We start from the raw sequence: 43658 nt of genomic DNA on the forward strand, positions 1-43658 counted from the left end.
CCGTGCGTATCTCCATCCCCTGTTTTTCCACCTGGCGGGGGCGCCGTTTGGGGGGTGGCGCGGCACCGCACCCGCGGGGGGTTGTGGCGGCGCCGCTCTCCCGTTGGCCGGTGCCGCCCCAGCACGCACCGGCCTGTGACTGCTCAGCCGGCGGCCGTCACGCCCCGGCCGGCAGTACGCCCCGGCAGCGCCGTCGGCCAGTGGGCCAGCGCAGCCGTCGCTCCGTACCAGGCGGCGAGACCGGCCACCGCTGCGAGCCAGCCGCCGACCTTGCCGAGCCCGTCACTGCCGGCGAACTGCCCTATGCCCAGCAGCAGAAGCCCCAGGAAGAGCAGCCCGTACGTGCCCTGCGCGAGCAGACCGCCGCCGGCCGCCCCGAGGGTGAGGGTGAGTGCGAACAGCGCCCAGAGCAGCAGGAACAACCCCGCCGCATGACTGGAGACATGGGCATCGGCGCCGGTGCCCCAGGTGAACCAGAAGGCTCCGAGCCCCGCGAAGGCCGTGCCGGTGAAGGCACTGCCGCCACGGAATTCCAGCACTCCGGCGACGAACAGGGCGATACCGCCGACGTACAGCGCGAGCGAGACGGCGTCGGCCGCCGTCACCCCGTCGATGACCCGGGTATGACCGATGCCGAACGCCAACAGGGTGAGTCCCAGGGCGAGATGGCCGAGGATGGAGGTGGTGCTGCTTCCCGCAGAGACGTCATTGTCCACGGCGGGCTCCCTTCAAGGCAGTGGTGCTGATTCCCAGTGACCCTTATGTACCCTTCACAAGCGCACAATCCACCTCTGCGGATGAATAAATTCCCCGTTTCCAACAGCGAGTTGACGCCACGTGGGCAAACCGGACCCGGACGGCGGGCCGAGCGCGAATGCGACGGCACGGGACGGGACGCGGGACGCCCTCGGCGGCCCACGACCGGTACGGCCGCGGGGTGCACGGAAGGGACCGGCGGAGGAACTCGCACCGGAGGTGGGTCGTGACATGCCGGGCGGCCGGACGCGGCGGGCGCAGCCGGCCGGGCAGGCCCGGCGGACGCGCGGGAGGGACGCGTCGGGGCCGGGCGGAACGGTCAGGGGATGACCACGACCGGGCGCTGCGCACGGCGCGCCAGCCTTCCCGCCACCGAACCGAAGATCCGGCCGACGATGCCGTGCGTGGAGCCCACCACGATCGCGTCGGCCGAGTACTCCCGGCCGACCTCCTCCAGCTCGTGGCAGATGTCGCCGCCGCGCTCGACGAGCACCCACGGCACCTCGGAGAGGTAGTCCGCGCAAGCGAGCTCGAGACCGAGCACCTCGGTGCGGTGGTCGGGCACGTCGACGAAGACGGGCGGCTCGCAGCCCGCCCATACCGTGGTCGGCAGCCGGTTGGCGACATGGACGATGATCAGGCCGGAACCTGATCTTCGGGCCATGCCGATGGCGTAGGCGAGGGCTCGCTCACTGGACGTGGAGCCGTCGAAGCCGACCACGACCCCATGCCGGAAGGCGGGATCGCAGGAGTGGCGTGGTTCTTCGACCGCCAGGGGGTCCGACAGTGGGTCGGCTACCTGCTTGCGGTCCGCGGGTTCGGGGATTTCGTGACCGGCCATCGGTGTCTCGGCGAAGAGAGTCCTCGTAAGGAGAGAGCGGCTGGGGGAAGGTGCGTCAGCGGGCGGTGATGCGGTGTCCGGGAATCATCTTCCCAACCCCTTACCCCCAAGGGTACGGCGCCACTCCTCCACTGCCCAGACCCCCGCAAAGCGCGTGCGACGTTCCAGGGAGCATGCCCGAGGCAGCCGCGGATGGCAATGCCGGTTGCGTAGTACACCCAGGCCGTCGGACGGCACACGGCGTACCGTGGCCCGCCGGGACGGACTCCCCTCGGCGACGCATCCGCACCACAGAGTCACCGCCAGGATCCTGGACACCGCGGCGGGCGTGCGCCGCGGCGCACGCCCGGCGAACCGCCGGGCCGTCCCGGTCGACGACCCCGCCAACACCCCCGTTCCGCCGGGCCGGCCGCCGTCGGACGTCCCCGCGGCCGAAGCGATCCGCCGGGCGGTGTTCGGCCGCCCGTTCGCACCGGCGGCTCCCGTGGTGTACGGCACATCGACGGACGGGGCCGTCGCCACCGCCTCGGGTCCTGCCGCCGCCCCCATTGCCTGCCGGAACACGTCCTCCCGGCCCGAACGCACCGCCGCCCACCCGGCCGAGGGGCGCACAGGGGTGGCCGCCCGATGAAGGTTGTGCGCCGGTCGAACGGCTGATTCCGGCACGCACAACCGTAGGTTTTCAGCCAACTTCATACCCCTGTCCATTCCTTGGGGAATTGGCCGATCAACCCCCTTGCCACCAGGCAAGAAGAGACCAGGCGGTACGCTTCTACCCAACGGGGACGGGCCACGTACGGAAGGCGCACTTCCCTGCGGGGCCTGGGGGTGGAACGCTTCGTGATCGAATGCTTCCCGCCAAGTTGCCATGTCGACATAGCGCCGCTTGGTCAACTTGTCACGCCGGCGCCACGAGACGCAGTAGATTCGATCTTGGGTGTCGAAGACTGGGACTCGCGCAAGACCGAGGGGAAATGTGCAGGTGCGACAGGCCCGTAAGGACCAGGAAGACGCGAACACCGAGGGGGGCTTAGCGTCATGAGCCAGGACTCCGCCGCCGCAACGGAGGCTGTACGGAAGCTCAGCGGACGACGACGTCGGGAAGTCGTCGCTGTCCTGCTGTTCAGCGGCGGCCCCATCTTCGAGAGCTCGATCCCGCTCTCCGTGTTCGGAATCGACCGGCAGGACGCGGGAGTTCCGCGCTACCGACTCCTCGTCTGTGGCGGGGAAGAGGGGCCGCTGCGCACCACCGGGGGACTCGAACTCACCGCGCCCTACGGGCTGGAGGCGATCAGCAGGGCAGGCACCGTCGTGGTGCCCGCCTGGCGTTCGATCACCTCGCCGCCGCCCGCCGAGGCGCTGGACGCGCTGCGCCGCGCCCATGAAGAAGGGGCTCGCATCGTCGGGCTGTGCACCGGCGCGTTCGTGCTCGCCGCCGCCGGCCTGCTGGACGGCCGGCCGGCGACCACGCACTGGATGTACGCACCGACGCTGGCCAAGCGCTACCCGTCGGTCCATGTCGACCCGCGTGAGCTCTTCGTCGACGACGGCGACGTGCTCACCTCCGCCGGGACCGCAGCAGGGATCGATCTCTGCCTGCACATAGTCCGCACGGACCACGGCACCGAGGCGGCCGGGGCACTGGCCCGCCGGCTCGTCGTGCCGCCGCGGCGCAGCGGCGGTCAGGAGCGCTACCTCGACAGGTCTTTACCCGAAGAAATCGGCTCCGACCCGCTCGCCGAGGTCGTCGCCTGGGCACTGGAGCACCTCCACGAGCAGTTCGACGTGGAGACGCTCGCGGCGCGCGCCTACATGAGCAGGCGGACCTTCGACCGGAGGTTCCGTTCGCTCACCGGGAGCGCACCGCTCCAGTGGCTGATCACTCAGCGGGTGCTGCAGGCGCAGCGGCTGCTGGAGACGTCCGACTACTCGGTCGACGAGGTCGCGGGCCGCTGCGGCTTCCGCTCGCCGGTCGCGCTGCGCGGACACTTCCGGCGTCAGCTGGGCTCGTCCCCCGCCGCGTACCGGGGCGCCTACCGGGCGCGCCGTCCACAGGGCGGGGCGATGGAACCGGTGGCGACGGAGGCGATGGAGACAGCCGTGCCCGCACAGGGCATGCCCGTGGGCCGGAGGGCCGGCATGGCGGCGACCCCGTCGGGGCCTCCGCCGTCCTCCGCGTTCACGGCGGGGCAGCCGGAGCAGGGGAAACCGGGTTCCGACGCATACCCCGTGGGACGCCCGACCCTGCCGGGGCAGCGCAGCGCCCCGTAGGGTGGGGCGCATGAACGATCGCATGGTGTGGATCGACTGCGAGATGACCGGGCTCTCGTTGACGGAAGACGCACTCATCGAGGTGGCCGCACTGGTCACCGACTCGGAGTTGAACGTGCTCGGCGAAGGGGTGGACATCGTGATCCGCCCGCCGGACCGCGCCCTGGAGACGATGCCCGAGGTGGTGCGCCAGATGCACACCTCCTCGGGCCTCCTCGACGAGCTGGCCGGCGGCACCACGCTGGCCGACGCCGAGGCCCAGGTGCTGGCCTACGTGCGCGAGCACGTGAAGGAGCCCGGCAAGGCTCCGCTCTGCGGGAACTCGGTCGGCACCGACCGTGGCTTCCTGGCGCGCGACATGGCGGCGCTGGAGGGGTACCTGCACTACCGGATCGTCGATGTGTCCTCGGTCAAGGAGCTGGCCCGCCGCTGGTACCCGAGGGCGTACTTCAACAGTCCGGAGAAGAACGGCAACCACCGGGCGCTCGCGGACATCCGTGACTCCATCACGGAGCTGCGTTACTACCGGGAGGCTGTCTTCGTACCTCAGCCCGGGCCGGACTCGGAGCATGCGAAGGCCATCGCGACACGCCTGGCGTCGCCGCCGGCCTAGGGCCTCGGGAAGCCGCTGGTCACGGCCCTTCACGGGGTCGGGATCGGCGGCTGAACAACTGGGGCGCGAGCACCCTCTCGGACCCTGTACACTTTTTCTCGGCCGGTCAGAAAAAGATCGGACGCGGTGGGTATAGCTCAGATGGTAGAGCACCTGGTTGTGGTCCAGGATGTCGCGGGTTCGAGTCCCGTTACTCACCCTGTAGAGAAGGGCCCCGGTCTTCGGACCGGGGCCCTTCTTCGTATCCGCACCTCTCCCCCAGGACGGCGTGACGGCCGTCACGCCGTCCTGGGGTGGCTCGCTCCCGGGCGCGTACGGCCTTGCGGCGACCGGGCCCGCGTCGGCGGGCCGGGCGGGGTGTCAGCGGGCGCCGCGGGCCCTCGGCGTGGTCGTTGCCGCGGAGCCCGGGGCCGTCCCCGGCCGGCCGCCTGAGCCGGCGGGCGCCACGGAGCGTCCGCCACGCCTGCGGTGACCGGGGCAGCCTCGCACGGTTGCCGCAGCCGTGCGGAAGGTCAGACGGCCGTCGGCGCGTCAGCCCGGGTGCGGCGTGGAGCCGGCGCCTCCAGCCGGGCGACGACGTTGGCGTGGAAGCGGTCCACCGCGGCATCGACACTCCGGATGAATCCGGACTCGGCATTGCCCCGGCCACTGCCCATGCCCTTGAAGAGGGAGAGCCGGAAACCGACGATCTGCGCGCCGTCCTTCGGCAGGATGTCGGCAGGTTCGGGACGCAGCCGTTCCAGGGTGCCGCGCGGCCCCGTCCCGTCGCCGTCGACGAGCGTCTCGATGTGCAGATCTGCCGGTGCGGCCTCCAGCTGCCGGATCAGCCGCTTGGCCCGGCTGAGCGGGTAGCCCTGTTCGGGCGCCGGCACCTCGATCGAGGTGCGCAGTTTTCCGGTGCGCAGATCGGCGGAGACGGCGAGGATTCCCGGCGTGCCCTCGATACGGATGTCGGCGTTCAGACGTCCCTCCGCACAGAGGTGGTCAGCCAGCTCGGCGCGGCGCACGCGCGGGTCGACTCCGCGTCTGGTCCGCTGGACGGGCAGCACCTTCTGGCCGAGCTCACCGCCGAGCCTCAGGCAGACCTGCCTGACCAGTCGTTCCCAGCTCTCGATGACCTCCAGGGCCCGGGGGTCACCCTGGCACAGGGTCTCGTCGTCGATCCCTCTGCGGACCGGAACCCATGCCGAACCCATGTTCTGGAAGCCGTGGCAGCCCGAGTTCTCGTGCTGAAGGTAGTGAAGGAGCTCCTGCAGCAGCCAGGCGTGCGCGGCGTTGCCCACACCCTCATGGCGGATCAGCATCTGCGCCTGGTGCACGACCTCGGCCCAGGAGAGATGCCAGAGCGCGACCTTGTGCTTCCGCCGGCCGTCGACCCTGACGTCGACGAGCGCGCTGCCCTCGAGAGCCACATCGTTGGAGAGGGTGATGACGGCCTCGTAGCCGCGGCGCGCCGCGATGTCCATGTACGCCTGCACCTGGTCCGGCTTGAGGGCGCTGCCGTTCGTCTTGGTCTCGACCAGAGCGGTCCACAGCTTGCCCGCCCGCTCGACCCGGATGACACCGTCAGGGCGCCGGGGGGAGTCCCCGTGCGGAAGCGACACCTCCGTGAACGTCTCCATGCGTCCGGCGGGCGCTCCGAACGCGGCGGTGAGCCGGCGGCCGAACTCCGGCACCTGAGCCATCACGGACAGCACGACCGAAGTGGCACGGGTCTCGCGTTCCCGGTCGCTCTTGAGAGCCGAGGCGGGAAAGAGGCGTGCCGTTCGCCACGAGTCGTTCTCCGCGAGGGACTTCTTCGTGATCCCGGGAAGAGTCACCTTCTTCTTGGCCGTCCGCGGTCGGGAGGACCGCTGCGCAGCCGCCGGAGGCTCCTGGGCGGCGGGCTCCGCCACCACCGACGGCTGGGCGGGGACACGGGGCGGTGTCCGGGATCCGGTTCCCGCCGAAGGCGCGTCGGGCTGCTCCCGGTCCTCCCCGGCCGCCTGCTGCCGCGCGGCCTCCTCCTCGGCATCGTCGTCGATGTCGACGCCGAAGTCCGTCGCCAGCCCGGCCAGGCCGGACGCGTACCCCTCTCCGACGGCCCGGAACTTCCACTCCCCCGAACGCCGGTACAACTCGCCGAAGATGAGCGCGCTGACCGCTCCGGCGTCCTCGACGGCGAACCGGACCAGACCCTCGCCGGCGCTGTCGGCGAGCGTGAGGCGGAGGTCGTTCAGGTCGCCGAACCGGGATCCGTCGTAACGGCTCGCGGAGATGACGATCCGTTCGATCCCGGGCGGTACCGCGTCGAGATCGAAGCTGATCCGGTCCTCGCTGCCGTCGGCCGTGGGGGTCTTCCCGAGAAGCTGCACGCTCCCGTTGCCGACGACCGGGTTGTTGTAGAAGCAGAAGTCGACGTCGCTCCTCACTTTGCCGTTCGCGTCGAGCAGGAGCACGGAGACGTCGGCGTCACCTTCGCCGGTATCGCTGCTCCAGCCCAGACCCACCATCACGGAGCCGATGTCCTCGCTCAACGCGGCCAGGCCGACATTCGCGCCTTTGCTCATCTCGTGCATGAGGCCCCCCAGATGCACAGCCGCATCGGACGCACCCGGCAGCCCATAGCGTGTCGTTGTGTGGTGCGTCACGCATTCGCCCTACAAGGGGACTCTAGGCCACGGATCACAGACTCGTGGAGAACTTGTGAAATGCAGGAATCAGGCTGCTGTCCAGCCGGTTCGGCTCCGCCGGCGACCGCCGCCCCGGCAGTCGGAGGCGCCCCGAACCGCAGCGTCCGGCAGCGGAGTCCGGGCCGTGGACCGCCGCTCCCCCGTCCCGCCGTGGCGGGGATGACGGACTCTCAGGCGGGGCGCGGGCCTGCGGGCCGCGCCGGCCCTCACGACGAGTCGCGGACGATGAGCTCGGTGGGGAGGACGGTCTGCGGACGCTCGCCGTTCTCGCCCGCGATCTCCTGGAGCAGCACCCGGGTCATCACCCGGCCCATCTCCTCGATCGGCTGGCGCACGCTGGTGAGCGCGGGGTCCATGTGGCGGGCCACGGCCGAGTCGTCGAAGCCGACGAGCGCGACGTCGTCCGGAACGCTCCGGCCCGCCTCCCGGAGCACCTGACGGGCGCCCGCGGCCATCACGTCGGAGGCGGCGAAGACCGCGTCCACGTCGGGCCGGCGCGCCAGCAGGTCACGCATGGCGCGCGCCCCGCCCTCCTCGGTGAAGTCGGCGGGGGCGATCAGCCGTTCGTCCGGGCCGAGGCCGGCCACCGAGACCGCCTTGCGGTAACCGTCGAGGCGGCGCTGCGCACCGTAGACATCGAGGCGGCCGGTGATCGTGGCGATGGACCGGCGGCCCCGGGAGATCAGGTGGTCGACGGCGCTCCGGGCACCCTCGAAGTTGTCCGAGTCGACCGCGGCGAGCGGTTCGGAGGCGGATCGGCGGCCGCTCATCACGGCCGGCATGCCGAGCTGTTCCAGCAGGTCGGGCAGCGGGTCGTCGGCGTGCACGGAGACCAGCAGGACGCCGTCGACCCGGTGCGCGGTCAGGTACTGGGCCAGCCGCCTTCGCTCGCGGTCGCTGCCCGCCAGGGTGAGCAGCAGCTGCATGTCGGTGTCGGCGAGTGCCGCTCCGACGCCGCGCACGATGTCGGAGAAGTACGGCTCGGCGAAGAAACGGCTCTCCGACTCGGGCACGACGAGGGCGATGGCGTCCGTGCGGTTGCCGGCCAGCGCGCGGGCCGCGCGGTTGGGTACGTAACCCAGTTCGGCGACCGCGGCCTCCACGGCCTCGCGGGTGTGCGCGCTGACCCGGGGTGAACCGTTGATGACCCGTGAGGCGGTGCCCCGCCCCACCCCCGCCCGTGCCGCGACTTCTTCGAGTGTGGGCCGCCCACCGCTCCGTGCTCGCGCTGCCGTCATGGCTGCCTCCCGTTCGCGGTCAATTTCTCACAGCCGGATAACCAAACCAAGCCCCGATGTGGGATCCCTTGACACTCCACCGGGCCGACCGCCCGTCCCGCACATTCCTTTTGGGAGCGCTCCCACTCTACGCGCGTGGTCAAGCGGCGAACAGCGCCCGGGTGGCCGTCGGCGCCCGCTGCCGGTGCGGAAACGGCTGGGACCCGGCACAGGGCCGGGTCCCAGGGAGTCTGCGCGGATCAGGAGTGGTCTGCCGGGGGAAGCGCGTGGTGGCGGATCACATCGGAGTACCAGTGGGCGCTCGCCTTGGGGATGCGGCGCTGGGAGGCGTAGTCCACGTACACCGCGCCGAAGCGCTTGGAGTACCCGTATCCCCACTCGAAGTTGTCCATCAGCGACCACAGGAAGTAACCGCGGACGTCCGCGCCGTCGGCGACGGCCCGCTGCACGGCGGCGAGATGACCGTGCAGGTACGCGATCCGCTCGGGGTCCTCGACCCGGCCCTCGGGCGACACGTAGTCGTCGAAGGCCGCGCCGTTCTCCGTGACCATCAGCGGCAGCCCGGGGTGGTCCCGGGTGACGTCCATCAGGAGGTTGTACAGGCCGTTGGGGTCGATCGCCCAGTTCATCGCGGTGCGCTGCTTCCCCTCGGCGAGGTGGAAGGCGACGTGCTCGGAGCCGGGCCACGGGGAGTAGTCGCTGGCACCGTGGCCGTCGTCGCGCGAGTCGCCGGCGCCCTCGGCGGGCGTGGAGACCAGGGTCGGCGTGTAGTAGTTGATGCCCAGGACGTCGACCGGGCGGGAGATGGCGGCCAGGTCGCCGTCGTGGACCAGCTTCGACCAGTCGACGAGGTGCGAGGTGTCGGCGATCAGGTCCTCGGGGTACTCGCCGCGCAGCATCGGGCCGGTGAACACCCGGTTGCCCACCGCGTCGATCCGGCGGGCGGCGTCCGCGTCGGCCGCACTGTCGGTCAGCGGGCGGACCTGGTGGAGGTTGAGGGTGACCGAGGTCTGGGTGCCGGCGGGGAGCTGACCGCGCAGCACCTCCATCGCCCGGCCGTGGGCGAGGTTGAGGTGGTGGGCCGCCCGCAGGGCGGACGGGGCCTCGGTGCGGCCGGGAGCGTGCACACCGGAGCCGTATCCGAGGAAGGCCGAGCACCACGGCTCGTTGAACGTGGTCCACATGCCGACGCGGTCACCGAGGGCGCCGGCCATGATGGCCGCGTAGTCGGCGAACCGGTCGGCGGTCACGCGCTGCGGCCAGCCGCCCGCGTCCTCCAGCTCCTGGGGCAGGTCCCAGTGGTAGAGCGTGGCAACGGGGGTGATGCCGGCTTCGAGCAGTTCGTCGACGAGCTTGCGGTAGAAGTCCAGGCCGCGTTCGACGGCGGGGCCGCGGCCGGTGGGCTGCACCCGGGACCAGGAGACGGAGAAGCGGTAGGCCTTCAGCCCCAGCTGCTTCATCAACTGCACGTCGTCGCGGTAGCGGTGGTAGTGATCGGCGGCGATGTCGCCGGTGTCACCGTTGCGGACCTTGCCGGCTGTGTGGCTGAAGGTGTCCCAGATGGAAGGGGTGCGGCCGCCCTCGGCTGCGGCCCCCTCGATCTGGTAGGCGGCAGTGGCCGCTCCCCAGACGAAACCGGTCGGGAAGTCCGTTGCCTCGGGTGCCCACTGCGGGGCGATGTCAGGTCGTACGGCAGTCATGCGGGAGCGCTCCCAGGAGTGGACGGACAAGGTCAGGAAAAGGGTGGGGCTCCGGACCCCGTACGGCCTGCGGGCGGGCGCAGGCCGTACGGGAGGCCCGGGGAAGGGCCGGTGACGTCACATCAGCCCTTGACGGCGCCGGACATGATCCCTCCGACGATCCTCTTGCCGAAGATCACGAACACCACGAGCAGCGGCAGCGTGCTGATCAGCGCGCCGGCCATCACGATGCTCTGGTCGGGGGTGTACGAGGCGCTCAGCTGGCCGAGGGCCACCTGGAGCGTGGGGTTCTGCTGGTTCAGTGCGAGATAGGGCCAGAAGAAGTCGTTCCACGCCTGCACGAACGTGAGCATCCCGAGCACCATCATCGCGGGACGGGCCACGGGCAGCACGATGCTCAGCACGATGCGGAAGTTGTTCGCGCCATCGATCTTGGCGGCCTCGATGAGCTCGTAGGGCAGCGCCTCGGAGAGGTACTGGCGCATGAAGAACACGCCGAAGGCGCTCACCAGGGTCGGGAAGATCACCGACTCCAGCTTTCCGCCCCATCCGAGGTCGGACATCATCATGAACAGCGGGACGACACTGAGCTGCGGCGGGATCGTCAGCGTGGCGATGACCCCGGTCATCAGTCCGTTGCGTCCGGTGAACCGCATCTTGGCGAAGGCGTATCCGGCCAGCGTGCAGAAGAAGAGCGTCGCCGCCGTGATGCAGCTGGAGACGATGACGCTGTTGACGATCGCCTTACCCAGATGTGCCTGGTTCCAGGCCGCGTCGAGGTTGTGGAACAGCCGCCCGCCCGGCAGGAAGGGCGGTGTGGAGGCCAGTACCTCGTCCTGTGTGTGTGAGGAGGCCACCAGGGTCCAGTACAGCGGCAGGAGCGAGCCGATACCGACGACGGCCAGGGCGATGTAGGCGAACGGGCCGCCCTGCAACTGCTTGCCTGCGCCCGGCTTGAACCGGCTCGGGCGCCGCGTCGCCCCGGGGGCCGACTGCGGGACGCCGATCTCCGGAACTGTGGTGGGGCTGGTCATGGTCATTGGATTTCGCTCCCGGTCAGACCGCGGATTTGCGTACGAAGCGGCCGATGAGCCAGTTGACCGCGGCGATGATCAGCAGGAGGGCGAGCATCGCCCAGGCCACTGCTGCGGCCGGCCCGAGATGCCCCAGGTTCCAGCCGTAGTTGTACAGGTAGACGCTGAGCGTCTCGTACTGATTCTCGTTCCCGCCGGTGGCGCCGAGCGTGCCGCCCTCCAGCAGCAGCGGCTCGCCGAACAGCTGCATGGAGCCGATGGTCGAGATGACGATCGTGAACAGGATCGTGGGCCGCAGCGAGGGGATGGTCACCTTGCGGAACTGCTGCCAGCGGGAGGCGCCGTCGAGCGACGCGGCCTCGTACAGATCGGTCGGTACGGCCTGCATGGCGGCGAGGTAGATCAGTGTGTTGTAGCCGGTCCAGCGCCAGATCACGATGACGGAGATCGCGATCTTGGACGTCCAGTGCCCGTTGGCCCAGTTGGTGTGGCCGAGGCCGACGAACTCCAGCACCCAGTTCAGCAGGCCCCCGTCGGTCCGGAAGACCAGGGCGAAGACCAGGGCCGCCGAGGCCACCGAGGTGGCGTACGGGGTGAGGATGACCGTCCGCCAGAAGGTGCTCGCGCGCAGCTTGTAGTTCAGCAGGTGGGCCAGGCCCAACGCGACCAGCAACTGCGGGACCGTCGACATGACACCGATGAGGAAGGTGTTGGCGACGGCGGTCCAGAACTCGCCGTCGTGCAGGATCGTGTCGAAGTTGTCCCAGCCGACCCATTCCATCTGGTCGAGCCCGGTCATCTCCACCCGGTGCAGGGCGATCCAGCCCGTGTAGAGCAGCGGGTAGAGCCCGAAGGCGCCGAAGACGAGGAAGAACGGGGCTATGTAGGCGTACGGCGATGCCTTGTCGTCGAACCTCCACAGCCGGCTCCGCCAGTTCTGCCGGCGGGAGTCGGCCTGCTTCGGCTGGGGGGCGCTGGGTGGCGGGGCGTATGCATCCCGGGTGGGAGTCGAGGTGGCCACGGGCGGGAGTCCTTCCCTGGTTACTTGGGGTACCCGGGTATTGGGGGTTTTCCACGGGGCGGCCCTGGGCGGGCCTGGGGCGTGGCGGGCTGCTCACGGTGGTACCACGGTGCTCCCGGGACGGGTCGGGCGCTGGGGGTCCGGAGACGGCGTACGCGGTGCGCCGCCTCCCACCGCACGGGCACCCCGGCACCCCGTCCCCCGGCGGACCGGCCGGGGTGAGGGGTGGGGGCGCGCAGGTGCGGGCGGCCGGTGACCGCCCGCTGCCGCAACGGTCAGCCGATCGCCTTGTCGACCACGGTGGTCGCGGCCTTCCAGGCGTCGTCCGGCTTGGTGCCGCGCTGCTCCATGTTGTTGATCTGGGTGGAGATGGAGTCCTTGATCACGCCGTCCTTCGGGCCGAGAACGGTCTCGGGGATCGACTTGGCCTCGCCGGCGTAGATCTCACCGATCGGGGCGTCGTTGAAGTACGCCAGCTTCGCGGTCTTCACGTCCGGCAGGTCGTACGCGAGCTTGTTGGACGGGAAGCTGCCGATCGCCTTGAAGACGGCGGCCTGCTGCTCGGGGGCGGTCAGCCACTTGACGAGCTTGGTGGCCTCGTCGACGTGCTTGCCCGACTTCGGCACGGCGAGGAACGAGCCACCCCAGTTGGCGGCGGTCGTACCGGGGGCGGTGGTGATGTTCCACTTGCCCTTGTTGCCGTCACCGGCGTTGACCGAGATCTGACCGGCCATCCACGCGGGGCAGACCACGGTGGCCATGGTGCTCTTGCGCAGTGCGGCATTCCACGGGGGGCTGAACTGGGCGAGGCCCTGGCTCAGCTTCTTGCCCGCGGCCTCGGCCGCCAGGTCCCAGCCCTGCTTGACGCTGGGGCTGTCCTTGTAGATCGGCTTGCCGCTCTCGTCGTAGTACTGCTTCGGGCTGGAGCTCACCACGGCGTTGTACATCGCGCTCGCGGAGTCCATGAAGAAGGTGCCCTCGGGGGCGGCCTTCTTGTACTCCTCGCCGAGCTTGAGGTAGTCCTCCCAGCCGCCGGCAACCTTGGCAGCGACCTCCTTGGGGTCGGTCGGCAGACCGGCCTTCTTGAAGAGCTCGGTGTTGTAGCAGAGGGACATCGGACCGATGTCGGTGCCCGCGCCTATCACCGCGCCGTCGGCCGTGGTGGCCTGCTTCTCCTTCCAGGACACCCAGTCGTCGACGTTGATCACCTTGCTGAGGTCGGCGAAGGAGGACGCCTTGGTGTCGACGATCTCCTTGATCCGGCCGACCTCAAGTCCCTGGACGTCCGAGAGGCCGCTGCCCGAGTTCAGCTGCTGGAGCAGCTTGGGGTAGTAGACCTTCTCGTCGGCGGTGGCGTCTTCCTTGACCGTGATGTTCGGGTTCAGCTCGTGGTACTTGGCGAAGAGGCCGGCTTCCTTGTAGCCGAACTGCCCGAAGTCGGCGACGGTCAGCGTGATCTTCCCGTTCGCGTCGGAGCCCGTGTTGTCCGATGAATCCGAGTCGCTGCTGCAGCCGGTCAGCAGCAGGGCCGTGGCTGTCAGGCCCGTGGTGGCCAGAACCGCGGCTCTGCGGCTTCGGCCGGCGACGGTGCGGGTGATACGCATTCCACTACTCCTTGTTCCAGGATGTGACTGGCGTTCTGACTGCGTGGCATACGCGCTGGTGAGTGCGGGTGCCGGGTGGTGCTTCGGGGAGGACACGGGCAGTGCCGTTCGCGTGAGAATGCCTCATGCGATGTGGGAGCGCTCCCATGCGTCGATGTCGGAAGGTTCCTGCCTCGGAGGGGTGGGTGTCAAGAGTTGAAGACGCTTCCGTTGCCCGAGCGTGTCCTGCAAGTCACGAGAACGTGTCCCGCCCAAGGGTTGCCAAAGCGCGCGGCCACAATGCCCGGGCTTGTCGGATCTCGAATTCCGGCAGGTCAGAGGCTTGTTAACAAACGATCACGGAATCGGCCGAGGAAAGTCCGCGCCCTCGCGCCGCGAAGGCCCCGGCTCCGGCGGACCGCATCCACCCCGCGCGGTCCGCGCACCCGGGCCCGCCGGAAGGTGAACGGGGCGTGGCGCACGAGGGGGAGTTCGGGGCGCCTGCGCGTTCTTTCTCCGAAGCCGGTACCCGGGATCTCGCCGGAGGCAGTTGCCATCGGAATACGCCGGCGGAACTTGCCGCCGGTTCAGAGCCCGCGCAGACCGGCCATCGTGGCCTCCAGTTCGGTCCGGGCGGCCCGCCCGGCGGCCTCCGCGTCGCCCGCCACGACGGCGCGGACCAGGGCGTCGTGGGCCCTGTCACCATGGTCCGGCTCGCCGGTGCGCAGGCCGAGCAGGTCCACCAGATCGATCAGCCATGTTCGACCTGCTGGTCGCCATGGGGTTCAAGGAGATCGAGATCGGCTACCCGTCCGCGAGCCGCACGGACTTCGACTTCGTGCGGCACCTGGTGGAGACCGGCGCCGTGCCCGACGACGTCACCGTGGTCGTCTTCACCCCCGCCAAGCCGGACCTCATCGACCGCACCTTCGAGTCGATCGCGGGCATGGCCAGGGCCGTCGTCCATCTGTACATCCCCACCGCTCCGGTCTGGCGCGAGGTCGTCCTCGGCCGCAGCCGGGCCGAGGTGCATGCGGTGGTACGGGACGCGGCGACCCGGATGGAGCGGCTGGCCCAGGCCCGTCCCGGCGCGGACATCCGGTTCGAGTTCTCCCCGGAGGTCTTCATCCTCACCGAGCCGGACTACGTCCTGGAGGTCTGCGACAGCCTCACCGAACTGTGGGACGCGTCCCCGGACCGGCCGGTCATCCACAACCTGCCGGCCACGGTGGAGATCGCGACACCCAATGTCTACGCGGACCAGATCGAGTACATGCACCGGCACCTGGCCCGCCGGGACTCGGTGATCCTCTCCGTCCATCCGCACAACGACCGCGGTACGGGGGTGGCGTGCGCAGAACTCGCCGTGCTGGCGGGGGCGCAGCGGGTGGAGGGGTGCCTGTTCGGCAACGGGGAGCGGACGGGCAACGTCGACCTGGTCAACCTCGCGCTCAATCTGCATGCGCAGGGAGTCGACCCGATGATCGACTTCTCGGACATCGACGAGATCCGGCGTACGGTCGAACACTGCAACCGGCTGCCCGTGGCGCCGCGCCACCCGTACGGCGGCGACCTGGTGTACACCGCGTTCTCCGGTACCCACCAGGACGCGATCAGCAAGGGTTTCACGCACCACGCCCGGACCGGACCCGACCGCTGGGAGGTGCCGTACCTGCCGATCGACCCGGCCGACGTGGGCCGTACGTACGAGGCGGTCATCCGGGTCAACAGCCAGTCGGGCAAGGGCGGCATCGCCCATCTGCTGCGAAGCAACTACGGGGTGGACCTGCCGGACCGGCTGCGCGCGGACTTCTCCCGTACGGTGCAGGCCGCGACCGACGACAGCGGTCTGGAGGCATCGCCGAAGGATCTCTGGGAGCTGTTCGAGGCGACGTACCTGTCGCCGGGACTGGACGGGGAGGTCGCGCTGACCTCCTGGTCGGCGCAGCGGACCCCGGGCGGTGAGCACCGGTTCGTCTGCACGCTGCGGGTCGGTGAGCGGGAGGGTGACTACGAGGGCACCGGCAACGGCCCGGTGTCGGCGTTCACCCATGCGCTGGCCGCGGCCGGGATCGAGGTCGACATCGTCGACTTCGCGGAGCACGCGACGGGTGCGGGGCAGGGCAGCCCGGCGATGGCATACGTGGAATGCCGGGTGGGCGGCGTGCAGCGGTGGGGCGCGGGACAGGACACCTCGGTGCTGACGGCGTCGATCCTGGCGGTGCTCTCCGCGGTGAACCGCGGGGTGTAGCGGGGTCCGGGAGGGTGCCGGGCTCGGGATCGCAGGGCTCGGCACCCGCCACGGTCCGGTGGCCGTGACCGTGGCGGCCGACGGCGAAGAAGGAGCGCACCCCGGCCGGCGTGGGGGGAAATCCGGCCGGGATGCGCGTCAGGGGGAGGTGTGGTCCCAGGGGTGGCGCGGAACGCTACTTGTACGCGCCGAGCGCCTTCGTGAAGGCGAACGGCTCCTGCACGATCGAGCTGCACGTGGCGTCCGCGTACGACTGCGCCCCGCCCGCGCACTGCTTGTCGCGCGAGGCCGACCACATCGCCAGCCGGCCGAGACCCTTCTGCTGGGCGAAGTTCACCAGCTGCGTGGCGTCCTCGACCTTGAAGGTCTCGGAGCTGACGTCGTTCACGCCGATCATCGGCGTCACGGCCACGGCCTGCCACGCAGCCGCGTCCGACAGCCCGAGCACGCCCTTGATCTGGGCCTGCGTCGCGGTGGCCGCCTGGGTCGCATAGGTACCCATGTCGCCGCTGTACGAGCCGCCGTAGTCCATCGCCATGACGTTCACCGCACCGACCTCGACGCCGTTCTTCTTCGCGTCGGCGATCAGGTCCACACCGGGCTGGGTCAGCCCCTCGGGCATCACCGGCAGGGTGAAGGACGCGTCGAGACCCGGGTGGGACTTCTGGAGTTGCGTGATCGCCTGCGCGCGGCGGGAGTTGGCCGCCGTGTCGGACAGCGCGCCACCCTCGATGTCGAAGTCGACCTTGGTGAGCTTGTACGTGTCGATGACCTTGCCGTACGCCGTGGCGAGGGCGGAGGCGGAGGAGCAGTTCAGCGCCAGTTCGGCGCCGGCCGCGCCGCCGAAGGAGACCCGGACGTCACCACCCTTGGCGCGCAGCGCGCCGATCTGGGAGGCGACCTGGTCGTCGCCGAGGGCGGTGACGCCGCCCCAGAGAGGGGTGCAGCCGCCGCCGGAGGTGATGAAGGCGAGGTTGAACTCCTTCACCCCGGTCGTGGTGGCGGTGCCCACCAGGTCGTAGGCGGGGTAGAGGGACGTGTCGACGTACGGGGCGAACCCGGCACCGCTCGCCGTTCCGCCGCTTCCCCCGGTCGCGGTGGAAGTGGGGGTGGGGGTGGCAGTGGGGGTGGCGGTCTGCGAGGGCGAGGCCGTGGGGGTGGTGGCCGTGGGAGTGGGGGTCGCGGTCTTCGTCGGGCGGCCACTCGGCTCCGGTGTCGAGCCCGTGTCGACGGAGCACTTGGCGTTGTCGATCAGGCACCCGGTCGGGTCCGCCGCCGTCCCGTCCGAGGTGGTGACGAAGCCGATGGTGACCGACTTGCCGGGCGCCAGCTGCTTGTCCCAGCTCGCGGGCTTCACGGTGACATGACTGCCGCTGACGGTGTGTTCGCCGTTCCAGAGGGAGCTGATCCTGGTGCCTGCGGGCAGGTCGAATTCGAGCGTCCAGCCCGTCAGGGCCGTACCGGTGTCGTTGGTGACGACGTACTGCCCGGTGTAACCGCCCGTCCATCCGCTGGTCCTGGTGTACGCGGCACCGACCGAAGCGGCCTGCGCCGTTCCCGTGAGGGCGAAGGCTGCACCGCCGATCACTGCCGCGGCGACGACGGCGCCCGTCACCTTGGTCCGGGTGCTCACCGTGCGCCGGTGCGTGCTGGTACCCATCGCGTGCCTGCCTCTGTCGTACGGGGGTGGGGGTGTGAGAGCACGCTAGCGGCACCGAAAACGACAAATAGTCTTAATCAGACAGGAGTTGATGTTCTTAGGGTTTGCTTAAGGAGCCCATCGGCGCCGGTTAAGACCGACCGGCCACAGGTGTGCGTGCCGGACCCCGTGACGCCGCCCTCCGATTGCCGGTCGGTCTAAGACCGGCCTGCGAGCCGGAGCCCACGGCGCTGCCGGCCCACCCGCCGGGCCCGCCTGCCCTGCTCCGGCCGGCGCCCGTCGAGCCCGATCCAGATGCGGACCTCCGTGCCGCCGAGCACCGAACGCCCGATCCGCAGATCGCCGCCGGTGGACTCCGCGACCCGGCGGACGATGTCCAGCCCGAGTCCGGTCGACCCCACCGAGCCCCGCGCCCCGCCCGGTCCGCTGGTGCCGCGCACCAGGGCCGCCTCGGGGTCGGCGATGCCGCCGCCCGCGTCCGACACCAGCACGATCACCGCGTCACCGCTGTGATGCACGTCGACGGCGAAGGCGGTGCCCTCCGGGGTGTGCCGGAACACGTTGCCCAGCAACGCGTCGAGTGCGGCGGCCAGTTCGGGCCGGGCGACCGGGATGCGTACCGTACGGTCCACTCCCGCCAGGCGTACCGTGCGCCCCTCGTCCTCGGCGAGCGCCGACCAGAACTCCATCCGTTCCCGGATCACCTCGGAGGCGTCGCAGCCGGCCCCGGGGCCGCCGTCGCGCCCCTGGGCCGGCGGGCGCTGCTCGCGGGCGGTGCGGATGATCGTGTCGACCTCGTGCTCCAGCTGCTCGACCGCGGCCCGGGTCTGCTCGGCGGCGGGCCCCTCACCGAGCGAGGCAGCGTTGAGGCGGAGAACGGTCAGCGGGGTGCGGAGCCGGTGCGAGAGGTCGGCGGCGAGTTCCCGTTCGTTGGCGAGGAGCCGGACGACCTGGTCGGCCATCGAGTTGAACGCGGCCGCGGCGGACCGCAGTTCGGTCGGCCCCTCCTCCGGGACCCTGGTCCCCAGCCGTCCCTCCCCCAGGTCGTGGGCGGCCCCCGCAAGCCGCTGGGCGGGCTCCACCATCCGTACACCGAGCCGGTCGGCGACCGCGACGGAGCCGACGATCAGGGCGACCCCCACGCCCGCCAGCATCAGCCACGCGGTGGCGACCCCGTTGGACACCTCGCCCTCGGGAACGAACACCTCGACGACGGCGCTGTCCCCCGACCCCAGCGCGGTCGGCTGGAGCAGTGCGGAGCCGCCGGGGACTTCGCTGATCGAGGCGCGCCCCGACCTGCGCACGGTCTCCAGGTCCTTGCGGGAAGCGCGTCGGGTGCCGATCTCCAGCGGTCGGCTGTCCGGCTCCTCTGAGGCGGGGATGTGAACGGCCATCCGGCCCGCGCCACCGGGTTCCGTGGTGAGGACGGCGGTCTCCAGTTCGGCGCGGTCGGTGGTGATGGACAGCGTCGGACCGATCGTGGCGGCCTGCCGTTCGGCGTCGGAGAACGCGCGGTCGCGGGCCATCTCCTTGATGACGAGACCGAGTGGTACGGCGAAGGCGACGACGACCATCGCGGTGACGGCCAGACAGACCTTGACCAGGGCCCATCTCATGCCGGCTGCTCCGGGGACGGCGGCTGCAGTTTGACGCCGACCCCGCGCAGCGTGTGCAGATAGCGCGGCCTGGCCGCGGTCTCGCCCAGTTTCCTGCGCAGCCAGGAGAGATGGACGTCGATGGTCTGGTCGTCGCCGTACGACTGCTGCCAGACCTCGGCCAGGAGCTCCTTGCGCGGGACGACGACCCCGGGCCGCCCGGCGAGGAAGGTCAGCAGATCGAACTCCCGGCGGGTGAGATCGAGCGTGGTGCCGTCCAGTTCGGCCTGGCGGCGCAGCGGATCGACGGAGAGTCCGCCGACCCGGATGACGCGCGGTGGCGGCGCCTCGCCCCCGGCGGCCCGCGAGCGGCGCAGCACGGCGGCCATCCGCGCCGACAGGTGTTCCACCGAGAACGGTTTGGTCAGGTAGTCGTCGGCGCCGTCGTTCAGCAGCCGGACGATTTCGCTCTCGTCGTCGCGTGCGGTGGCGATGATCACAGGTACGTCGGTGATGCCCCTGAGCATCTTCAGCGCCTCGGCACCGTCGAGATCCGGCAGACCGAGGTCGAGGATGACCACGTCGAAACGGAAGTGGGCGACTTCGCGCAGCGCTTCGAGGGCGGTACCGACACTGCGCACCGTGTGCGAGGCCTCGGTCAGGTGCCGGATGAGGGCGGAACGTACGAACTGGTCGTCCTCGACCACGAGCACACTTGGCATGGGCCGCACCGTACGCCATGGGGCCGCCCGCGGTCCTCCCCGGGACGGAACCGGGCCGAGCGACACGACAGCACCGGCTTCGGTGGGGCAGGATGTGCCGGATGCGACGAGGACTCACGCACGCCCTCGCGTGGTTGCTCGCCACCGGGGCCGCGGTCACGCTGTCGTGGTGGGGTGTGCACACGGTGATGGCGGGGACCGCATACGACCCGCCGCGCGCCGTGCCCATCTCCGTGAGCGCACGTGACGGCAGCGGCGGGGCGGCGGCACTGTCGTCCTCGACGCGACGACCGGCGCCGCCTCCCTCGCCGACGCCCTCCAGCAGCACTCCCCGTACGTCCGTGAAGCCGTCCGCGCCCCCGTCCCGGCGGCCGTCCCGCACCCCGGTGAGCAGTCGTTCGCCCTCGTACTCGACCACGCCCTCGGGCACGGTGAAGAGTTACCCGACGGACGGCGGCCGGGTCGTCCTCAAGCTCGGCACGGACTCGGCCGAGCTCGTCTCGGCGACACCGGCTGCGGGCTGGTCGATGCAGGTGTGGAAGCAACCGGCCTGGATCCGGGTGGACTTCACCACCGACGACGGGCGGACGGTGTCGGTCTTCTGCACCTGGAACGACCATCCGCCGATGGTCGAGATCGACTGATCACCGGAAGGCGGACGGCGGGGGCGCGGGTGACGGACGGGCGTCCGCATCGCTCACCGACGCCGCGCCGCCGGTGAAGTCCGCAAGCTCCCGCCCGTGTTCGACGCGCCCGGGGTGCGGATCGGTGGCGACCCGGCGGGTCAGTTCGGCGACCTTGAGCGGGAGTCCCGACGCGAGCAGGACGGCGTTGCCGAAGCGCCGGCCGCGCAGTACGGCCGGATCGGCCGCGAGCGCCAGTTCCGGGAAGACGCCGGCAGCGGTGGCGATCTGGCCCCGGAGGTGGGCCAGCGGCGGGCCGTCGGCGAGATTGGCCACGTACTGCCCGGTGGGCTTCAGGACCCGGCGCACCTCGGTGAGGAACTCGGCGCTGGTGAGGTGGGCGGGGGTACGGGCTCCGCTGAAGACGTCGGCGATGACGAGGTCCGCCCAGTCGTCCGGGATCTTCCCGAGTCCCGCGCGGGCGTCGGTGGCGCGGACCCTGATCCGCGCCTGCGGGTCCAGCGGCAGCTCCCGGCGGACCAGTTGGACCAGGGCCGCGTCCAGCTCGACTATCTGCTGGGTGGAGCGGGGCCGGGTCGCGGCGATGTATCGAGCCAGGGTGAACGCGCCGCCGCCCAGGTGCACCACGTGCAGCGGCTGCTGCGCGGGGGCGGCGAGATCCGCGATGTGCCCGATCCTGCGCTGATAGGCGAAGGAGAGATGCGAGGGGTCGTCGAGGTCGACATGGGACTGCGGGGCGCCGTCGAGGCTCAGCGTCCAGGCATGCGGGCGCTCCCGGTCCGGTGTCAGCTCGGCGAGACCGCCGTCGACCGCCTCGGTGATCGTCTCCGGTTTGCGCTCCGACCCGCGGCCGGTCCGTTTCCGGGCGTTCGCGCCATCGCTGGGCGCTCCTCGACGTGCCACTGCTGATCGTCCCTACTCACTGCTCGTCGCTCCGGACCGGTGGCCGGACCGGAAGCGGCGGGGGAACCCGCTCACCTGGCCATTATGGGCTCAGCAGCAGTTGTCGGCCGCCTCGATCATCCGGGCCGCCTGGTCGAGGGCGGCCCGCAGTGCGGCCGGATCGGTGACCGGGGCGTCGTCGGCGGGCGGCAGCAGCCAGCAGCCTCCGGAGACCGGCGGCTCGGCGGGGATGCGGAGCCCGCGGCCGTTCGTCTGCGTACAGGCACTGCCCGGTACGTCCCACGCCTCGGCGGTGCCCGGCGGTACGAGGAAGCCGAGGGTGTCGCAGGCGCCGTCGTGCAGGACCGGGCCGACGGCCTCCTGGTCGGTGCCGCGGCGCAGGATGTCCACCGCTTCCAGGCCCTGGCGGGCCGGGACGGTCACCAGGTCGCAGAATCCGGCGCCGGGGTGCGGTGCACACTCCGGCGCGACGGGCGCGGGGGTGTCGGGTTCGCCTCCGGCAGGCCGGGAATCGGTCACCGCCGCAGTGGTGGCCGCAGTCGTCCGCAGGCCGGTCTCCGTGCCGAGATGCAACAAGGGACCTCTCCTCTCATCGCCGGGCGGAGCAGGACTCCGTCTCCATATGAACCAACGCGTCGACTACGTCAAGGGCTACGGTGCCGCGCCGCCGCAAAGGGTGGCAGTTCATGGCGGATCACGGGCGAGATGTCCGCTTTATTGGTAAACACTGCGTGTGCGGGTCGTCACAGCAGGTACGTTCTTGCTCCGCCGGGACACCGGAATCAGGCGCCCGGCTCGCACCAGAGAGGGCCCAGCCATGGTGTTGACAGGGGCAGTTCCCAACCTCGCCTTCCGGCGGCTGCGCGGTCCGCGCTCCGCCGGGGAGTTCGCTGCCGCGGTACGCAGGTCCGCCCGCGAGATCGGCGAGCAGGTCGCGTGCGACGCCCGGTACATCGGACGCGTGGAGTCCGGCGAGATCCGCTGCCCCAACTACGCGTACGAGCGAGTCTTCCTGCACATGTTCCCCGGGCTGACCCTGGCGGACCTGGGCTTCTCGGCGCGCGAGACCGTACGCGGCCGGGGGGCACGCGCCGCTGCCGACGCCCCCGACACCCCACCGCCCCCCACGCTCCACAGCGATACCGACGAGGAGAGCGACGTGCTGCGTCGCGTATTCATGACGAGCGGCACCACCGCGATGGCGGCCGCATCCCTGGGCTTCGGCCTCGGCATCACAGGCGTCGCCGCCGCCGCTGCCGTACCCCCACAACGGCGCATCGGCGAGGCCGAGGTGGCCGCGGTCGAAAAGGCGGTACGGCAGATCCGGCTGCTGGACGACCGGCACGGCGCCGGCCGTCTCTACCGGCGGGCCGCGCAGCCGCTGCGAGCGGCTTACGCGCTGCTGGACGCCGGAACGACCACCCGCCGTGCCACGTCCGACCGGCTGCACGCCGGGGCGGGTGAGCTGGCCATCTCCGTGGGATGGCTGGCCCACGACTCCGGGCGCTTCGACGACGCCCGCTCGCACTACGCGGAGGCGCTGGCGACGGCGCGGGTGGCCGGTGACGCGGCGCTGGAGGCCCATGCCTTCTGCAATGCGTCGTTCCTGGCCAGGGACACGGGGCGGCCGCGGGAGTCGGTGCGGGCGGCGGAGGCCGGACAGCGGGCGGCGGCGTCGCTCGGCTCACCGCGGCTGCTGGCACTGCTCGCGCTGCGGGAGGCCGGCGGCCGGGCCGGGCTCGGGGACCGCGGCGGCTGCGAACGGGCGCTGGGCCGGGCGCACGAGGCGTTCGGGCGGGGCCCCGGCGACACCGACCCCGAATGGATGACCTTCTTCCGGGAGGCGGAGCTGGAGATGCTGGAGGCACAGTGCTGGTCGGCGCTGGGCGACTGGCCCCGGGCCGTGCGTCACGCGCGGCGGGCCACGCAGCTCCAGGACCCGCACTTCACCCGGAACCTGGCGCTGTACCGGGCCGAGCTGACGACGGACCTGGCGCAGGCGGGGAGCGCGGCGGAGGCTGCGGCGGCAGGGCACCAGGTGCTCGACCTGCTCGGCCAGGTCCAGTCGTCCCGGATCCGGGCGCTGCTGGACGGGGCGGTACGCATGCTCCGGGTGCGGCGCGGAGCACCGGATGTGACGGCGTTCCTGGAGCGGTACGAGGAGGAGGCCGGGGCGCAGGAACACCCTGCGGTGTGAGGGTGCCCCGGCCCGGACCCGTCCGGGCACCGCACCGCGCCGGCGGGGGCTACCGGTCCAGGTGCCCCGTGTCGTTCCAGCGTTCCAGGGCCGGCGCCCCGTACGCCCACCCCAGCACCGACAGCGAGGTCGGGTCCAGCCGGATGCGGGACGCGAACGACACGTCCTCGCCCAGCCATCGCGCCCCCAGTGCGCGCAGGATGTGTCCGTGCGCGAAGACCAGCACATCGCGGTCGGCCGAACGGGCCCACGCGACGATCTCGTCCGCGCGGTCGGACAGTTCGGCGAGGGTCTCGCCCTCCGGGACCCCGTCGCGCCAGATGAACCAGCCCGGACGGATCGCCTGGATCTGGGCCGGCGTCAGGCCCTCGTACGCCCCGTAGTCCCACTCCAGAAGCGCGTCCCACGGCTGCGCCCGGTCCGCGAAGCCGGCGATGTCGCAGGTCTCGCTGGCCCGGACGAGCGGGCTGGTGCGGACCTCGAGGCCCGGCAGGTCCGCCCACGGTTTGCGGTGCAGACGCTCACCGAGCAGCTTGGCCCCCGCGCGGCCCGCGTCGAGCAGCGGGATGTCCGTCCTGCCGGTGTGATTGCCCTTGACGGACCATTCGGTCTGGCCGTGCCGGGCGAGCAGGATACGCGGTGCCATGACGGCTCCCCCTGGAACTGGATCGGAGAAAACGACAACAGGGACGGGTCGCCCGCCTCTGTCCATCATCGCTCACGTGCCCGGCAGGCAACCTCCGGGGCCGGACCGACGTCCCTCTCATCGCGGAGGCGGCTCCGCACGCGCGGGTGCCCGCAGGGGACCCCGGAGGGATTCGCCACGGACCCGCGCCGTACGGTTGAACGCCCGCCGTCGGGCGCATGAACACATGATGGAGAGCATCCGGATGTCGCTTGCCACCGCCGCTCCCGCATCGCGGCACCGGCCTCGATGGTGGGCCGAGCTGCCGTTGATCGCGGTCGTGTACGCGGTCTACTCGGCGGGCCGGCTGCTGGTCCGCAGCGATGTGGCGACCGCCGTCGACCACGGGCTGCGGATACTGCATCTGGAGAAGACGCTCTTCCTCAACGCCGAGCATCCCCTCAACCGTCTGATGACCGCGCACGCCACGATCGGCATACCCGCCGACTTCGCGTACGCCTCGCTGCACTACGTGGTCACCCCGGCCGTCCTGATATGGATCTACCGGCGCCACTCGGCCGCGTACCGCGCCGCCCGCACCTGGCTGATGACGTCCACGCTGCTCGGGCTGATCGGGTTCGCGCTGATGCCGACCTGCCCGCCGCGGCTGCTCCACGCCACGCACGGCTTCGTCGACACGATGGCCCAGTACAGCTCGTACGGCTGGTGGGGCACCGAGGCGAGTGCGCCGCGCGGCATGGGCTGGATGACCAACCAGTACGCGGCGATGCCGAGTCTGCACGTCGGCTGGGCGCTGTGGTGCGGGATCCTGCTCTGGCGCCACGGGCGGCACCCGCTGGTCCGGGCCGTAGGCATCGCGTACCCGCTGGTCACCACGTTCGTCGTGATGGGAACCGCCAACCACTACTTCCTCGACGCGGTCGCGGGCGCCGCCGTGATGGGCGTCGGGGCCCTGCTCACCAAGCCGGTGATGCGGCTCGCCGACCTGGTCGGGGCGGCGGCAGCGACCCGCTTCGCACCGGCCTCCCCGGCCGGGAACTCCCCGATTGTCAGTGCCGGATGCAAGACTTCTACGGGTGAGCGAATCCCCGGCCAGCGGACCTCCTCCGCAGACTCCACCGGCAGCGCGGCACCGGCCGCCGCCGCAGCAGGCGACGACGCTCCGGCAGCGGCTCGCTGAACTGCGCGGCCCGGCGGTCGCGCCGCATCCGCTCGACGCCCGCGCGCTGGCCGCCCTCGCCGCCAACCCCGGCTGCAGACGGCGCGCGCTGCTGGACGGCGCCGGGGTGGACAAGGCCGCGCTGGCCGAGGCGCTCGGCGCTCCCGCCGCGTTCGGTCAGTCGCAGTTCGCGTTCATGCGGGGCAACGCCTTCGAGGCGAGGGTCAAGGCCGACGGCGGCACGGAGTTGATGCGCCTGCTGTACGAGCGGCTCGGCGGGGACGCCCCGGCGCCGCACGAGGTCCTGGTGCCGGATCTGGCCGCGGCCGGCCCCGAGGGCCGCGCGGCCCGAACGGCGCTGGCGCTGCGGGAGGCCACCGCGGCCGGTGGCTGGGCGCTGCTGGACCACCCCATGCTGGCCCTGGAGGTGGCGGGCTCGCCCGCCTATCTGGAACCGGACGCGGTGGTGGTGCACCCCGACGGCCGGTGGACGGTCGTGGAGATCAAGTCGTTCCCCATGATCGACAGTTCGGCGGACGCCGCGAAGGTCGGCGCGGCGGCCCGCCAGTCGGCCGTGTACGTGCTGGCCCTGGAGCGGATCGCTGCGGTCACGGCGGGTGCGGAGGTCCGCCACCGGGTGCTGCTGGTCTGCCCGAAGGACTTCTCCAACCTCCCGACGGCGTCCGTCGTCGACGTTCGCAAGCAGCGTGCGGTCACGCTCCGCCAGCTGACCCGGCTGACCCGGATCGAGGACATCGCCGCCGGGCTGCCCGAGGGCGCCACCTTCGACCCGGCGTGCCCGGCGCGGGAGCTGACCGAGGCGGTCGAGGCGGTCGAGGCGGCGTACGCGCCCGAGTGCCTGGCCGCCTGCGAGCTGGCCTTCCACTGCCGGGCGAAGGCGCGGGCCGCCGGTGCGGTGGAGGCTCTGGGGCGGAGCGTGCGGGGCGAGCTCGGCGGTCTGACGACGGTGGGCGAGGTGCTGGCCGCGGCAGCGGGCAAGGAGGGCGATCCGGCAGATCCGACGGTCGCCGCGCTGCGCCGGGCGGCGGCCCTGCGCGCGCAGGCGCTGGAGAACGGCGCACTCCTGGAAGGCAGCCCGGCATGTCGTTGATCAGCATCCTGGCACGGCTGGAGGCCGTGGAGAGCGGACGGGCACAGCCGCTGGCCACCGTCCGGCACCGCCATCTCACCGGCCGGCCGCTCGTCCTCGTACCGCTCACCACCGCCGGCGAGGCGGGCGCCCCGCTCGGCGCCCTGGTGGGGACCGACCGGGACGCGCCCCGGCTGCTCGTGGTGGCCCAGCCGCGCGACCGTGAACTGCGTTTCGTGTTCCTCGCCGAACTGGCCGAGGCGGTCCTGCCGCACATCGAGGCGTACGCGGACGTGGTCGAGCCCGCCGAACGCAACGAGACCGACCCCGGGACCGGGAAGAAGGTCAGGGTCGAGGTCGAGCTGTGCACGGACGCACCGCAGTTGATCGTGCCGAGCCGCGCGGGGCTGGAATTCGTCCGGCTGCTCGGCCGGTCCATGCGGTTCCGTCGCACCGCCGAGGACGACCCGGACACCCCGTACCCGGCTCCGCCCCGCGTCCCGCTGCTGGGCCGCTGGCTGACGCACTACGGGGAACGGGCCCGGGTGCCGGGTTCCTCGCTGCTCCTCGCCGTGACCGATCTGCTCAACCGGCACTGGGCGACCGGGCAGTCCTCGCTGGAGGACCAGCATCTGGGGGCGCTGCTCGCCTGGATCGACCCTCCGGCGGGCGGCTCGGGCGCGGAGGCCGCGCTCCGGGCCGAACTGTCGCGGGACGGCGGCGGCCAGCTGGTCTGCCCGCCCGCCGGCCCGGCGACGGACCCGGCGTTCGACAACCGGCTGCTCGCGCCCGCGATCGAGCGGTACGACCGGGCGCGTACGTCGCTGGCGGCGGCCGAGGACGGACTGGCGGCCGACGCCCGGCTCGCCGAACTCGCCGCCGCCGAGCGGGAGATCCGAGGTTTGCTCGCCGGGGTGCTGCGGCCGACCTGGGACGCGGTGTGGCGGGGGCTCGATCTGGTGGAACGGCTGCCTGCCGGGGCCAGGGCCGAGGACCGCTGGACCCGGGACCGCTGGTCGTTCACCGCCCACCGGGACCGGGTGCGGGCCGGGGAGCCGCCGCAGCCGCGCCGGGACGACGCGGTGACGGCAGCGCAGAAGCTCGCCTCGCGGGAGACCGCGCAGGCCCAGCTGGAGGCCCAGGAGGCGCTGGACGATCCGCTGGTGCTGGCCGGGCGGCGGCTGGCCGGCGAGGCGTTCGTCGGGGAGGTGACGGATGTGGTGATGGCGTACAGCGAGTCGAAGCGGCCGTCGCCGCGGCCGCTGGTCACGGTCCGGACGGACGAGCGCCCGCACCTCGGTGAGGGGACGAAGGTGTACCGCAGTCTGGACGGCAAGCCGCAGACCGCCGAGTTCGTGGCGTACACCGGCGCGGACCTCCCGGACGCGCAGGAGCGGCTGCTGGTGCTGCGGATCACCGACCGGATGGGCCGGAGCAAGGAGCCGGCCCCGGGTTCGCTGCCGGATCCGGGCGACCGGATCGCCTGGACGCTGTTCGAGCACGACCAGCGTGGCGGCCCGAAGCTGCCGGACCCGGAGGAGACGCCCTGGACGCACGGCGGTCCGCCGGGAGCCGCCGCCGGGCACACCGAGAGCCCTGACCCCGTGACCCCGGAGGACCTTCTGTGACGGCCGTATTCGACCCGGGCGCGGCAGCGGGACGGGCCACCGCCCAGATCCTGGACGACACGCTGAACGGCACGGCCCGCGGCATCGTGGTGGACTCCCCGCCGGGCGCGGGCAAGTCGACGCTCGTGGTGCGTGCCGCGCTCGAACTCGCCTCCGCAGGGCGCCCGTTGATGGTGGTCGCCCAGACCAACGCACAGGTCGACGACCTGGTGGTCCGGCTGGCCGAGAAGGACCCCGGGCTGCCGGTCGGCCGTCTGCACAGCAGCGACACCGACCCGTACGACAAAGCACTGGACGGCCTGGCCAACGTACGGAAATCGGCGAAGGCGGCGGATCTGGCCGGGCTCGACGTCGTCATCTCGACGGCGGCCAAGTGGGCGCACGTGAAGAACGTCGAGCCGTGGGGGCACGCGATCGTCGACGAGGCGTACCAGATGCGCTCGGACGCGCTGCTGGCCGTCGCCGGACTCTTCGAACGGGCGCTGTTCGTCGGCGATCCGGGCCAGCTGGACCCGTTCTCGATCGTCGGTGCGGAGCAGTGGGCCGGGCTGTCGTACGACCCGTCGGCGAGCGCGGTGTCGACACTGCTGGCGCACAACCCGGAGCTTCCGCAGCGCCGGCTTCCGGTGTCGTGGCGGCTGCCCGCGTCGGCCGCGCGGCTGGTCTCGGACGCGTTCTACCCGTATACCCCGTTCCGCAGCGGCACGGACCACGGCGACCGGCGGCTGTCGTTCGGTGTGCCGTCGGACGGCTCGGCCCCCGACCGGGTGCTGGACGAGGCCGCGGAGTCCGGCTGGGGTCTGCTCGAACTCCCGGCCCGGCACACTCCGCGCACGGATCCGGAGGCGGTACGGGCGGTGGCCCTGGTGGTACGCCGGCTGCTGGACCGGGGCGGCGCGGCGACGAGCGAGCGCTCCCCCGATCCGGTCCCGGTGACGGCGGACCGGGTCGCGGTGGGCACCGCCCACCGGGACCAGGCGGCGGCGGTCCGGGCGGCACTCGCCGAACTCGGTGTGACGGGTGTGGCGGTTGACACGGCGAACCGGCTCCAGGGACGCGAGTTCGATGTGACGGTCGTCCTGCACCCGCTGTCCGGACGCCCGGACGCCACGGCGTTCCACCTGGAGACGGGCCGGCTGTGCGTCCTGGCGTCCCGCCACCGCCACGCCTGCATCGTGGTCTGCCGGGCCGGCGTCGCGGAGCTGCTGGACGAACATCCGTCGACGGAACCGGTCCAGCTGGGGGTCACGGTCAAGTTCCCCGACGGCTGGGAGGCGAACCATGCCGTCCTGGCCCACCTCGCGGAGCACCGGGTGGCCTGGACCAGGTGACCCCACCGGGGCGCCGGGGGCGCGCGGCGCGGCGGGCGGCGTCCGGCGAGCGCCCCCTCGCACCGCCCTCGAAGCGCACTTGCGCCGGGTTGGACAATGGAGGGTGGCCGTCGGGCCGATCCGAGGAGGAACATCACATGGCACAACCCGAGCGGAACGAGCAGCAGCGGATGCGCCCCGCGCCCCTGCTCTTCGAGCCGTCGGCAGCCGTCGCCGATCCCGAGCACTTCTTCGACCTGGAGTCAATGGAGGACCCGAAGGAACTGCTGGCGCGCGCCACGGAGCTGACCCTGGCGTTCCGGGCAGCGACCGACCGTGCGGTCGAGTTCCAGGCGATCGCCGCCGCCCAGCTGGCCGACCCGCGCCGGTTCGACCGGCTCACCACGGCCGACATCGCGCAGCGCGCGGAGTGGACCGAGGACTACGCGAAGAAGATGGTCGAGTTCGGCCGGAGCCTGATGGGCGGCATGAAGCCGTGACGCCGCAGCGCCGGGCCGCGCGCCGCGCAGCCGGGCCGCCGGGCCTCTGCCCCCGTGAGGCACGGCGGTGACCCCGGTGCGTCCGGCCGCCGCCGGGGTCTGACTCCGGGTACAGCCAGGGGCATATGCCCGCGCGCAAGATACTCCTCCCCACCCCACCCTGTCCCGTTTTCCGACAACTCTCGGAATCCGGACCGTCACTCCCGGTAGACCTGCATGCATGAGCGCATGGCTGGCAGACGAATCGACCCCGTGTCCCCGCACCGGGTCCGGCACCCGATCCCGCACCGGCACCCACCACGGCGTCGACGTCTTCACCGCCCTGCGGGATCAGGCCGGGGACCAGAGCGCGCAGGTCACCGCCGCCGGAGCCGCCTGGCTCGCCGGCGCCTCGGCCTATCCGCGCTCCACGCTCGCCCAGTGGGAGGCCCACCCCGGCTCCCCCGGCGTGCTGCCGTGCGGGTCGGCGTTCGACGTGGTGAATGTGCCCGCGCTCTTCGGCCGACGGATGCTGGAGCATCTGTGGGCGGACGGACCCGGTTCCGGACCGGTCGCCACGCACCGCGGGCGGATGCTGCTCTTCGCCGCCCCGGGCACCGCCCAGCGGCTGCCGTCACTGCTCGACTGGGAGGAGTGGGGCGGCGCTCCGAGGCCGGGTGAGGACCAGGGTCCGGAACCGCTCCGGGAGGCCGCGGACCGCGAGGGCCGGATGCCGCCGCTGCTCTGCCACGGCACCGGCGACGCGGTGACCGTCCCGCCCCTGGCCTGCGGCTCCGCTGCCGCCGGCCCCCGCTGGGTGGTCGCCCCCGACACCCGCAACCCTTGGCTTCCGGGCCCTGACGTCCTGCTCTGGGCCTGTGTGCGGGTGACCCGGTCGACGCCTCCCGGAGCTGTTCGGATTTCGATTTTTCCTCCCGCCGATCAGGGTGCTAATGTCTACGACGTCAGCAGGCGCCGCTAGCTCAGTTGGTTAGAGCAGCTGACTCTTAATCAGCGGGTCCGGGGTTCGAGTCCCTGGCGGCGCACAGACGGAAGAAGCCCCTCGCGCAAGCGGGGGGCTTCTTCGTTTTCCGCGCCGGGATCTGCCGGGCCTACTTCGTACCGGTGGTGATCCGGACCGTCCACGCACCCGACGGCGTCCGGTCCGCGACCTCGATCCTGGTGTGCTCGCCGGGGATGGAGTACGTCTCACCGACCCGCAGCGGCGCGTCCGCGAGCGGCGGGTAGACCGACTGGTCCCAGCAGGCGTCGGAGTGCGGGTGGGTGTCGATGACCTGGATGGGGCCGCCGCCGGACGGCGTCTCGTTGCGCACCCGGTAGAGCAGCACCCCTTCGGTGCACGTGGCCCGGTCGTTGCCGATGGCGCTCCGGGCTTCCAGGGCCACCGCGCTGCCCTCGCCGGTTCTGATCACCGCGAGCCGGGTCCCGATGGACGCGCCGGGGACCGGCACGGCGGCCATCGGTTCCAGGGTGATGTCCTGGTCGTGCTGGATGCACGCCACCTGTCTGCGGTCCAGCCAGCCCAGCTTCCACTTCTGCCAGCCGAACAGATCCGGCGCCAGACCGAACTGGCTGCCCATCACGTCCCAGTCGCCGACGTAGGTGTCCCAGTCGCCCTTGCCGTCCGACGGCCGGTGGTAGAGATCGGGCAGGTCGAAGACGTGCCCGGTCTCGTGGGCCAGCACGTTGCGGTCCGGCGGGTGCTGTTCGAAGACGGTGACGAGCCGACCGATGTCCGCACCGTCGGCGTGCAGCGGCCGGTCGAAGTTGACGACCTTGGTGGCGTCGGAATCGACACCGGGCGCGTCCGGGTCGGCGATCAGATAGACGATGCCGTACTTCGCGAAGTCGACCTGGTCATCGGCCGCGGCGATCGCGTCACGCAGATAGGCGCTGCGCCGCTTGTTGTCCCAGTCGCGCTTTATCCCGTACCAGGTGGAGCGGTGCGGCATCTGGATCCACCGCGGCTGCGCATGCGGGCGCAGGGTGAACTTCCCGTACGAGGCGCGCTGGAAGAACCGGGTGGTGGCGGGGAAGTAGTCGGCGGCGAGCTCGCGGGGGGTGGTGACGGGACGCGCGTCCGGGAAGGAGAGGAAGATCATTACGGCGTCGAGGGCGTGGTCGGGGCGCGGGTAGGCGTCGTTCCATTCGTCCAGTCCCAGCGAGTGGTGGGCCGAGGTCCGGGGCAGGGCGCACGGACCCACATCACCCGTGGCCGCGACGGCCGGACCCGCTACGAGGGAGGTGGCGGCGAGCGCCAGGAGAGAGACCAGGCCGGCCACCACGGCACGCGGACTCGGCTTCTCCACTCCCCCGGGTCCGTGCTGACGCGGCACATCAACCTCCGGGTGCAGAATGCGGGGACACGCATTCCAGCCTGTGCCGGTTCGGGGGTGTACGCCCTGTTGTGCTGCCCCACCCGTGTCAGGGGGCGACTCGCGCAAGCCTCTTTACGGACAGTCACATTTGATCACCGCGTCGACGGGAAGCGGGCTCTGGATCAACCCGGGGGCAACTAAAGCTGGCATAGGCACTCATAAACGATCAATCATGGGCAAACCTGAGCCATGCGCCAATGGCCCATGCGGGTCGCTCCTCGGGGCCGGAACGGCTGCGGAGCTGGAACGGGCCGGACAACAGCATCTATGCTTCACCACGCTTTCCTGCGTGGTTTCCGCCCCCGGCAACGGCGCTCCACGCGGCTGGCCAGTCCGACCACAACTGTTCGGGACAGAACTGCACGGCGGGAGTGAGCGGTGAGCGGAACCTCCGAAGGGCCGAGGCCCCCGGCAGGCACAGCACCCCCTACCGCACGATCGCCGATCACGGAGAGTGATACTGGGGTGGTTGCGGAGGCCGCCGATTACCGGGCCGCCTTCCGGGCTGCCACCCTCCCGATGGCCGTCGTCGACCACGAGGGTCTGGTGGTCACCGCCAACGATGCCCTCGGCGACCTGCTCGGCTCCGATGCCCTGGCACTGGCCGCCCAGTCCGCGTCCGATCTGCTCGACCTCGCGTCCGACGTCCGTACCTGGCACGCCTATCGCGAGGTGCTGCGCGGCCGGCGTTCCCGGTTCCGCTGCACCCGGAGGCTGAAGCATCCCGACGGCCGCTCGATGTGGTCCGAGATCACCGTCGTGCCGATGCCGGAGACCGAGGCAGGGACCGGGACCGAAGCCGGCGCCGGGACCGGTGCGGGCGTCCCGGGCCGCTCCGCCGTGCTGCTCACGATCACCGACATCAGCGACCGGCGCGAGCTGCAGAAACGGCTGCGGCATCTGCAGATGCACGACCCGGTGACCCGGCTGCCCAACCGGACGCTGTTCTTCGAGCGGCTCTCCGCCGCCCTGGAATCCCCGCCGTACCAGGACGACAGCCTCCCGCGGCACAGCCGCATCGGCCTCTGCTACCTCGACCTGGACGGCTTCAAGGCCGTCAACGACACCCTGGGCCACCGGATCGGCGACCGGTTGCTCGCCGCCGTCGCCGCCCGGCTCACCGACTGCGCCGAACGGGAGAGCCCGCACCGCCCCGGCGGCTCGCTCGTGGCACGCCTGGGCGGCGACGAGTTCGCGATCCTCGTCGAGGAGTCCGCCGGCACGCAGCAGCTCACCGACCTGGCCCGGGCGGTGCTCGCCACGCTCCAGAAGCCGTTCGACCTGGCCGGCCAGCGGCTGGAGGTGTCGGCGTCGATCGGGGTGGTGGAGCGGGCCGTCGCGGGGACCTCGGCCACCGGTCTGATGCAGGCCGCCGACACCACGCTGTACTGGGCGAAGGCGGACGGCAAGGCCCGATGGACGCTCTTCGACCCCGAGCGCAACGCGCACCGGATGACCCGGCAGGCGCTCTCGTCCACGCTCCGGCCGGCCGTCGAACGCGGCGAGTTCACGATCGAGTACCAGCCACTGGTCGGGATGGCGGACGGGGTCGTACGCGGGGTGGAGGCCCTGGTCCGCTGGAACCACCCGCAGTTCGGCATGCTCTCGCCGAACCGGTTCGTGGCCATCGCCGAGGAGGACGGCTCGATCGTCCAGCTCGGCCGGTGGGTTCTGCGGTCGGCCTGCCGCCAGGCCAGACGCTGGCAGCTGGATCATCCCGCCGAGTCGCCGCTGTTCATCAGCGTCAATGTCGCCGTACGGCAGGTCTGGGACTCCGACCTGGTCACCGATGTCGCGGAGATCCTGACGGAGACCGGCCTCGCGCCCGGGCTGCTGCAGCTGGAGCTGACCGAGTCCGCGGTGATGGGCTCGGCGGGCCGCCCGCTGGAGGCGCTCCAGAAGCTCAGCGACATGGGGGTCCGGATCGCCATCGACGACTTCGGGACCGGTTACTCGAACCTGGCCTACCTGAGCCGGCTGCCGGTCTCGGTACTGAAGCTGGACGGCTCGTTCGTACGCGGCTTCCGTTACGACGACGGAGCGCACCCCAGTCCCGCCGACGAGACGATCGTCGAGGCGATGGTGCAGCTCGCGCACCGGCTGGGGCTGACGGTGACGGCGGAGTGCGTGGAGACCGCGGTGCAGGCCGAACGACTGCGGCGGATCGGCTGCGACACGGGACAGGGCTGGCTCTACTCCCGGGCGGTGGCCCCGGAACGCATCGCGGAACTGATCGGCGCCAGCCCCCTGCAGCACTGAGCGGGCCGCGCCCTTCCACGCCCGCGGTCCGCCCGGTCGCCCGCGAACGGGGCGACCGGGCGGGCAGTTCTCAGGCGGGCAGCCCGTACGCGTCGGCGATCAGGTCGTAGCTCCGCAGCCGCGCGTCCCCGCCGTGCGCATTGGCCGTGATCATCAGCTCGTCCGCCCCGGTCCGCTTCGCCAGGTCGTCCAGGCCGCCGCGTACCTCGTCCGCCGTCCCGTAAATGACATTGCCGAGCCAGCTGTCGACGAACTCCTGCTCCATCGGGCTGAAGGGGTACGCCTCCGCCTCCTCCGGGGTCGGGACCAGACCCGGGCGGCCGGTGCGCAGACGCACCATCGACAGGGCGCCGGTCAGCACCTGGCGGCGGGCCTCGCGCTCCTCGTCGGCAGCCAGCGCCGACACACCGATGAGGGCGTACGGGGCGTCCAGCACCGCCGACGGCTTGAACGACTCCCGGTACAGGTCGAGCGCCGGAACGGTGTTCTGCGCCGAGAAGTGGTGGGCGAAGGCGAACGGCAGGCCGAGGACGCCGGCCAGCCGCGCGCTGAAGCCGGAGGAGCCGAGCAGCCAGATCGGCGGACGGCCCGCAGGACCCTGCACCGGGCCCGGGACCGCGTGGATCCGCGCGTAGGGGTGGCCGTCGGGGAAGTCGTCGTCCAGGAACCGGGTCAACTCGGCGAGCTGCTGCGGGAAGTCGTCGGCGCCCTCGTTCAGCCGGTCCGTACGGCGCAGCGCGGCGGCGGTCGCACCGTCCGTGCCGGGGGCGCGGCCGAGGCCGAGGTCGATGCGGCCGGGGGCCATGGCCTCCAGGGTGCCGAACTGTTCGGCGATGACCAGCGGCGCGTGGTTGGGCAGCATCACCCCGCCGGAGCCGAGCCGGATCCGCTCGGTGCGGGCGGCGAGGTGGGCCAGGATCACTGCCGGGGACGACGAGGCGACGCCGGGCATGGAGTGGTGCTCGGCGACCCAGAGGCGGTGGTAGCCACGGCGTTCGGCGAGCTGTGCGATGTCCACACTGGTACGCAGGGCCTGGGTCGCGGTGCGGCCCTGCCCCACCGTCACCAGGTCGAGCACCGAGAGCGGCACGGAAGCCGTTCCCCCGACGCCGCCGCGAATGTCGTCGCCTCGGTTCTTTTCCACGTGAAGGCCTCTCCGGTGATGCTCGTACGTCCGGGGAGAGCTAACAGGAGGTTGTCTCCGTTTATTCCCCGTCGATCGTCCTCCCGGCAGGGGCGGGCGGCGCCTCCCGAGCGGCGAAGAGCGCGCCCAGCTGTGGCGCCCAAGCGCGGCGACGCGCCAGCCGGAGCGCCTCGAACACCGCCACCTGGTTCGCGGTGAGGACCGGTTTGGAGAGGAGTTCCTCCAGGTCACGGATGTGCGCTGCGGTGTGCACGGCGTTGCCCGGCAGCAGCACCGCCCCGGCTTCCGGGCGGTCCGCGGCGACCACGAGTTCCTTCAGCCGGTCCACGCCCCACGCGGCGGCCTCGGCGGCGGTGACGGCACCGCCGCTGTGCGTGGCGACCACGTCCACACCCGCGGACGACAGGAGGCCGGTGAAGAGTCCGGCGGTCTCCTCGGACCAGGGTGCGGCGACCGCGACCCGTGCGACACCCAGTCCCTGTACCGCGTGGACGAAGGCGAGCGAGGTGCTGGACGCGGGCAGGCCCGCGGCCCGGGCCAGGGTGGTGCTCTGCTCGCGGGCGCCCTCCCATCCGTACACACAGCTTCCGCCGGTGCTGGCCCAGACCACCGACTCGGCGCCGGCCCGCCGCAGCTCCTCGACCCCGGCGGCGAGGCGTTCGGGGGCACCCCGCTGCCGCAGGGTGCCGGTGCGGTGGTCGTCCTCGCCCGGCTCCGTCCGGTTCACGACGAGCCTGATGGTGGTGTCGAGGATGACCTCCATGCGCGGGAAGTCGTCGTCGGCGAAGTGGCCCGGGTAGAGGAATCCGACGGTCGTCATATGCGCCCTCCTGTGCTGCGGGATCGCTGTACTGCCGCTGCCCTCCTCTCTGCCCAGTATTCCTCCGGCGTCCGCACCGACGGCGGCGCTGCCGTTGACGGGGGCGTGCGCGGGTGCAAGCGTGGTCAATCCACATATCTCAGACGTCGACGAAACGACCGCCCTCTGATGCCAGAGCCCACGCTCCTCGTCCTCGACGCCGATCCCCCGCCCCGGCTCGGCGCCCTGACCGGACGGGCCCGGATCCGCTACACGGACGGGGCCGGCCTCGCCGGGGAGCTGCCGCACGCCGATGCCCTGCTCGTCTGGGACTTCACCTCCGACGCGGTGCGCGCCGCCTGGCCGGGGGCCGGGCCGCGGCCCCGCTGGGTGCATACGGCGAGCGCGGGGGTGGACCGGCTGCTCTGCCCGGAGCTGGCCGAATCGGACACCGTGCTGACCAACGCGCGGGGCATCTTCGAGCAGCCGATCGCCGAGTACGTGCTGGGACTGGTGCTGGCGTTCGCCAAGGACGTCCCCGGCACGCTGGAGTCGCAGCGTGGGCGGCACTGGCACCACCGCGAGTCGCAGCAGGTCGCCGGGGCGCGCGCGGTGGTGGTCGGGGCCGGGCCGATCGGACGGGAGATCACCCGGCTGCTGATCGCGCTGGGGGTGCAGGTGGCGCTCGTGGGACGCACCGCGCGGCGCACCATCCACGGCGTCGAGGATCTGGACCGGCTGGCGGCGCTCGCCGACTGGGTGATCTGCGCGGCGCCGCTGACGGAGCAGACGCACGGGATGTTCGACGCGCGGTTCTTCGGGCTGATGCAGCCGTCGGCCCGCTTCATCAACGTGGGGCGCGGACCGCTGGTCGTCGAGGACGATCTGGCCGACGCGCTGCGCAGGAGGTGGATCGCCGGCGCGGCCCTCGACGTGTTCCGGCAGGAGCCGCTGGATCGGGGGAGCGGGCTGTGGGACGTGCCGGGGCTGATCGTGTCGCCGCACATGAGCGGGGACACCGTCGGCTGGCGGGACCGGCTGGGTGAGCAGTTCGTGGCGATGTACGAACGGTGGGCGGCCGGGGAGCCGCTGCCGAACGTCGTCGACAAGCGGCGGGGCCACGTCCCCTCGCCGGATGTCCTCGACGCCCCGGGAATTTGAGTTCGCCCTTCTGACCGTGGGAGATCTTGCGGGCGAGGCTGTGGCGGGACCCCTCTCAGTTGAGCTGGGCGTTGATACGCCGCCGCAGCAGCCCATCGGTGAAGGACGGGTGCCGAGGGGCCGCTGCTGCTCGACCCCGGACACCGGGCGGCCTGTCGGCGCACACCCTCGAACCGGCGGGGTGCCCGGACCCACGGACGTACGGCGGCGGAGCGTAGCTCTCAGGCTTCGGGCCGGTCGTCAGGCCCCGGCAGCCGAACCGTCGGCGGAGTCGCCGCGGGAGGTCCACGCCGGTGCGGCGCCGACCAGCGAGTCGAGGCGTTCCAGGCGCTGGGCGGTGGCGGCATCGGAGGGCGTCATGACGATGATCCGCTCGCCCCGTGCCCGGTCCAGCCACAGGCTCTGGAACTGGACGTCGAGGGCGCCGACGCGCGGTGACCGGTAGCGGCGCAGCTGGGTGCGGTCGCCCACGACTTCGTACGACTCCCAGTGCCGCACGAAGTCCGGAGACTCCTGGCGCAGCCGGGTGATCAGCGCGTTCCAGCGGGGGTCGTCGCGGTGTTCCGGCTGGCGGGTGCGGAGCCTCGCGGTGATTTCGCGAAGGACGGTGTCCTCGTCGACCAGGCTGTTGCGCCAGCTCGGTTCGGTGAACATCAGCCATGCGCAGTTGCGTTCCTCGACCGGGTACGCGTCCAGGTCGGCGAACAGGTACCGATAGGTGCGATTGGCCGCGACCAGGTCGTAGCAGCCGGTCTGCACGGCGGCCGGGTACGGCAGCAGCTTCGCCAGGACGGCGGTGTGCTCGGGGCGCAGGTCCACGGGCGGTCCTGGCTCGGTGGCCGTGCCACGGCCCGCGAGCACCATCAGGTGCCGGTGCTCGGCGGCATCCAGGCGCAGGACGCGCGCCACCGCGTCCAGTACCTGGTCGGACGCGTTCTTGGCCCGCCCCTGTTCGAGCCACGTGTACCAGGTGACCCCGACTCCGGCGAGCTGCGCGACCTCCTCGCGCCGCAGACCGGGTGTGCGGCGCCGGCCGCCCGCGGGCAGGCCCACGTCACCGGGGGTGACGCGGGCGCGGCGGGCGCGCAGGAAGGCGCCGAGGGCGCTGCGGTCGGGTGTCGAAGCGGTCACCACCCCAGTGTCATGTCTCGGGGCCGGTGGATCCAGGTAGTGCTGGTACCTCTATAACCAGGCTCCTGGTACCAGGATGACGGGGGGCGCAGGGTCGTGTTCATGACCGCACAGACAGTTCCCGCCGCGCACACCGTGGCGCCGCACCCGGCGCGCGCCCTCACCGGCGCCGGCCTCGCCGTCCTGCTCGTCGCCTACCTGCCCGTGAACATGACGTTCGGGTCGGTCAACCTGCTCGAACCCGCGATCACCGCGGACCTCGGCGTGACCGTGTCGGGCGGGCAGCTCGTGCTGTCCGCGTACACCACGGCGTTCGCCGCGACCCTCGTCGTCGCGGGGCGCCTGGGCGACAGGTTCGGACGGCGCCGGCTGCTCGCGGCCGGTGTCGGCGCGTTCGGCGTGGCCTCCGTGCTCGCCGCACTCGCACCGAACCTGGTCACACTCGTCGTGCTGCGCGCCGTACTGGGCATCGCCGCCGGCCTGTTCACCCCGCAGGTCCTGTCCACCATCCAGTCCACGGCGCCCGAGAAGCTGCGGGCGTTGGGCGTCACACTGTTCGCCGCCGTCAGCGGCATCGCGACCGTCACCGGACAGCTCCTCGCGGGCGCCGTGGCCCAGGCCGCCGGTGACCACTGGGGCTGGCGGCTCGTCCAGATGCTCACCGGGGCGATAGGAGCGGCCGCGCTGCTCGCCCTGCGCACTGTGCCCGAGTCGCGCTCGACGGCACCGCTCGCGCTCGATCTGCGCGGGGCCGCGCTCCTCGGCACGGGCCTGCTCCTCGTCGTGGTGCCCCTGACGCTCGGCACCTCCGCGGGCGGTCCTGCCCCGGTGCTCGCGATGCTGGCCGCCGGCGGTGCGGTGCTCGCCGTCTTCGCCCGCTCGCAACGCGCCGCCGAACGCCGCGACGAACTGCCCGTCGTACCGCCGAGCGTGCTGCGCACCCCGGCCGTAAGCCAGGGCCTGATCATGACGCTGCTGTTCTTCACCGGTTACGGGGCCTTCCTGTACGAGTTCTCGGCGCTCTCCCAGGGCGCGTTCGGCGTGGACGCCTGGGGTGCCGTCGTGCTGCTGCTCGGGTTCGGCGCGGCGTTCGTCGTCACCGCCCTCGCCCTGCCGGCCGTGGAACGCCGCACCGGACGCTGGACGATGACGGGTGCGGCCATCGGGCAGGCGGCTGTGCTCCTGGGCCTCGCCCTCACCGTGAGCGGCACCCACGGTGGGACCCCGTCGGCCCTGCAGCCGCTCCTGATCGTGCTCGGTGTCACCCAGGCCCTGATGTACGGGCCGGTCCTCCGCACGGTCCTGTCCCGCACACCGACCTGGGCGGCGGGTGTCGCCGGTGGACTCTTCACCACGTTGCAACAGCTCGGTCTCGGCCTGGGCGTGGCGCTCCTGGGCGGCGTCTTCCATGCTGTGGCCACCGCAACGGCGGGCGGTCCCGCCGCCGGACTGCCCCACGGTTTCGCCGTCGCCGTGACCGTACAGGCCGCCCTGGCTCTGGCATTCGCCTTCCTGGCCGCCCGTATCGCACGGGCCGGGGCCGGGCGGCCGGAAGCGATCTGAACGGCGTTGCGGCGTCGCGGCCGTCGGGTCCCAGCCGGCGGGCAGCGGTGCGGGGCGGCCGGGACCCGAGGTGACGGCGGTGAAGCCAGGACCGGCCGCCTCGACGGCGGTCATCAGTTCAAGGACATGCTGCGCGAGCAGACCCGAGGCGCGGTCTGCCGTCCCGGAGCGGAGGGCCCGCGCCATGTCGAGCACGCCCGCCCCACGTCCGGTCGGGGCGCCGTCCACCGGCAGCTGCCGGTTTCCTGGGCCGTTCCTACCCGGACCCCGGCATCACTCCCGGTCCGGGTGGCCCGGACAGCGGGGCCGGTTCGACGGAAAAATCTTCTCCCGCCTCCGCGTACGAACGTACGCGCGAGTTCCTCCTCGCACCGCCGTGACCTCGCCCTCCGTCGGTCGTCAATGACACCGGCATATGCCGTACGGGTGAGCCCCAGATGACGACGCCGGGTCGCCCCGAGAACTCATCAACAGGCCCCCCTCAAACACCTGTTGGCGGCTATCGTGGTGCAAAAGCTTGCGGTCACAACCTGGTGGGGGGAAACCGTGGCGTTGAAGCCTGAACCGACCGCGCCGTTCCACTCGGTGCAGTTCGCCCTTCGCGTTCTCGAAACAGTCTCCAAGCACGGCGACGGTGTGACGGACGGCCAGCTCTCCCGGGAGACGGGACTGCCGGCCGGGCACCTCGCCTCGCTGCTGCTGACGCTGCGGCGCGAAGGATATGTCGAGCAGGTGTCCGACGGCGCCTATGTGATCGGCGCCTCCCTCCTGCAGCTCGGCTCCGGCGCCGCCCGCAGGCAGGCACTGGCGAACCGGCTTCAGCAGACCCTGATCCAGCTGCGCGACTCGGTCGGCGCCGCGGTCTACATAAGCCGGTACGTCGACGGCGAGATCCAGGTCACGCAGTACGCCGACGGTCCGCGCACCCCGGCGGTCAACGAGTGGGTGGACTTCCGGTCCACCGCGCACGCCAGTGCGATCGGCAAGTGCCTGCTGACCCAGCTCGACCAGAACGGCCGCCGCGACCACATCTCCCGCCACAAGATCACCCGGCTCACCTCGCGGACCATCACCAGCGAGAAGGCCCTCTTCTCCAAGCTGGACAGCCAGCCCGCGACGGTCCCGGTGCTCGACCTCCAGGAGTACGCGGTCGGCACGGTCTGCGCGGCCGTGCCACTCACGGCAGGCTCCTCGGCGGGCTGCCTGGCACTGTCCCTGCCGGTCGAGCACGCGCACCGGCTGCGCTCGGCGGCGGACACGCTGAACCGGCGGGCGGCTCCGGTCCTGCTGTCACTGGCCCTCTAGAGCGCCCGGCGGCCGGCGCCACCGGGCGGCTCCGGCGCCCGCGGCGGAGCGTGTCATCAGCACCCCCGAGGACCAGGTATTATTTTCGAGTCAGCAGGCGCCGCTAGCTCAGTTGGTTAGAGCAGCTGACTCTTAATCAGCGGGTCCGGGGTTCGAGTCCCTGGCGGCGCACAGACAACGCACTGGGCGGTCCATGTACTTACGTGGACCGCCCAGTGCGTTTTCCGCTGCCCAATGTTCCATACAAACGTATTACACAGGCGTACTAGACAGCTGTTTTAAACGCTCGTATATTTCCTGGCATGACGAACGCGACGAGCACCACCACTGACCCCAGTGACCTCGCCGGCCGCAAGGAATGGACCGCGTTCGTGGTCCTCCTGCTCCCTCTCCTCCTGGTCTCGATGGACGTCTCCGTCCTCTTCTTCGCGATCCCCTCCATCGACCGGGACCTCGCACCCAGCGCCACCCAGCAGCTGTGGATCTTCGATGTGTACGCCTTCGCCCTGGCCGGACTGCTCATCACGATGGGGTCGCTCGGCGACCGGATCGGCCGCCGCAAACTGCTCCTCCTCGGGGCGGTCGCGTTCAGTGCCGCGTCCGTCGCCGCCGCCTACGCCACGAGCCCCGAGATGCTCATCGGGGCGCGGGCGCTGCTCGGGATCGGCGGGGCGACACTGATGCCTTCGACGATGGGACTCGTGCGGAACATGTTCCGCAACGAGCAGCAGCGCAGCCGCGCGGTCGGCATCTGGTCCGGCGCCATGGCGGGCGGGATCGCCCTCGGCTCCGTACTGAGCGGGGTCATGCTGGAGCACTTCTGGTGGGGTTCGGTCTTCCTGATCAACGTTCCCGCGATGGTGCTGCTGCTGATCCTGGTGCCGGTGCTGGTCCCCGAGTTCAAGGACCCGGACCCGGGCCGCTTCGACCTGCTGAGCGTGCCGCTGTCGATGGGGGCCGTGCTGCCGGTCATCTACGGGGTCAAGGAGAGCGCCGCGCACGGACTCGACCCGCGCAACGCTCTCCTCGTCGCCGCGGGGCTGCTCATCGGCTGGGCGTTCGTCCGGCGTCAGCGCAGCCGCGGGGACGCGATGATCAGCCGGGAACTGTTCCGCGGCCGGGGGTTCGCCGCCGGGATCGGCCTGAACTCCCTCGCCTCGTTCGCGATGATGGGCTCCGCCTTCTTCACCACCCAGTACCTGCAATCGGTGCTCGGCATGTCCACGATGGAGGCCGCGCTCTGGAGCCTGGCCCCGTCGCTGGCGGTGGGGGCCGCGGCCCCGACGGCCACGGCGATCGCCCAGCGCACCGACCGCAGATACGTCATCGCCGCAGGGTTCGTCATCGCCGCCGCAGGGTTCTCCCTGCTGTCCCTGGCCGGTACGGACTCGCTGTGGCTGCTGCTCATCGGCTCGGCCGTGATGAGCTCCGGCATCGTCACCGTGATGGCGCTCGTCTCGGACCTGGCGCTGGCGACCGCCCCGCCGGAGAAGGCCGGTTCGGCCGCGTCACTGCTGGAGACCGGTCAGGAGTTCGGCGGTGCGACGGGCATGGCGCTGCTGGGCGCGGTCGCCACCGCGGTGTACGGCGCGGACCTGCCGGACTCGGCGCCGGAGGCTGCCCGCAAGACGCTCCCCGGGGCCCTGGCGACGGGGGACGCCTCACTGATCTCGGCGGGCCGGGAGGCGTTCGTGCACAGCATGCAGTACGCCTCGGTGGCAGGGGCGGCGATCCTGCTGACGGGTGCGGTGCTGACGGTCACACTGCTGCGCCGACACCGGGCGGGCGACGCGGACGCGGCCCTGAAGGAGCCGGCCGGATCGGCCACGGCCGCCGCTTGAGGCCGACGGACGCGCGATCGGCCACGACGGCCCCGTCCAGGGC

The 43658-nt window shown here is 71.6% G+C and carries 35 protein-coding genes and 3 tRNA genes; 20 read left to right on the forward strand and 18 right to left on the reverse strand.

From position 1 onward, the window contains the following. Window positions 1–143: 143 nt before the first annotated feature. Window positions 144–716, reverse strand: coding sequence for an acetate uptake transporter (locus tag ACFVXE_RS30370; RefSeq protein ID WP_389675974.1), 573 nt, complete (start codon window positions 714–716; stop codon window positions 144–146). A gap of 359 nt (window positions 717–1075) precedes the next feature. Continuing rightward, on the reverse strand, window positions 1076–1597 hold the full coding sequence (locus tag ACFVXE_RS30375; protein WP_037694266.1) for a universal stress protein: 522 nt from the start codon (window positions 1595–1597) through the stop codon (window positions 1076–1078). A gap of 247 nt (window positions 1598–1844) precedes the next feature. Here ACFVXE_RS30375 and ACFVXE_RS30380 point away from each other — a divergent pair, with 247 nt between their 5' ends. From ACFVXE_RS30380 to ACFVXE_RS30395, 4 genes are all read left to right on the forward strand, one after another. Next, complete coding sequence (locus tag ACFVXE_RS30380; RefSeq protein ID WP_389675976.1) at window positions 1845–2228, forward strand: hypothetical protein; 384 nt, start codon at window positions 1845–1847, stop codon at window positions 2226–2228. 407 nt (window positions 2229–2635) lie between these two features. Continuing rightward, the gene (locus tag ACFVXE_RS30385) at window positions 2636–3868 is read left to right on the forward strand and encodes a helix-turn-helix domain-containing protein (protein ID WP_389675978.1); all 1233 of its coding nucleotides are present in this window, start codon (window positions 2636–2638) and stop codon (window positions 3866–3868) included. A gap of 10 nt (window positions 3869–3878) precedes the next feature. Further along, complete coding sequence (orn, locus tag ACFVXE_RS30390; protein WP_389675980.1) at window positions 3879–4481, forward strand: oligoribonuclease; 603 nt, start codon at window positions 3879–3881, stop codon at window positions 4479–4481. Between the two features lie 126 nt (window positions 4482–4607). After that, a tRNA-His gene (locus tag ACFVXE_RS30395) sits at window positions 4608–4680 on the forward strand. A gap of 313 nt (window positions 4681–4993) precedes the next feature. Here ACFVXE_RS30395 and ACFVXE_RS30400 read toward each other — a convergent pair. The 6 genes from ACFVXE_RS30400 to ACFVXE_RS30425 form a co-directional block, all read right to left on the reverse strand. Next, window positions 4994–7039 (reverse strand): TerD family protein, encoded by a 2046-nt coding sequence (locus tag ACFVXE_RS30400; RefSeq protein ID WP_389675982.1) that lies wholly within the window; start codon window positions 7037–7039, stop codon window positions 4994–4996. Between the two features lie 320 nt (window positions 7040–7359). Then, a complete protein-coding gene (locus tag ACFVXE_RS30405) occupies window positions 7360–8391 on the reverse strand; it encodes a LacI family DNA-binding transcriptional regulator (RefSeq protein ID WP_389675983.1) in 1032 nt (343 codons plus the stop codon). Between the two features lie 239 nt (window positions 8392–8630). Beyond that, window positions 8631–10091: a GH1 family beta-glucosidase gene (locus tag ACFVXE_RS30410; protein ID WP_389675985.1), complete on the reverse strand. Its 1461-nt coding sequence runs from the start codon at window positions 10089–10091 to the stop codon at window positions 8631–8633. A 122-nt stretch (window positions 10092–10213) separates the two neighbouring features. Next, window positions 10214–11131 (reverse strand): carbohydrate ABC transporter permease, encoded by a 918-nt coding sequence (locus tag ACFVXE_RS30415; RefSeq protein WP_389675987.1) that lies wholly within the window; start codon window positions 11129–11131, stop codon window positions 10214–10216. Window positions 11132–11147: 16 nt separating this feature from the next. Beyond that, window positions 11148–12146: a carbohydrate ABC transporter permease gene (locus ACFVXE_RS30420; RefSeq protein ID WP_389675989.1), complete on the reverse strand. Its 999-nt coding sequence runs from the start codon at window positions 12144–12146 to the stop codon at window positions 11148–11150. Between the two features lie 275 nt (window positions 12147–12421). Beyond that, complete coding sequence (locus tag ACFVXE_RS30425; protein ID WP_389675991.1) at window positions 12422–13750, reverse strand: ABC transporter substrate-binding protein; 1329 nt, start codon at window positions 13748–13750, stop codon at window positions 12422–12424. Window positions 13751–14279: 529 nt separating this feature from the next. On the opposite strand from ACFVXE_RS30425, the gene ACFVXE_RS30430 reads away from it, so the two are divergent. Continuing rightward, entirely contained in the window at window positions 14280–15980 is a 1701-nt protein-coding gene (locus ACFVXE_RS30430; RefSeq protein ID WP_389675993.1) for a 2-isopropylmalate synthase, read from the forward strand. 175 nt (window positions 15981–16155) lie between these two features. Here ACFVXE_RS30430 and ACFVXE_RS30435 read toward each other — a convergent pair whose 3' ends face one another. The 3 genes from ACFVXE_RS30435 to ACFVXE_RS30445 all read right to left on the reverse strand — a co-directional run bounded on the left by ACFVXE_RS30435 (window position 16156) and on the right by ACFVXE_RS30445 (window position 19957). After that, window positions 16156–17640 (reverse strand): cellulose binding domain-containing protein, encoded by a 1485-nt coding sequence (locus ACFVXE_RS30435; protein ID WP_389675995.1) that lies wholly within the window; start codon window positions 17638–17640, stop codon window positions 16156–16158. A gap of 197 nt (window positions 17641–17837) precedes the next feature. Further along, on the reverse strand, window positions 17838–19256 hold the full coding sequence (locus tag ACFVXE_RS30440) for a sensor histidine kinase (protein WP_389675996.1): 1419 nt from the start codon (window positions 19254–19256) through the stop codon (window positions 17838–17840). Then, on the reverse strand, window positions 19253–19957 hold the full coding sequence (locus ACFVXE_RS30445; RefSeq protein ID WP_389675997.1) for a response regulator transcription factor: 705 nt from the start codon (window positions 19955–19957) through the stop codon (window positions 19253–19255). Before ACFVXE_RS30445 ends, ACFVXE_RS30440 begins: the two co-directional genes overlap by 4 nt. A 101-nt stretch (window positions 19958–20058) precedes the next feature. On the opposite strand from ACFVXE_RS30445, the gene ACFVXE_RS30450 reads away from it, so the two are divergent. After that, window positions 20059–20601 carry a hypothetical protein gene (locus ACFVXE_RS30450; RefSeq protein ID WP_389675999.1) on the forward strand — a complete coding sequence of 181 codons (543 nt, stop codon included), beginning with the start codon at window positions 20059–20061 and terminating at the stop codon, window positions 20599–20601. Here the strand turns inward: ACFVXE_RS30450 and ACFVXE_RS30455 are convergent, their stop codons facing one another. Then, window positions 20602–21504 (reverse strand): spermidine synthase, encoded by a 903-nt coding sequence (locus ACFVXE_RS30455; protein ID WP_389676001.1) that lies wholly within the window; start codon window positions 21502–21504, stop codon window positions 20602–20604. A 90-nt stretch (window positions 21505–21594) separates the two neighbouring features. Continuing rightward, entirely contained in the window at window positions 21595–22080 is a 486-nt protein-coding gene (locus ACFVXE_RS30460) for a hypothetical protein (protein ID WP_389676003.1), read from the reverse strand. 241 nt (window positions 22081–22321) lie between these two features. On the opposite strand from ACFVXE_RS30460, the gene ACFVXE_RS30465 reads away from it, so the two are divergent. After that, window positions 22322–23701, forward strand: coding sequence for a tetratricopeptide repeat protein (locus ACFVXE_RS30465; protein WP_389676004.1), 1380 nt, complete (start codon window positions 22322–22324; stop codon window positions 23699–23701). A gap of 49 nt (window positions 23702–23750) precedes the next feature. Here ACFVXE_RS30465 and ACFVXE_RS30470 read toward each other — a convergent pair whose 3' ends face one another. Beyond that, window positions 23751–24347, reverse strand: a complete 597-nt coding sequence (locus tag ACFVXE_RS30470) for a histidine phosphatase family protein (protein ID WP_389676006.1) — start codon at window positions 24345–24347, stop codon at window positions 23751–23753. Between the two features lie 244 nt (window positions 24348–24591). Between ACFVXE_RS30470 and ACFVXE_RS30475 the strand changes: the two genes are divergently transcribed. From ACFVXE_RS30475 to ACFVXE_RS30505, 7 genes are all read left to right on the forward strand, one after another. Beyond that, window positions 24592–25527, forward strand: a complete 936-nt coding sequence (locus ACFVXE_RS30475; RefSeq protein ID WP_389676007.1) for a phosphatase PAP2 family protein — start codon at window positions 24592–24594, stop codon at window positions 25525–25527. After that, a complete protein-coding gene (locus ACFVXE_RS30480) occupies window positions 25424–26617 on the forward strand; it encodes a hypothetical protein (RefSeq protein ID WP_389676009.1) in 1194 nt (397 codons plus the stop codon). The genes ACFVXE_RS30475 and ACFVXE_RS30480 overlap by 104 nt, the downstream gene beginning before the upstream one ends. Continuing rightward, window positions 26608–28224: a hypothetical protein gene (locus tag ACFVXE_RS30485; RefSeq protein ID WP_389676010.1), complete on the forward strand. Its 1617-nt coding sequence runs from the start codon at window positions 26608–26610 to the stop codon at window positions 28222–28224. The genes ACFVXE_RS30480 and ACFVXE_RS30485 overlap by 10 nt, the downstream gene beginning before the upstream one ends. Continuing rightward, window positions 28221–29555 carry an AAA domain-containing protein gene (locus ACFVXE_RS30490; RefSeq protein WP_389676012.1) on the forward strand — a complete coding sequence of 445 codons (1335 nt, stop codon included), beginning with the start codon at window positions 28221–28223 and terminating at the stop codon, window positions 29553–29555. The genes ACFVXE_RS30485 and ACFVXE_RS30490 overlap by 4 nt, the downstream gene beginning before the upstream one ends. A gap of 137 nt (window positions 29556–29692) precedes the next feature. Further along, window positions 29693–30034: a hypothetical protein gene (locus ACFVXE_RS30495; protein WP_389676014.1), complete on the forward strand. Its 342-nt coding sequence runs from the start codon at window positions 29693–29695 to the stop codon at window positions 30032–30034. A 220-nt stretch (window positions 30035–30254) separates the two neighbouring features. Continuing rightward, window positions 30255–30995, forward strand: coding sequence for a bifunctional DNA primase/polymerase (locus ACFVXE_RS30500; protein ID WP_389676016.1), 741 nt, complete (start codon window positions 30255–30257; stop codon window positions 30993–30995). After that, window positions 30986–31059 (forward strand) — tRNA-Lys (locus ACFVXE_RS30505). The genes ACFVXE_RS30500 and ACFVXE_RS30505 overlap by 10 nt, the downstream gene beginning before the upstream one ends. Window positions 31060–31125: 66 nt before the next feature. Here ACFVXE_RS30505 and ACFVXE_RS30510 read toward each other — a convergent pair. After that, a complete protein-coding gene (locus ACFVXE_RS30510; RefSeq protein ID WP_389676017.1) occupies window positions 31126–32343 on the reverse strand; it encodes a M6 family metalloprotease domain-containing protein in 1218 nt (405 codons plus the stop codon). Window positions 32344–32931: 588 nt separating this feature from the next. Between ACFVXE_RS30510 and ACFVXE_RS30515 the strand changes: the two genes are divergently transcribed. Beyond that, complete coding sequence (locus ACFVXE_RS30515; RefSeq protein ID WP_389676032.1) at window positions 32932–34671, forward strand: putative bifunctional diguanylate cyclase/phosphodiesterase; 1740 nt, start codon at window positions 32932–32934, stop codon at window positions 34669–34671. A 70-nt stretch (window positions 34672–34741) separates the two neighbouring features. Here the strand turns inward: ACFVXE_RS30515 and ACFVXE_RS30520 are convergent, their stop codons facing one another. Beyond that, complete coding sequence (locus ACFVXE_RS30520; RefSeq protein ID WP_389676019.1) at window positions 34742–35815, reverse strand: LLM class flavin-dependent oxidoreductase; 1074 nt, start codon at window positions 35813–35815, stop codon at window positions 34742–34744. Window positions 35816–35876: 61 nt separating this feature from the next. Then, a complete protein-coding gene (locus ACFVXE_RS30525; protein WP_389676020.1) occupies window positions 35877–36635 on the reverse strand; it encodes a decarboxylase in 759 nt (252 codons plus the stop codon). Window positions 36636–36803: 168 nt separating this feature from the next. On the opposite strand from ACFVXE_RS30525, the gene ACFVXE_RS30530 reads away from it, so the two are divergent. Further along, on the forward strand, window positions 36804–37775 hold the full coding sequence (locus tag ACFVXE_RS30530) for a D-2-hydroxyacid dehydrogenase (RefSeq protein WP_389676022.1): 972 nt from the start codon (window positions 36804–36806) through the stop codon (window positions 37773–37775). A gap of 240 nt (window positions 37776–38015) precedes the next feature. Here the strand turns inward: ACFVXE_RS30530 and ACFVXE_RS30535 are convergent, their stop codons facing one another. Then, window positions 38016–38906 (reverse strand): helix-turn-helix transcriptional regulator, encoded by an 891-nt coding sequence (locus ACFVXE_RS30535; protein ID WP_389676024.1) that lies wholly within the window; start codon window positions 38904–38906, stop codon window positions 38016–38018. Window positions 38907–39008: 102 nt separating this feature from the next. Between ACFVXE_RS30535 and ACFVXE_RS30540 the strand changes: the two genes are divergently transcribed. The 4 genes from ACFVXE_RS30540 (at window position 39009) to ACFVXE_RS30555 (ending at window position 43615) form a co-directional block, all read left to right on the forward strand. Next, on the forward strand, window positions 39009–40469 hold the full coding sequence (locus tag ACFVXE_RS30540) for an MFS transporter (protein ID WP_389676026.1): 1461 nt from the start codon (window positions 39009–39011) through the stop codon (window positions 40467–40469). Between the two features lie 546 nt (window positions 40470–41015). Beyond that, window positions 41016–41774 carry an IclR family transcriptional regulator gene (locus ACFVXE_RS30545; RefSeq protein WP_389676028.1) on the forward strand — a complete coding sequence of 253 codons (759 nt, stop codon included), beginning with the start codon at window positions 41016–41018 and terminating at the stop codon, window positions 41772–41774. A gap of 97 nt (window positions 41775–41871) precedes the next feature. Beyond that, window positions 41872–41945, forward strand: a tRNA-Lys gene (locus ACFVXE_RS30550). Window positions 41946–42076: 131 nt separating this feature from the next. Continuing rightward, window positions 42077–43615 carry an MFS transporter gene (locus ACFVXE_RS30555; protein WP_389676030.1) on the forward strand — a complete coding sequence of 513 codons (1539 nt, stop codon included), beginning with the start codon at window positions 42077–42079 and terminating at the stop codon, window positions 43613–43615. The last annotated feature ends 43 nt before the right edge of the window (window positions 43616–43658 follow it).

The organism is Streptomyces sp. NPDC058231 (assembly GCF_042882275.1).
Taxonomy (GTDB): domain Bacteria; phylum Actinomycetota; class Actinomycetes; order Streptomycetales; family Streptomycetaceae; genus Streptomyces.

Excerpts from the sequence above, each read along its gene's own strand:
- ACFVXE_RS30375 (WP_037694266.1), bottom strand. The coding sequence starts at position 1,597 with ATGGCCGGTCACGAAATCCCCGAACCCGCGGACCGCAAGCAGGTAGCC.
- ACFVXE_RS30385 (WP_389675978.1), top strand. The coding sequence starts at position 2,636 with ATGAGCCAGGACTCCGCCGCCGCAACGGAGGCTGTACGGAAGCTCAGC.
- orn (WP_389675980.1), top strand. The coding sequence starts at position 3,879 with ATGAACGATCGCATGGTGTGGATCGACTGCGAGATGACCGGGCTCTCG.
- ACFVXE_RS30400 (WP_389675982.1), bottom strand. The coding sequence starts at position 7,039 with ATGCACGAGATGAGCAAAGGCGCGAATGTCGGCCTGGCCGCGTTGAGC.
- ACFVXE_RS30405 (WP_389675983.1), bottom strand. The coding sequence starts at position 8,391 with ATGACGGCAGCGCGAGCACGGAGCGGTGGGCGGCCCACACTCGAAGAA.
- ACFVXE_RS30410 (WP_389675985.1), bottom strand. The coding sequence starts at position 10,091 with ATGACTGCCGTACGACCTGACATCGCCCCGCAGTGGGCACCCGAGGCA.
- ACFVXE_RS30415 (WP_389675987.1), bottom strand. The coding sequence starts at position 11,131 with ATGACCATGACCAGCCCCACCACAGTTCCGGAGATCGGCGTCCCGCAG.
- ACFVXE_RS30425 (WP_389675991.1), bottom strand. The coding sequence starts at position 13,750 with ATGCGTATCACCCGCACCGTCGCCGGCCGAAGCCGCAGAGCCGCGGTT.
- ACFVXE_RS30435 (WP_389675995.1), bottom strand. The coding sequence starts at position 17,640 with ATGGGTACCAGCACGCACCGGCGCACGGTGAGCACCCGGACCAAGGTG.
- ACFVXE_RS30440 (WP_389675996.1), bottom strand. The coding sequence starts at position 19,256 with ATGAGATGGGCCCTGGTCAAGGTCTGTCTGGCCGTCACCGCGATGGTC.
- ACFVXE_RS30445 (WP_389675997.1), bottom strand. The coding sequence starts at position 19,957 with ATGCCAAGTGTGCTCGTGGTCGAGGACGACCAGTTCGTACGTTCCGCC.
- ACFVXE_RS30450 (WP_389675999.1), top strand. The coding sequence starts at position 20,059 with ATGCGACGAGGACTCACGCACGCCCTCGCGTGGTTGCTCGCCACCGGG.
- ACFVXE_RS30465 (WP_389676004.1), top strand. The coding sequence starts at position 22,322 with ATGGTGTTGACAGGGGCAGTTCCCAACCTCGCCTTCCGGCGGCTGCGC.
- ACFVXE_RS30470 (WP_389676006.1), bottom strand. The coding sequence starts at position 24,347 with ATGGCACCGCGTATCCTGCTCGCCCGGCACGGCCAGACCGAATGGTCC.
- ACFVXE_RS30475 (WP_389676007.1), top strand. The coding sequence starts at position 24,592 with ATGTCGCTTGCCACCGCCGCTCCCGCATCGCGGCACCGGCCTCGATGG.
- ACFVXE_RS30485 (WP_389676010.1), top strand. The coding sequence starts at position 26,608 with ATGTCGTTGATCAGCATCCTGGCACGGCTGGAGGCCGTGGAGAGCGGA.
- ACFVXE_RS30495 (WP_389676014.1), top strand. The coding sequence starts at position 29,693 with ATGGCACAACCCGAGCGGAACGAGCAGCAGCGGATGCGCCCCGCGCCC.
- ACFVXE_RS30500 (WP_389676016.1), top strand. The coding sequence starts at position 30,255 with ATGAGCGCATGGCTGGCAGACGAATCGACCCCGTGTCCCCGCACCGGG.
- ACFVXE_RS30515 (WP_389676032.1), top strand. The coding sequence starts at position 32,932 with ATGGCCGTCGTCGACCACGAGGGTCTGGTGGTCACCGCCAACGATGCC.
- ACFVXE_RS30525 (WP_389676020.1), bottom strand. The coding sequence starts at position 36,635 with ATGACGACCGTCGGATTCCTCTACCCGGGCCACTTCGCCGACGACGAC.
- ACFVXE_RS30530 (WP_389676022.1), top strand. The coding sequence starts at position 36,804 with ATGCCAGAGCCCACGCTCCTCGTCCTCGACGCCGATCCCCCGCCCCGG.
- ACFVXE_RS30540 (WP_389676026.1), top strand. The coding sequence starts at position 39,009 with ATGACCGCACAGACAGTTCCCGCCGCGCACACCGTGGCGCCGCACCCG.
- ACFVXE_RS30555 (WP_389676030.1), top strand. The coding sequence starts at position 42,077 with ATGACGAACGCGACGAGCACCACCACTGACCCCAGTGACCTCGCCGGC.